Source organism: Oribacterium sp. oral taxon 078 str. F0262, assembly GCF_000160135.1.
Taxonomy (GTDB): domain Bacteria; phylum Bacillota; class Clostridia; order Lachnospirales; family Lachnospiraceae; genus Oribacterium.
The window spans coordinates 4,499-62,169 of the sequence record NZ_GG729934.1 but is presented as its reverse complement, the minus strand read 5'-3'; the positions used below and the strand labels follow the sequence as shown (position 1 = coordinate 62,169).

The 57,671-nt window shown below is 55.0% G+C and carries 43 protein-coding genes, 1 tRNA gene and 3 pseudogenes (1 of these 47 cut by a window edge); 6 read left to right on the top strand and 41 right to left on the bottom strand.

What is annotated here, in order from left to right; all coding sequences use genetic code 11:
• The 12 genes from GCWU000341_RS04105 to GCWU000341_RS04050 all read right to left on the bottom strand — a co-directional run.
• On the bottom strand, nucleotides 1–1,000 hold the 5' portion of the coding sequence (locus tag GCWU000341_RS04105) for an ABC transporter ATP-binding protein/permease (RefSeq protein WP_009214495.1). Its footprint begins 767 nt before the window's first position; the window shows 1,000 of its 1,767 coding nt (coding positions 1–1,000); the start codon lies at nucleotides 998–1,000; the stop codon falls past the left edge of the window.
• The gene (locus tag GCWU000341_RS04100; protein WP_009214494.1) at nucleotides 997–1,425 is read right to left on the bottom strand and encodes a YbaN family protein; all 429 of its coding nucleotides are present in this window, start codon (nucleotides 1,423–1,425) and stop codon (nucleotides 997–999) included. Before GCWU000341_RS04100 ends, GCWU000341_RS04105 begins: the two co-directional genes overlap by 4 nt.
• A complete protein-coding gene (locus GCWU000341_RS04095) occupies nucleotides 1,422–8,378 on the bottom strand; it encodes an FIVAR domain-containing protein (protein ID WP_009214493.1) in 6,957 nt (2,318 codons plus the stop codon). The genes GCWU000341_RS04100 and GCWU000341_RS04095 overlap by 4 nt, the downstream gene beginning before the upstream one ends.
• A 128-nt stretch (nucleotides 8,379–8,506) precedes the next feature.
• Nucleotides 8,507–8,932 (bottom strand): hypothetical protein, encoded by a 426-nt coding sequence (locus GCWU000341_RS04090; RefSeq protein WP_009214492.1) that lies wholly within the window; start codon nucleotides 8,930–8,932, stop codon nucleotides 8,507–8,509.
• 380 nt (nucleotides 8,933–9,312) lie between these two features.
• Nucleotides 9,313–10,128 carry an ABC transporter ATP-binding protein gene (locus GCWU000341_RS04085; RefSeq protein WP_009214490.1) on the bottom strand — a complete coding sequence of 272 codons (816 nt, stop codon included), beginning with the start codon at nucleotides 10,126–10,128 and terminating at the stop codon, nucleotides 9,313–9,315.
• Entirely contained in the window at nucleotides 10,118–11,137 is a 1,020-nt protein-coding gene (locus GCWU000341_RS04080; RefSeq protein WP_009214489.1) for a FecCD family ABC transporter permease, read from the bottom strand. The genes GCWU000341_RS04085 and GCWU000341_RS04080 overlap by 11 nt, the downstream gene beginning before the upstream one ends.
• Before the next feature lie 69 nt (nucleotides 11,138–11,206).
• Nucleotides 11,207–12,247, bottom strand: coding sequence for a heme ABC transporter substrate-binding protein IsdE (gene isdE, locus GCWU000341_RS04075; RefSeq protein ID WP_009214488.1), 1,041 nt, complete (start codon nucleotides 12,245–12,247; stop codon nucleotides 11,207–11,209).
• Nucleotides 12,244–13,584 carry a heme-binding Shp domain-containing protein gene (locus GCWU000341_RS04070; RefSeq protein ID WP_009214487.1) on the bottom strand — a complete coding sequence of 447 codons (1,341 nt, stop codon included), beginning with the start codon at nucleotides 13,582–13,584 and terminating at the stop codon, nucleotides 12,244–12,246. The genes isdE and GCWU000341_RS04070 overlap by 4 nt, the downstream gene beginning before the upstream one ends.
• 16 nt (nucleotides 13,585–13,600) lie before the next feature.
• Nucleotides 13,601–14,392: a class B sortase gene (locus GCWU000341_RS04065; protein ID WP_009214486.1), complete on the bottom strand. Its 792-nt coding sequence runs from the start codon at nucleotides 14,390–14,392 to the stop codon at nucleotides 13,601–13,603.
• Between the two features lie 368 nt (nucleotides 14,393–14,760).
• On the bottom strand, nucleotides 14,761–15,609 hold the full coding sequence (locus GCWU000341_RS04060) for a transcriptional regulator (RefSeq protein WP_009214484.1): 849 nt from the start codon (nucleotides 15,607–15,609) through the stop codon (nucleotides 14,761–14,763).
• Nucleotides 15,610–15,620: 11 nt separating this feature from the next.
• Complete coding sequence (locus GCWU000341_RS04055; RefSeq protein WP_155812630.1) at nucleotides 15,621–16,481, bottom strand: hypothetical protein; 861 nt, start codon at nucleotides 16,479–16,481, stop codon at nucleotides 15,621–15,623.
• 114 nt (nucleotides 16,482–16,595) lie between these two features.
• Nucleotides 16,596–17,444 (bottom strand): MurR/RpiR family transcriptional regulator, encoded by an 849-nt coding sequence (locus tag GCWU000341_RS04050; protein ID WP_009214482.1) that lies wholly within the window; start codon nucleotides 17,442–17,444, stop codon nucleotides 16,596–16,598.
• A gap of 212 nt (nucleotides 17,445–17,656) precedes the next feature.
• Here GCWU000341_RS04050 and GCWU000341_RS04045 point away from each other — a divergent pair.
• Nucleotides 17,657–17,728: transfer RNA gene (locus GCWU000341_RS04045), tRNA-Arg, on the top strand.
• A 119-nt stretch (nucleotides 17,729–17,847) separates the two neighbouring features.
• Here the strand turns inward: GCWU000341_RS04045 and GCWU000341_RS04040 are convergent.
• The 5 genes and pseudogenes from GCWU000341_RS04040 to GCWU000341_RS04020 form a co-directional block, all read right to left on the bottom strand.
• Nucleotides 17,848–19,485 (bottom strand): DUF5722 domain-containing protein, encoded by a 1,638-nt coding sequence (locus GCWU000341_RS04040; protein WP_040653425.1) that lies wholly within the window; start codon nucleotides 19,483–19,485, stop codon nucleotides 17,848–17,850.
• A 233-nt stretch (nucleotides 19,486–19,718) separates the two neighbouring features.
• Nucleotides 19,719–20,300 carry a hypothetical protein gene (locus tag GCWU000341_RS04035; RefSeq protein WP_050761909.1) on the bottom strand — a complete coding sequence of 194 codons (582 nt, stop codon included), beginning with the start codon at nucleotides 20,298–20,300 and terminating at the stop codon, nucleotides 19,719–19,721.
• 131 nt (nucleotides 20,301–20,431) lie between these two features.
• A pseudogene (gene tyrS / locus GCWU000341_RS04030) lies at nucleotides 20,432–21,663 on the bottom strand (tyrosine--tRNA ligase).
• A gap of 63 nt (nucleotides 21,664–21,726) precedes the next feature.
• A complete protein-coding gene (locus tag GCWU000341_RS04025; RefSeq protein WP_009214477.1) occupies nucleotides 21,727–22,767 on the bottom strand; it encodes a 3-deoxy-7-phosphoheptulonate synthase in 1,041 nt (346 codons plus the stop codon).
• Nucleotides 22,768–23,094: 327 nt separating this feature from the next.
• Nucleotides 23,095–23,790: an endonuclease III domain-containing protein gene (locus GCWU000341_RS04020; protein WP_009214475.1), complete on the bottom strand. Its 696-nt coding sequence runs from the start codon at nucleotides 23,788–23,790 to the stop codon at nucleotides 23,095–23,097.
• A gap of 194 nt (nucleotides 23,791–23,984) precedes the next feature.
• On the opposite strand from GCWU000341_RS04020, the gene GCWU000341_RS04015 reads away from it, so the two are divergent.
• Nucleotides 23,985–24,695: a cupin domain-containing protein gene (locus GCWU000341_RS04015; protein ID WP_009214473.1), complete on the top strand. Its 711-nt coding sequence runs from the start codon at nucleotides 23,985–23,987 to the stop codon at nucleotides 24,693–24,695.
• A 290-nt stretch (nucleotides 24,696–24,985) separates the two neighbouring features.
• Here GCWU000341_RS04015 and GCWU000341_RS04010 read toward each other — a convergent pair whose 3' ends face one another.
• From GCWU000341_RS04010 to GCWU000341_RS03980, 6 genes are all read right to left on the bottom strand, one after another.
• Entirely contained in the window at nucleotides 24,986–25,939 is a 954-nt protein-coding gene (locus GCWU000341_RS04010; protein ID WP_040653424.1) for an L-lactate dehydrogenase, read from the bottom strand.
• Nucleotides 25,940–26,104: 165 nt separating this feature from the next.
• Entirely contained in the window at nucleotides 26,105–27,850 is a 1,746-nt protein-coding gene (locus tag GCWU000341_RS04005) for a CapA family protein (protein ID WP_009214471.1), read from the bottom strand.
• On the bottom strand, nucleotides 27,847–30,462 hold the full coding sequence (locus tag GCWU000341_RS04000) for a DUF3160 domain-containing protein (protein ID WP_196794797.1): 2,616 nt from the start codon (nucleotides 30,460–30,462) through the stop codon (nucleotides 27,847–27,849). Before GCWU000341_RS04000 ends, GCWU000341_RS04005 begins: the two co-directional genes overlap by 4 nt.
• Before the next feature lie 16 nt (nucleotides 30,463–30,478).
• Nucleotides 30,479–32,086 carry a coproporphyrinogen dehydrogenase HemZ gene (gene hemZ / locus GCWU000341_RS03995; RefSeq protein ID WP_009214469.1) on the bottom strand — a complete coding sequence of 536 codons (1,608 nt, stop codon included), beginning with the start codon at nucleotides 32,084–32,086 and terminating at the stop codon, nucleotides 30,479–30,481.
• A gap of 30 nt (nucleotides 32,087–32,116) precedes the next feature.
• Nucleotides 32,117–32,857: an MBL fold metallo-hydrolase gene (locus GCWU000341_RS12580; RefSeq protein ID WP_009214468.1), complete on the bottom strand. Its 741-nt coding sequence runs from the start codon at nucleotides 32,855–32,857 to the stop codon at nucleotides 32,117–32,119.
• 235 nt (nucleotides 32,858–33,092) lie between these two features.
• Nucleotides 33,093–35,354: a RelA/SpoT family protein gene (locus GCWU000341_RS03980; RefSeq protein WP_009214466.1), complete on the bottom strand. Its 2,262-nt coding sequence runs from the start codon at nucleotides 35,352–35,354 to the stop codon at nucleotides 33,093–33,095.
• Nucleotides 35,355–35,561: 207 nt separating this feature from the next.
• On the opposite strand from GCWU000341_RS03980, the gene GCWU000341_RS03975 reads away from it, so the two are divergent.
• Entirely contained in the window at nucleotides 35,562–36,032 is a 471-nt protein-coding gene (locus GCWU000341_RS03975; RefSeq protein ID WP_009214465.1) for a CBS domain-containing protein, read from the top strand.
• Between the two features lie 156 nt (nucleotides 36,033–36,188).
• Here the strand turns inward: GCWU000341_RS03975 and GCWU000341_RS03970 are convergent, their stop codons facing one another.
• The 11 genes from GCWU000341_RS03970 to GCWU000341_RS03920 all read right to left on the bottom strand — a co-directional run bounded on the left by GCWU000341_RS03970 (nucleotide 36,189) and on the right by GCWU000341_RS03920 (nucleotide 47,951).
• On the bottom strand, nucleotides 36,189–36,692 hold the full coding sequence (locus tag GCWU000341_RS03970) for a GreA/GreB family elongation factor (RefSeq protein ID WP_009214464.1): 504 nt from the start codon (nucleotides 36,690–36,692) through the stop codon (nucleotides 36,189–36,191).
• Nucleotides 36,693–36,747: 55 nt separating this feature from the next.
• Nucleotides 36,748–37,278, bottom strand: coding sequence for an adenine phosphoribosyltransferase (locus GCWU000341_RS03965; protein WP_009214463.1), 531 nt, complete (start codon nucleotides 37,276–37,278; stop codon nucleotides 36,748–36,750).
• 160 nt (nucleotides 37,279–37,438) lie between these two features.
• Entirely contained in the window at nucleotides 37,439–38,002 is a 564-nt protein-coding gene (locus tag GCWU000341_RS03960) for an NUDIX hydrolase (protein ID WP_009214462.1), read from the bottom strand.
• Nucleotides 38,003–38,032: 30 nt separating this feature from the next.
• Entirely contained in the window at nucleotides 38,033–38,401 is a 369-nt protein-coding gene (locus GCWU000341_RS03955) for a FeoB-associated Cys-rich membrane protein (protein ID WP_009214461.1), read from the bottom strand.
• A 275-nt stretch (nucleotides 38,402–38,676) separates the two neighbouring features.
• Nucleotides 38,677–40,035 carry a hemolysin family protein gene (locus GCWU000341_RS03950; RefSeq protein ID WP_009214459.1) on the bottom strand — a complete coding sequence of 453 codons (1,359 nt, stop codon included), beginning with the start codon at nucleotides 40,033–40,035 and terminating at the stop codon, nucleotides 38,677–38,679.
• Between the two features lie 484 nt (nucleotides 40,036–40,519).
• On the bottom strand, nucleotides 40,520–42,250 hold the full coding sequence (locus tag GCWU000341_RS03945) for an ABC transporter ATP-binding protein (protein WP_009214456.1): 1,731 nt from the start codon (nucleotides 42,248–42,250) through the stop codon (nucleotides 40,520–40,522).
• Nucleotides 42,244–44,028 carry an ABC transporter ATP-binding protein gene (locus tag GCWU000341_RS03940; protein ID WP_009214455.1) on the bottom strand — a complete coding sequence of 595 codons (1,785 nt, stop codon included), beginning with the start codon at nucleotides 44,026–44,028 and terminating at the stop codon, nucleotides 42,244–42,246. The genes GCWU000341_RS03945 and GCWU000341_RS03940 overlap by 7 nt, the downstream gene beginning before the upstream one ends.
• Before the next feature lie 49 nt (nucleotides 44,029–44,077).
• Nucleotides 44,078–44,887, bottom strand: coding sequence for an ABC transporter ATP-binding protein (locus tag GCWU000341_RS03935; protein WP_040653423.1), 810 nt, complete (start codon nucleotides 44,885–44,887; stop codon nucleotides 44,078–44,080).
• A 10-nt stretch (nucleotides 44,888–44,897) separates the two neighbouring features.
• Nucleotides 44,898–45,899 carry a FecCD family ABC transporter permease gene (locus GCWU000341_RS03930; protein WP_009214452.1) on the bottom strand — a complete coding sequence of 334 codons (1,002 nt, stop codon included), beginning with the start codon at nucleotides 45,897–45,899 and terminating at the stop codon, nucleotides 44,898–44,900.
• Nucleotides 45,899–46,885 (bottom strand): FecCD family ABC transporter permease, encoded by a 987-nt coding sequence (locus tag GCWU000341_RS03925; protein ID WP_155812628.1) that lies wholly within the window; start codon nucleotides 46,883–46,885, stop codon nucleotides 45,899–45,901. Before GCWU000341_RS03925 ends, GCWU000341_RS03930 begins: the two co-directional genes overlap by 1 nt.
• Before the next feature lie 31 nt (nucleotides 46,886–46,916).
• Nucleotides 46,917–47,951 (bottom strand): ABC transporter substrate-binding protein, encoded by a 1,035-nt coding sequence (locus tag GCWU000341_RS03920; protein WP_040653422.1) that lies wholly within the window; start codon nucleotides 47,949–47,951, stop codon nucleotides 46,917–46,919.
• Between the two features lie 130 nt (nucleotides 47,952–48,081).
• Between GCWU000341_RS03920 and GCWU000341_RS13040 the strand changes: the two genes are divergently transcribed.
• Entirely contained in the window at nucleotides 48,082–48,987 is a 906-nt protein-coding gene (locus tag GCWU000341_RS13040) for a helix-turn-helix domain-containing protein (RefSeq protein ID WP_242651621.1), read from the top strand.
• Between the two features lie 40 nt (nucleotides 48,988–49,027).
• On the opposite strand, the pseudogene GCWU000341_RS13035 reads toward GCWU000341_RS13040, so the two are convergent.
• From GCWU000341_RS13035 to GCWU000341_RS03900, 4 genes and pseudogenes are all read right to left on the bottom strand, one after another.
• Nucleotides 49,028–49,376: pseudogene (locus GCWU000341_RS13035) on the bottom strand (transposase); the annotation flags it as partial.
• Between the two features lie 118 nt (nucleotides 49,377–49,494).
• On the bottom strand, nucleotides 49,495–50,052 hold the full coding sequence (locus GCWU000341_RS03910; protein ID WP_009214447.1) for a DUF3841 domain-containing protein: 558 nt from the start codon (nucleotides 50,050–50,052) through the stop codon (nucleotides 49,495–49,497).
• The gene (locus GCWU000341_RS03905; RefSeq protein ID WP_009214446.1) at nucleotides 50,021–50,641 is read right to left on the bottom strand and encodes a DUF3841 domain-containing protein; all 621 of its coding nucleotides are present in this window, start codon (nucleotides 50,639–50,641) and stop codon (nucleotides 50,021–50,023) included. The genes GCWU000341_RS03910 and GCWU000341_RS03905 overlap by 32 nt, the downstream gene beginning before the upstream one ends.
• Nucleotides 50,642–50,911: 270 nt before the next feature.
• Nucleotides 50,912–51,550, bottom strand: coding sequence for a transposase (locus tag GCWU000341_RS03900; protein ID WP_155812626.1), 639 nt, complete (start codon nucleotides 51,548–51,550; stop codon nucleotides 50,912–50,914).
• Between the two features lie 330 nt (nucleotides 51,551–51,880).
• Here GCWU000341_RS03900 and GCWU000341_RS03890 point away from each other — a divergent pair, with 330 nt between their 5' ends.
• Nucleotides 51,881–52,531, top strand: coding sequence for a TetR/AcrR family transcriptional regulator (locus GCWU000341_RS03890; protein WP_196794796.1), 651 nt, complete (start codon nucleotides 51,881–51,883; stop codon nucleotides 52,529–52,531).
• A gap of 80 nt (nucleotides 52,532–52,611) precedes the next feature.
• Here the strand turns inward: GCWU000341_RS03890 and GCWU000341_RS03885 are convergent, their stop codons facing one another.
• From GCWU000341_RS03885 to GCWU000341_RS03870, 3 genes are all read right to left on the bottom strand, one after another.
• Nucleotides 52,612–54,135 (bottom strand): BCCT family transporter, encoded by a 1,524-nt coding sequence (locus GCWU000341_RS03885; RefSeq protein ID WP_009214442.1) that lies wholly within the window; start codon nucleotides 54,133–54,135, stop codon nucleotides 52,612–52,614.
• A 106-nt stretch (nucleotides 54,136–54,241) separates the two neighbouring features.
• Nucleotides 54,242–55,543, bottom strand: a complete 1,302-nt coding sequence (locus tag GCWU000341_RS03875; protein ID WP_081443140.1) for a glycine/betaine/sarcosine/D-proline family reductase selenoprotein B — start codon at nucleotides 55,541–55,543, stop codon at nucleotides 54,242–54,244.
• 17 nt (nucleotides 55,544–55,560) lie between these two features.
• Entirely contained in the window at nucleotides 55,561–56,886 is a 1,326-nt protein-coding gene (locus GCWU000341_RS03870; protein ID WP_009214439.1) for a glycine/sarcosine/betaine reductase component B subunit, read from the bottom strand.
• Nucleotides 56,887–57,361: 475 nt separating this feature from the next.
• Between GCWU000341_RS03870 and GCWU000341_RS13730 the strand changes: the two are divergent.
• A pseudogene (locus GCWU000341_RS13730) lies at nucleotides 57,362–57,671 on the top strand (transposase); the annotation flags it as partial.

Genomic DNA, 57,671 nt, shown 5'->3' with positions numbered 1-57,671 from the left:
GGATCTCCGTCTCCCCCTCCAAAAGCTCCTTCTCCCCTCTTTTCCCCTCCGGGAGATCCAGAATCGAAAAGAGACGGTCCGACGCCGCCATCCCGTTCATCGCCACATGGAAGAGGCTTCCGAGAAGGCGCACCGGGAGGAAGAAATCCGCGGAGAGAAGGAGAAGAGTCAGAAGTCCTCTCAGACTGACCGCTCCCTTCTGAAACTCCAAAAGGCAGATCCCCATCCCGAGTACCGTGCCTCCATAGGCGATCAGGTCCATCACGATAATGGAGTTTAACTGCATGGAGAGGACCCGCATCGTCATTCTCCGGAAGCGCTCTGCCTCCCGGTCCATCTCCTCCGCCTTCTTCCCGTCCGCGCCGTAGATCTTAAGCGTGATCAGTCCCTGCAGATTCTCGAGAAAGCTCCCCCCGAGCTCCGTATAAGAGCCCCAGTATTTTTTCAAAAGGCGCTTTGCGATCTTCTGTACGAGAAGGATCGTGAGCGGGATCAGAGGAACGCAGAGGAGCAGCGCAAGGCTCGCCTTAAGGCAATAAAACGAGAGGAAGAAAAACAGTGTGAGCGGGGCGAGCAGACTGTAGAAAAGCTGCGGAAGATATTGACTGAAGTACACCTCGAGCTGTTCCACTCCCTCCGCGGAAAGCTGCACCGCCTCCGCGCTCCCGAGCTTTTCGTGATAGGCCGCGCCAAGAGCTGTGAGCTTTCGGTAAAGCTTCTCCCGAAGGGCCTGCTTCACCTCGCTCCCCGCTCTCGCGGAGGCCTCCGCCGCCCTCCTCGTGCAGAGCAGCCGAAGGAGCAGGGAGAGCAGCAGGAGAGCCGCGGAAAGGAGAAGCGTCTCCGAGCGGATCCTCCCAAGATAGAGCGACTCGAGAAGCCGCCCCACGATGCTCATGCTCAGGACGGAGGACAGAAGCGCCCCCCACTGCCAGAGCACGTTCTGAAGCACGGCGCCCCGGGATGACTCCGACATCAGGGAGAAAAGCCGCTTTCGAATCATAAATCTCCTCCCCTCTCGGAGAGGGGCTCTGCCCCCTCCGCTTCCGCCCCGCTCTCCCTTCCCTTCGTCCGAACAAAAAAGAGAAAGTAGATATAATGAAGAGCCAGCACCAATGCGAGAATCCCCCGCGCAAAGGGCGGCGAAAAGAAAAATCCGACGGCAAAGACGCCTGTCACCGAAGCGAGGATCCGAAGCTTTCTCCCGGGCGGCATGGGCCTTTTCTCCTTGAGCTCCAAGAGGTATTTCCGATACAGCTTGGTCCCCATGAAAAAGCGGCAGAAGCGCTCCGAGCCCCTCGCAAAGAAAAAGAGCGAGAGAAGTAAAAAGGGGGTTGTGGGCAGGATCGGAAGCGCGATTCCGACGCATCCGATCCCGGCAAAGAAAAAGCCAAGTGCGATACAGACCCCGTTAAACAGTTGTTTCATGAAATCCTTCCCTCTCCCTCGGGGGAGACGCCGCCCAAAAGACGGCGCCTGTTTCTCCGCCTCCTCTCGTCCGCCGCTCCTCCGATGAAGAGAAGAAGTCCGAAAAGGCCCAGCGCCAGAATCCCTCTGAGCGGCATCCGATCCCCCGTATAGGGGATGCTTCTCCCGTTGACCGCTCCGCCGCCGGAGGATGCGCTCCTGGCTGCTCCGCTCCGAAGGACGGAGGCCGCGCTCCTCTGGGCTGTGCCGCTGCCCCCTCCGTTTCCGGTCCGGCTCAGCGCATGCTCTCCCGGGGCCGCGGAGTCCGAAGGAGCCGGAAGCTTTTCCGCGAGCGCATAGAGACTTAAGTGATCGAGGCTCACCTCGTAGAAGGAGCCGCTCACAGATCCGGGGAGCTGCAGGGCAGTCCCGTCATCGTTGATCCGGTAGAGGGCAAGCCTCGAGGGATCATAGTCCGCCGGGACCGGCAGCCGGAGAGTCACAGTCCCGGAGGGCTGCAGCTCTCTCTCCCCGGACTTTAAGCGGATATCGTAGAGGACGAAGCGCGATGCCTTGTCGGAAAGAGCGGATTTTGCGCGTTCGAACTCCTCCCCGCTCTCCTTCTTTTCCGCTTCCAGCTTATTTTCCGGTCCCCCTGTCGCGCCGCGGAGACTGATCCCGGTCTCTGCATTTCGAAGCTCGGAGGAAGAAGAGCCGGAGGAAGTGCTGCCGAGCTTCGCTTTCTCCTTGCTCCCGCTCTCTGCGGAGTAGCCGCCGAGATCTTCCCACTTGCTCTCGCTGATCTTCTTTTTCCCGCTCCAGTTCACCTTAAGGCGCGCCTTCACAGGATCCGTCCCCATGACCTCCACCTGGGGATCCACCTCGCATTTATAGTAGCTGCTGCTGTCGTTTGGCAGGCTGAACTCATAGATCCAGCGGTTTTTCTCTTCGTAGATCAGCTCTGCCTCGTTATACTCACTGTCCTGGTAGATCCAGAAGTGATGGAGGTGCGCGGTGATGCCGCTCGTCTTCATCTCCTTTGTGATGAGACGCATCGTGACATCTCCGTTTTCGATCTTCACATAGGCCGTGCTTCCCACCGCCGGGTCTCCCATGGAGGCCTTGTTCATACTGGCGTGCCAGAGGCGGACACCCACTTTGTAATAGCCTTCCTTCTCCTCCGACTTTTTCCTTTTCGCCCCGCCGTCCCCGGAGTCCCCGGGATTTCCCGCGGGACTTAAGGACTCGATCGCAAGCCGAAGTGCCGCCTCCTGCGAGTCGAGCTCCGCCTGTGTCGCCTTCTCATCGCTGTATACATTTCTTGCAAGAGCAAGTGCCGCCATAAGCTTCGTCCAACTCTCCTTCGTATAGGCGGAAGAATCCATGGCGGAGGCCATCGCGATCAGGGCGGAGAGCGCCTTCCGATTGACCGTCCCCGACGGCTTCTCCTCCTTTAGGACAAGCCCGGAGAGCGCGTTTTCAAGCTTCTGCACCGCTCTCTCAAGCTGAAGCTTCGTCGCCTCCTTATCGTTCAGGACCGAAACCGCGGCCTTCATCGCTTCCTCCAGCGCGGAAAGAGAGGCCTCCGTGTAGTTCCCCTGAAGGGCCTTGATCCCTTCCATATACTTAAGCTGCAGCCTGCTCCGAAGTGCCGACGGATCGGATTTTTGATCCGGACGATTGGGCTGATCCGGACGATTGGGCTGATTGGGCTGATCCGGGCTCTCCGGCCGATCCGGTTCCGCCCTTTTCTTAAGAATCAGAGCGGCATAGCTCGCGCGAAGCGCCTCTATTCTCCGGTCCACGCTGTTCTGCGGGGCCCCCTTCAGCGCCTTCAGCCTCTCTCCGGCCGCGACGCTCAGGGAGAGAGCATTGTAGCTCCCCTCGGTATATTCCGATTCCCTCGCAGCGCTGACCTGATTGAGCACTGTCTCAAGTCCCGTATAGTCTGCTCCCGGCTGCTCCGGCTTCTTCGGCTCATCCGGCTTCTCCGGCTCCTTCCCCTCGACCAAAGTAAGGCTGCTCCAGTAGCAGCGGAGATAGGCCGGCTGCCGCGCACTCGCCCCCATGACGGGGACATTTACCATGACCGGGATGTACTGATTCCTCGCCGCCATATACTTTGTGATATCGAAGCGGACAAGACTCGGGTACTTCCGTCCCGCAGGCGGTCCGAAGCGATCCGTCTCCTCGCTCTCCTCCAGGATCTCCGGGGGGACCTCGGTATAGCTTCCCTCATCGATCACGCCGTTCGTCTTCTTAAGCCCGTCCAGCATGACGATGTCGAGGAGATGTCCGCTGAGCCCGCTGAATTCCATCCTCTGAAATCCCGCGTAGAGATAGGCCCTTCCGCCCTCGAGGAGAAGCTTCGCCTGCTTCCCGGGGCGATCCGGGAAGGCATCCACCAGGGCGCCGTCTCCCATGGACGCCTTATTCTGTGAAAACTGCCATAGACTGCAGTTCACAGAGTAGACGCCGTCGGGATAGCTCTCCCCGAAGCTGTCCGTAAGATTGCCGGAGCTGTCGAGCGCTCCCTCGAGGGCCCACTGCGGAAGCTCCCTCTCCCCAAAATCCGGGAGCTCGGACGGGGTCGCGATCTCCGCGGCAATCGCGCTGTCCCTTCCGAAGGGAGGCTCTCCCGCATCCTCCTCTTCCATCCCGTACGAAAATCCCTCCGAAGCAAAGACAGAGAGCCCGGAGCTTCCGGCCGCCATTCCATCGGGAAGGAGCAGGGCATCATACTCTGCGGCGAGCGCCCGCTTCGCCGCCTCATACTGCGCGTCCCCCGCGCCGTAGTCCGCGGCGTGATCCAGGAGATCCTGTCCCGCGTGAAGTGAGCCGGAGAAGGAGCGGAAGCTCGTCTCCTCATAGCGGGAGCCATCCCCCGCCTCCTTTTGGAGAAGCCGGATCGCTTCCTCAAGAGCCTGTCTCGCCTCACTCTCCTCCGGAAGCTTCCGAAGGGACTCCTCCGCCTGTCTCAGCTCGGAGAGCGCCTTCCGGTAGTCCGCATCGGAGCGCTTCCTGTCCGAAAAGCATTCTCTCGCTCTCGAGAGGACCTCGGAAAAGGCCTTCCAGCTCTCCGCGCTGTATTCCCCCTCGCGGTAGCGCTCCGCCGCCTCGATCTCCGAGCGGAGCTCTCTCCGGGAGCGAAGCTCCAGTCCGTCGATCGCCGCTTCCAGTGCCCGAAGCTCTGTGTCCAGGGCCTCCTGAGAGGCGTTCGGATCCGCATAGACCCTCCGCGCTGCGGAGAGTGCCTCCGCAAGGAGCGCGTAGGATTCCTCCGTATAGAGCTCCCTTCGCTCGGAGAGAGCGCCGGCCTCCCCGATCCTTCCCTCCAGAGCGCTCCGATCCGCGGCCTTCTTAAGCCCTGCTTCCGAGGCTCTGAGCTCCCGGAGAAGCTCGGAGATTCTCTCCTCGCTCAAAGCACTTCCGTAAAGTGCCTCCTCGGTCCGGGAGATCTCCTGTAAAAGCCGTCCCCTCGTCTCCTCCGTATAGCGCTCCCCGTCCGAAAGATAAGCTCTCGCGCGGAGAAGCTCCTGATAGAGTTCTGCGGGATCCGCAGTGTTCTGCGAAGAGGCGTAGTCGAGCTGCAGCTCCGCATTCTCCTCACCCTGATCCTGATGAAGCCTTAGGAGAAGCTTATGCCCCTCGGCCTCCGAGCGAAGGAAACGGATCCTCACTCTCTCCGGGCTGTCCCCGTCCCTTCCCAGGATTTCCATGTTCTCGAAATCCTTCCCGGACAGGGCAAAGTCCAGAGAGCGCAGCGTATTCTTCCGAAGGCAGAGGATCAGCACCGCGCTGTCCCCGCTCACAGAGAGCTCCGCCCTCCGAAAGACCTCCTTCCACTTTTCCGATACCGCGCCGTTCGAGAGGATCCGGAGTGGAAGGAGATAATAGCCGTCCGAAAGCTGCGAGATGCCGCCGGCACCTCCCGATGCAAAGTGCAGGGCGGAGAGCGCGGCCCGGACCTCCTCCTTCGTCGCATCCTCCTTTAAGAGAAGCTGCTCTGCCTTCGCAATCGCCGCAGAGAGAGCCTCCGTGGGAGTGAGATTTTTCGCCTCGGAAATCGCTTCCCGGAGCTCCTTCAGGGAGACCAGTCCCTCCTTCGCGCGTCTTAAGCTCTCGACCTGCTCCCGCACGGCGTCCCGCTCCGGCGCCGTTTCCCGATAGACCGCCGCCGCTTCCTCTGCCGCCTTCCGGGCATCCCTCAGGGAGGCCTTCGTATAGTCCTCTTCCAGAAGTGCCTCGATCTCCAGGATCAGCTCCTTCAGCGTGCGGATCTCCTCCTCCGGCGCCGCGGACTCCTCCGCCTTTGAGAAGTCCGGCCGAAGATAAAGGGTCTGCTGATAATCCTTCCGCTTTGTCTTTATGTCGATCTCGAAGCTCGCCTCCGTATAGGCGCGGTCGATCAAAAAGGCACTGAGCCTTCCCTCTTTGTCCTTAAGCTTCTCCGCATCCTTTAACATCACCCCGTTATCATACTGAAGCTCCGTGACGCTGTCTCCGTCCAGCTCCGAAAGGGGAAGCTTAAGCTTCATCGTACTGCCTGCTGCTGTCAGGATCAGCGTGCGGCCGAAGTATCCGCTGAGCGAAGAGGGAGCCTCTCCTCCATTCTCATAGACCGTAAAGGGAAGACGATAGACCCCGTCCGAGAGCCGCTTCCCCTCTCCCGCTCCGGAATCCTTCATCGCCTGCAAAAGCTTATCCCTCCCCTTCAGGAGCTCCTCCTCCGACGGATTCCCGGCGTAGCACTGCTTCGCCTCCGAGACCGCGCTCTGCAGCGAGAGATAGGTCTCCCCCGCCTTGTCCATGCTCTCGAGAGCGCGCTCTGCCCTCTCGATCACAGCCCGGAGCACAGACTTATCGTGCCCCGAAAGGGGATTTACCGCTCCGTCCTCAAGCTTTTCCGGCTCGCTGATCCGAAGAGATGCGACCTGGACGCCGGTCCCGTCCCCGGGGTGCACATCCATCGCCGGAACCGTGAAGCGGATCAGGTAGGAGCCGTCATCCCGCGGCTTTCCGAGGGGGAAGCTCAGGCTCTTCAGATACTGGAAATGATATTCCCTCGCCCAGGCGTCGAAGCCGAGACCGCCGTCCTCCGCCGTATAATACGAATGGACCTCCACCGGCGTATAGACACTCTGATCCTCTCCGTCACAGCAGAACTCCCCCGTCATATATCCGGTGAGCCCGGATACATAGACGGGCTCCAGGGCGTAATAGACCCGGAAGCTCTTTTTCCCCTCCGCCTCAGAGACCTCGAGATAGCCCGTATTGTCCACGATGGACTGGTTCGACATGGAGGGGAAGTGGGGCTGAAAGGCGTGCGCCATCGTGAGCCGCACCCGGTAGAGCCCCGCCGGAAGCTCCGCAAGCTCCTCCGGCCGGAGATGCTGCCCGTAATCGTAGAAGCTGTAGGTCGCGTTCAGATCCGCCGCCTGGCTCGTCGTGAAAACGAAGGTCCGGCTGTCCCTGTCGATGTACTTACTGTAGGTATTTTCGAATTCTCCGCTGCTCTTACTGATCTGCACCGTCGTCGTCGAAAGGTCAAAGTCCTCCGGAAGCTTGAGGCGGAGCGTCACCTGCCCGTTCAGAGAAAACTGCTCCCCATTCGCCTTTAAGGAGCTGTTGTAGCTCACGCAGGCGCTCCCGCTTCTGCTGAAGCGCGCTGCCCCCTTAAGATCGTATTCCGAGCAGTAGAGCGGCTTCACCGCACCCTCTACCCGCTCAAAGCGGAATTCGCTGTTCTCCGGTATGGCTCCCTTCGCCATGCGAAGCTCCGCCTCTCCGGAGAGGAGGCGCTCCTCCTCGCTCTCCTCCTTCACCTTCGGCGTGAGCCGAAGATAGGCATACCAGCTCCTCTCCGGCGGAGCATCCGGATCCTCCTCCTTATTGTAGGCATCATCCTCCTCTGTCAGGATCTGAAGATAGCGGCCGTCCCGGATATCCTTAAAGTCCAGCGTGATCGTATCCTTTCCGGATCCCTTCTCCCAAAGCTCCGTAAAGTCCGTCCCCTCAAACTCCTGCTCCAGCCTTTTCCGCGTCCACTTATCGAAAGAGGCAAAGTCCAGCTTTTTCTTTCCGGCGAGGGAGATGCTCTTGATCCCCTCCGTATCCCGAAGCCGAAAGCTCGCCCGAAGCCTTCCCGCTCCGTCCGCCTCCGTCTCCACAGCTCTCTCAAAAAGCTTTGAGACCCGCTCATACATCTTTACGCTTCGATCCGTGTACTTCCGGGAAAAATCGTATCTGTCATCTGCGGCCACATAATTACACCAGTCATAGCCAAGCGTATACTGTCCCGCCCCATAACTTACAATCCGCTCTGCCTTGGAGAGCTCAAAGCTGATGTACTGCGACACGGGAAGCCCGGAGCTTGGAGTATACAGGCTTTGGAAATACAGCCCGCCGGAGAGCTCCTCCAGCGTGAGCGTGATCTTCCCCGTATCCCTCTCCTCGTCGAAGAGGACGGTCTTTGCGTCTGTCCTGTGGTAGCGGTCCCCCGCCGCGCTCACGGATTTTTCCAGTCCCTCTGCCCCCGGATTCTTGTACTGCGCGGGCTTATTGAAGTCCCCCATCGGAACCTCATTGCAGTAGGCGTAGCCGTCCTTCTCCGCCCTCCTTGCCCCTTCGATATCCATGAGCTGCACCATGTCTGAGACATGAAAGCCGTGATAGTAGAGACTGACCTCATACTTCCCGCCGAGCCTTCGGATTTCCGCAAGATCATAGATCTGCGTCCTCGTATCGCTGAAAAGACCCGCCTTCCGCTGCTTCGGATGGTTCCAGTCCGCATCGATGTTCGCCGTATAGAACTCCATCGGGACGAGGTAGCTCTCCCCCTCTGCAAGATCCTGCTCCTCCGGGGCCGCGAGGGGATGCAGGGAGCCGGGGACTGCCGCCGGAGCCAGAAGGAGTGAAAGGCAGAGAAGCCCCGCGAGTCCCTTCCGTATCATCCTCTTCCAAAGCTTTTTCATGATTCAGGTCCTTTCCTTGACTTAGGCTCTGCCCGCCCTTTTGCGGCGGACAGAGCCTGTGAGGAGCGGAGGGCAGTCTGCTTCGCCCTCCGCCCCGATTCCTTACAGGCGCCCTTCGCCCGAGAGCCTTAGTTGATCACATCCAGGTAGACGTTTCTCACATCGTGCTTGTGTCCGAGATAGCTCAGCTCAAGGCTGACCTTCACGGCACCGTCCTTTGAGATCAGCTTGTTACTGACCGCGGGGAAGGTGATCACCTGGTTTTTATCAGGCACTCTCGTCTTTCCATCAATCGTCATCGAGGTGATCCTCCCCGTGATGAAGAAGTAGCTCACATCCTTCACGTAGACCTTCAGCTCCGTCTTGTTCCCCCCTGCATCCTCCGTCAGAACCTGCCGGAAGCAGGCCTGCGCGTGCTGCGGATACTGCTTCGTGAGCGCCGCATCGCGGAACAGGAAGGGCCCATTCAGGTTGCTGGCGAATGCGGAAAGGGAAGTCCCGATCAGCAGAGCCATGGTAAGAATTACCGACGCCAGTTTGTTTCTCGTTTTCATCTTGATACCTCCTTCTGTAAATTAAACAATGTTTTCCTCTCGCCCCTTCCAGAGCATCGGGTGTTCTTTCGATACGGAGGCCTTCCCTCCGCCCGGCATCCACCTCTCCGAAAATACCGCTTCTTTGCCGGCCGGGCAAAGCCAGCGGCGAATGAGCGATTTACGTGTATAAGACCGCCTCTCCTGCTGCTTCGCCGCTCCGATGCAGGACGCTCTCGCTCCGACTGCCGCGGCCAGCGGCGCATAAGCGATCTTGAAAAACCAGATCGCTAAACGCCGGGGCGGCAGACGGCCTGCTTACAGAGCGACAAAGCGGCAGGGAGGCAGACGGCCTGCTTATGGAGCGGCCGGGCGGCGCAAAGAAGTCAGAAACAGGGAACTCACACCGCCAGCACGAATTTCTGCCCCGATAGCTCCGTGAGCGGGAGCGCGATGCCGTAGAGCTCCCGGAGGAAGTCCGGCGTCACGAGCTCCTCTGCCAGACCCTGCGCCGTGATTCTGCCGTCCTTCATCCCCACGATCTCATCCGCGTAGCGGATCGCCTGGTTGATGTCGTGGAGCACCATGACGATGGTCATGCCGTAGTCCCGGTTCAGCCTCCGTATGAGCTGAAGAAGCTCGATCTGATAGCGGATATCGAGGAAACTCGTCGGCTCATCCAGCATCAGAAGCTCCGTCTCCTGGGCCAGCGCCGCCGCGATCCAGACCCGCTGCCGCTGTCCCCCGGAAAGCTCCGAGACCATCTTTTTCCGATGCTTTAAGACACCCGTAAGCTCCATCGCCCAGCGAATGGCGTCGCAGTCGCTCTTCGATCCCGCGCTCTGGAAGGCGTGGAGGTAGGGCGTCCTCCCGTAGCCGACCAGCGTCTCCACACAAAGGTCCGGCGGCGCGGTATTACTCTGATGAACGATCGCCGCCCTCCGGGCGAACTCCTTCCGGCTGAGCTCCTCTATCCTCACTCCGCCGAGCAGAATCTCCCCCTCATCCGGAGAGAAATTTCTCGCCATCAGGCGAAAGAGCGTCGTCTTCCCGCAGCCGTTTGCGCCAAGGAGAACGGTGATCTTTCCCCTCGGGATGCAAAGATCGATATGTGAAAGCACCTTCTCCCGCCCGTCGTAGGAGAAGCTGAGATCCCGGATCTCCATCGCATCCGATGCTTCCACCATGTCCCTCTCCTTTTCCAGTCTATATGCCATAGCTTTTATCGCTCCTTCTGATCAGCAGGATGAGAAGCGGTCCTCCGACGATCGAGAGGAGAATCGCAGCCGGGATCTCGTGGGGGAAGGCGATCCTCCGCCCGATCGTGTCCGCGAGAAGGAGAAGCAGCGCTCCTCCCAGTGCGGAGAAGGGAATCAGGATCTTATGCCGGGAGCCGACGAGAAGCCTTGCGATGTGGGGAACGATCAGCCCCAGGAAGGACACTACGCCAAGCTCCGCGGCAGCGGAGGATGCGAGCACCACGGCGACCAGAGAGACCGCGATCCGCGCGGCCGTCACATTGAGCCCGAGCCCCTCCGCCGTCTGATCACTAAGGAGCAGGAGATCACACTGGTAGAAGAGCATCCAGGAGAGCGTGAGCCCCAGCACCGCATAGCCGGCGAGGAGGAAGACATCCTCCCAGGTCTTTTGAGTGATACCCGCGTTCGCGATCCCGGCGACACCGGAGAGATTTCCCCCGCTCATCGCGGTAAAGGCCTGCATCAGTCCCGTGAACACCGCGTTCACCGCGACTCCCACGAGGATGATGCGAAGCGGATTCAGTCCGTTTCGAAAGGCCAGGAGATAGACGAGCACGCAGGCGGCGATCCCTCCGGCGAAGGAAAAGATCGGAAGGAAGAAGTAGAGAGAGGGGAAGAGGGCCGTGGTCAGAGCGGATGCGAAGCCCGCCCCCGCGCTGATCCCGATGATGCCGGGATCGGCGATCGGATTTCTCATGCAGGCCTGGAACAGCACGCCGGAGACAGAGAGCGCCGCCCCGCCGAGCATCGCGATGAGGATCCTGGGAAAGCGGAGATCCCAGACCGCGGCGACATTCTGATCGTAGCGCACGAAGAGTCCCAGATAGAGCTCCCTCGGTGTGATGGGAAGGCTCCCCGTGTTCACGGAAAACCAGAAAAGAAGGAGAAGGAGCAGCGCCGCGACGAGGAAAAACACTGCTGTCCGCCCCGTCCTCCCCGTATTTCCCTCCGCTGTCATTTCCTTCATCTTTCCCCCCTCGTTTCCTTTTTTCCCTTCGTTTCCTTCATTTCCTTCATTTTCTTCCTTCCCTTTTTCTCATTCTCCGTAGAGCATGGGCTCCAGGATCCGGAGCGCCGCCGGGAAATTGAATTTCGCACTCATCCCAAACTCCTGGTAGGGGAGGTCGTAGACACATCCGTCCTCAACCGCCCGGAAATGTCTCCAGATCTCATTCGTCTCGAATTCCTGGTGGAACATGGCCTCTACATCCTCCGGCAGAGCGTGAGCCGCCCGCAGTATGATATCCGGGTCCTTCCTCTGCATATCCTCCGTATTTGCGACGATGAAGTCCTGCGCCTCGTCCTCATAGACATTTCTCCCGCCCGCAAGCCGGACGAGACTTCCCACATAGCTCTTCCCCGTCGCGACGACATAGGAGCCCGGAAGCCCCATCAGGATCAGAACGCTCGGACTCTCGCGGCCCGCATGTTCCTTTTGATAGGCATAGTAGAAGGCGGAAAACTCATCGACCATCCGCTCTGCCTCCTCCTCTCTTCCAAGGAGTGCCCCCAGCTCCTCCACGCTCTTATACAGTCCCTCCACGCTCTCCAGATTCAGAAAGATCCCCCGAAGCCCCGCTGCTCGGAGCTTCGGCTCCATATCCTTCTCCAGGGAGGCCGGGCCGATGACATAGTCGGGCTTCAGCGTCTTGATGATCTCCATATCCGGCCCCATGGCGGTCCCGACCCTCGTCACCGCGCTGTAGCGGGACGGAAGGGAAGAGAGGCTGGATTCCGGGACGCCGACCAGCGAAAGATCGAGCCTCGCCATAATTTCCACTGTCGCGGGACTGGTCGCGACGATCCTCGGGGAGGAAGAGGCCTCGCCTCTGTCCTCTTCGTTCTCCTCCTTCCGGACCCCGCTTTCTCTCTCCGCACTCTCCTTTTTCGGAAGCTCGCTCCCACCTTCTGTATTCTCCTTTTCGGGGAGCTCACTCCCGCTCTCCGCGCTCTCCGAAAGCCCCTGTGCCCCTCTGCCCCCGCTCTGATCGATGCAGGAGCCAAGGAGGACTGCCGCTGCGAGAAGAAGCGCCGCTATCCTGCAAAAAGCTCCCCCTCTTCCTCTCAAAAGCCTCATCTTTCCTCTCTTCCTCCCCGCTCTTTGGGCCTTCCTCCCCCATTCTTCTCCGCATTCTCTCTCTCATCCCCGGCCGATCCCTTATCTCTCCTCCTTCCGAAAAAGAAGAAGCAGCCTAAGAGGACAGCGGAGAGAGCGAGCAGTAAGAGCATGACAAGCTTGGAAGCGGAGAATCCGCTCTTATGGTTTTTCTCCCCCTTTTCTTCTGGAGAGGAAGCTTCGTCCCTTTTCCAGCTCTCACCGGAGATCCCGACCGCATTTTTCAGGAGGGGCTCCGTCAGCTTCCTCGCCTCCTCCATGGGCTGCGCCGAGAGATCATAGTCGGTATCCAGGCGATAGCCGCTGTCCCCGGAATCTCCGTCTCCGGATAAGCTTTCGCTTCCGGATATGAAGGAGCCTTCGCCTCTCGAGAAGCTTCCGTCTCCGGAGAGATTCCCGCTTCCGGAAAGGCTCTCTCCGCTTCCCGAAGAGTCTCCGCTTCCCGAAAGCCCTCTGCCGTCCGAAGAAGCTCTCCTCGCTTTAAGATCCGCGGGCTTCTCCGGGATGCCTGTCACAGGAGCATCCGCGTCTCCGCTTCCATTTCCTTCATTGCCTCCATTTCCTCCGTCTCCCGCATCCCTCTCCCGATACTCCCGATAGGAGGAAGCTGCCGGGCGCTCCGCCGGATCAGGGGAGACTCCGCTCTGCTCTCTGCCCCTTTCCTCGGGATATCCTCCCTCAGAAACAGAATAAGAAGCTTCCCTCTCCGATCCTCTGCTCTCTCCCCCCTGAGCCCCCGAGCTCTCCGCCCGGGCATTCTCCTGAGAAAGCACGAAATCCCCGCTCCCCGGAACCGGATTTCCGAAGCGGAAGAAATAGACGACATTTCTCCCCATCGGCTCTACATAGGCCTTCCCCCGGAAGACAGAATCCATGCTTTTGACCTTCATCCGGTAATCCGTGTAGCCGTACTTCTCGTCGATATTGTCAGCTCCCTCCCGGGGCGCTCTCGTCTGCATCTCCTGAAAGGAGAGAGGGGAGAAGGAGCCTCCGGAACGCTCCTCGAAGCTCACGTCCCGCACGAACTGGCTCAGATAGTAGCGGACCGTGAGATACATCTCTCCGCCCTCTCCCACCTCCAGAAGGCCGCTCCTTCCGCAGAGCTTCTCCGTCATGCCCTGCCCTATGGCCTCATTGTTTCCCGGGTCCTCGATCTCTCCGCTCTCCGGATCGCGGTAGCTCGGACTCACCGTTACAAGATAATTCCCCTTCGGAAGCGCCCATGCGAGAGGCGCTCTTCCCAGCAATGCCAGGAGGAAAAAGATGGAAAAAACCGCTCTTTGAAAAGCTCTCCTCATGAAAAGATCCTCGCCTCTACTTTACCCGCCGCGCCATCACGACGAATCTCCCGTCCTTTGTGCTGTAGTCGCAGGTGGAGAGCGTCAGGAAGTCGTCCCCCCAGTTTCCCTTCTCCCCGGTATCATAGAGACTCAGCGCCTGCATCCCCTCCAGCGCCGCCCTGCACTCCTTCTCGGACGCCGTCGTAAAGCCGTAGGGGAGCGCCTTCGGATCCCCGCTCTTCCCCGCCGCAAAGATCTCATAGCGGCGCGACTCCTGCAAAGTATCGAGCTGTATGCTCTTATGCCCCTCCCAGTAGCTCTTTTTCCCATAGCGGAGAAGATCCGCAAACATGGAGCCGTTCTTCATGTTGTGGCCGTAGACGATCAGATTTCCCCCGTATTCATTGATGCGGGAGCCCTTGTCCAGAAAGAGAAGGCCGTTTTGCGATTCCTTCTTGTCAAAGCCCCTGTGGCTGTAAAATTCCGGGTCCTCCGGCGTCCACATGACCGGGTAATCGATCTTCGTGCCGTCGATCGTGAGCCAGGCGACGAGATCCGGATTCTTCAGGAAAAGCTCCTGGTACTCCCCGGAGACCTCCCGTCCGTCCAGCTTCGGGAGCGCGGCGGAGGACTCCGCCGCCGCCTGATTTTTCAAAGCCCGGAGCGCCTCGATCTCCTTCTCCGCTTCCCTGCCCCGGACAAAATAGACGAGGAGAAGCACGATACACGCTGTCGCCGCGCAGAGTCCCGCATTTTGCAAAAGCCTCCGATACTTTCCAAGCTTCCAGTTTTTCCGAAGCATCCTGAATGTCTTCTCCAGATTCATAGCTCTAAGACCGTCCTTTTCCCCTTCCGAAATCCTTTTTCCCCGCCGCGAAATTCTCTCCGCGCCCCCGGCGGAATCCTCTCGATTTTCTCTCCCGCGGCAAAGTTAGTTCGTCTTAACTAACATCATTTTGTATAATATAGTTGCTTTTTCAGCCTGTCAATACGAGAATTTTGTCGTTGCAGATTGCGCAACATTCTTTCGGAGAAATTTTCGGGGCGCTCCGGCCCAAAAAGCCTTGATAAAGGGGAAGCTTTCGTTGCATAGTCTGCAACGAAAGCTTCCCCTTTATTGAAAAATTTCCCAATGGGAAATTTGGATTCCACACGCAAAATCAAAAACCGGACGGCAGCGGTGTCTGCCCTTGCTCAGTCGTACATCCTTGCCTCCAGATACGCGCTCCCCATCGGCATCGCCAGCGGCCCGACGGAACAGGAGATCCGCACATGGAGACGGGCCCGAAGGCGGGAGAGATCGCCCCGGTAGGCGATCCAGAAGGAGGACAGGGGGAGCAGGAGCTCCTTCTCACGGATCTCCGCCCTCTCCCAGTCTCCCGCGTTTTGCTCCCCTCGCTCAAACTCGAAGACCCTCGCGATTCCGGAGAACCATTGTCCCATGGCGGACTGATGCGTCAGCGTCCGAAGCCGGAGTCGGAGCATCCATGCGCCGTCCCTCTCCGTGAGCTCCCCCGTCCGCTCAAAGCCCTCATTTGCCATGGAGAGCTCCCGGATGCTGCTCTCCTTCCGCTCCTTCCAAAAGCTGAGGAAAAGAAGCTGCCCCTCCCGAAAGCGAAGCTTTCTTTTTTGCAGAAATTCCTCCCCCGAGCTCCCGAACCACTTTCCCGAGGCGACATTCCGGTAGCCGCAGGAAGAGCAGAGCACGCCGATATTGCTGAGGACCATCGCCCCCTCCTCCGAGCAGTTCTGGATCACAGCGGCGGCATCCGCCTCCGCCTTCTCCGCCTCCACCTGATGTGCCAAAAGCCAGTTCCGAAGTCTCGTCACCCGCTGATTGGTCGAGCGGAGCCAGGCGTCTCCCTTTTCCGTGAAGCGATACTTTTCATCTAAAATCCCCTCTGCGCGGTAGGGCATCAGCCCCCGCATGACCGTAGAGCGGTTCACCTTGAGCTTCCTCGCGATCCGGCTCAAGGAGGGAAGGCCGGACTCATCCTCCTTCCCGTCCTCAAGGAGCGCCCTGAGATAATCGATTTTCTCCACCTTGCCTCCCCTCAGTCAAAAAGGAGCGGGAGCTCCAGGAGAAGCGCACGGCTTTTCCGCTCTGTCTCCTCCTCTCCCGCACCCTCCGTGATCAGCTGAACCGCGAGCTCTCCCTGCAGGATCCTGTAGTTTGGCACATATTCGAAGCTGAAGGCCGTGAGGGGGATGCGAACCTTCCCTCCCTCGTTTTTGAAATCCGTCCGCTCGTTCTTCGAGCGGCAGCGGATACTGCAAAGCCTTTCCCCCTCCCGAATCCAGCTAAGCTCCAGGCAGCTCTTCTGCGGGGCGATAATGAGCCTTGCGGAAGGAAGAAAGGCGGAGGAGAGCTCTGCCTCCCGGTATCTCTGCCGCGCATTCTCTTCCACATTCCCCCGATCCGATCCTCTCCCCCCTTCCAAAAGCTCAAACGCCACCTGATAGCTTCCAAAAGGGATCTTTCCGGAGAAATCCGTATCCGTGATCAGCTCCCCGTGGACCTCCCCCGCCGCCCTCTCCTGCTCCTCCCGGCAGCGCTCCGAGAGCCTTTCCAGCGCCGAAGAGGGATAGAGCACGAGCAGATGATCCGCGATCCTCTCCCTCTCCCCGGGCTCTATCCCGAGCTTCTCCTGCTCATGGCAGATCGCCTCCCAGGGGAGAAGGTAATAACGGTAGAGCCTCTCTGCCTTCTTCGTCGGGAGGTACTCCCTCTCCGAAAGATAGCCCGCATCCGAAAGCTCCGCTACAGCGCGCCGCACTCTCTTTGCGGAGAGCTGTCCCTCCAGCGCCTTTATGAGGCAGGGGACGACCCTCTTCATCCCCTCCCCCGTCTCCTGCATCCGGACGCGAAGACAGCTCCACTGCTCCTCCGTGAGAGGCAGTTTCCTCTCCTCCATCCCTTCCTCCTCTCCCGGTCTCAAGCAAAAAGCGGGCCGCGGGCTCTCGATCGCCCCGTTTCCCCGATCCGCCGGACCGCGCATCTATTCCGCTTCCGCCCGGCCGATCCCCTCTTATTTATCGGCGAGCGCCCTCTCCGTCTTCTCATGATTTTCCATGCAGCTTCTATAATGTCTTCTATAGTATTCGGAGTACATGATGTCCACGAGGAAGAGCTGACTGATCTCCGCGGAGGTGGAGCCGCTCTGTAAGCCGCCCTCATTGGCGCCGGAGAGGAGGATGAGATCGGCATATTCCGTGAGCTCGGATTTTGTAAAGCGCGTGATCGCGATCACCTTCGCGCCGGAGCCCTTCGCAAGCCTCGCGATCTCCACGATATCCTTCGTCGCCCCCGAATAGGAAAAGATTACCGCCGCGTCCTCCGGCCCCATCATGGAGGCCATCATGAGCTGCACATTGGCGACCTCGCTGCAATAGACCTTCGGCTCGACCCTGAGAAATTTGTTCATCGCCTTCATTGCCGTGAGCATGGACGCTCCGACGCCGAAAAAAATCACCCGCTTCGCCCGGGAAATCGCGTCCATCGCGAGCGTCACCTGCTTTAAGTCCAGGAGAGAGTAGGTCTCCTGGATGGCGGAGATATTCTCCGTGAGCACCTTCTTCGCAAGATCCGAGATATCATCCTCCAGCCGGATCCTCTCCTCCGTCTCCGGGATCTCCTCCCGTCCGGAGCGCATGGAGAGGGAGAGCGTCATCTTGAACTCCTGATAGCCCTTCATATTCATGGTCTTACAGAAGCGAAAAACGGAGGTATCCCCCACATCGCAGGCCTCCGCGAGGTCAGAGATCGACATAAACAGGACCTTCTTCGGATTTTCGAGGATAAAGTCCGCCACCCTCTTCTCCGCCCTCGTAAACTGATTATAGGCAGAACGTATTTTTGTGAGATAATCCTCCTGCATGGAATCACCTATCTTTCCGAAAGCTTCCTCTTTCCGACGCGCTTATCACTTATCGCTTATCACTCATCACTGAGCAGCTGTCATTTATCACGATTCTCTATCAAATATAGCATGTTAAAAAATTATTTTCAATAAAAATGCTCTCTCCGGAAATAAAGTTTTTCTGATTTCAGCTTGTATTTTCCGGGTACTTGTTTTAAACTAGGGAAGTCGCCCCCGTAGCTTAATGGATAGAGCGCTGGCCTCCGACGCCAGTAGTGGCGGTTCGAGTCCGTTCGGGAGCAGAAAGAGAAGAGGAGCGGGAAGTGAATTCACTTCCCGCTCCTCTTCTCTTTCTGCTTTCTTCTCTTGTTCCGTTTTTCTCGCTGTCCTGCTTTCCTCTCCTGTCCTGCTGCCCCGGCGTCTACTGCTGTCCCGGCGCCTTAAAGCCCGGAATGACCTGATTCCAGTCCTGGATTCCGATGATCGGCTTCGCGAACTCCGAGACCGAGAGGCTGCTCCCCGGGTCGTCGATCTTCGCAAAGACATCGTGGGCCTGCTTGTGAATCAGCTGATTATCCCGTATCGTGGAGAGACCAAAGGCAAGTCCCACCTTGACCTCCGGCTCCGAGTCCTCCTGCCGGCTCATGAGATAGGCCTTGATATAGGGATTATTGTGGACGATGTAATAGGAGTACGCCACCGCCGCGGCCTGCAGCGCGCTCTTGTCCTCTCCGCCCTGAATGCTCGTGAAGCCCTCCTCCGTGAGGAAGATGTTTCGGACCTGTCCCTTCGGATTCCGAAGCTTCTCCGTCTGCATGAAGTCCGTGACGACATTCAGATTGCCGAAGCTCACGACCGGAGAATCCGGGCTGTTCGAAAGCTTCGCCTTGTCCCCGTTCCAAAAGTCCGGTCTGCTCAGAGGATAGGGATAGGGATGCAGCGCAAGACCCCAGTCCGTCTGCCCCTGCTCCTTGTCCCAGTAGTTGAACCACTCCACGACATCCTTTCCCTTGTACTTCCCGACCGGCGCGGCCTCCGGCTCCATGCCCCAGTAATGATCGATCGAGAACATGACATTGTCATTTGCCGATTCGGCCTTGATGCCCGTATAGAAGACCCGGAAGGAGGTATCGAAAATCTTCATATAGTTCTGGACATCGTAGTCTCCCGTATAGTTCCAGTACTGGTTGTCGATCTCATTTCCCACGACCCAGTTCGTGATCTTCCCCACGCCGTTTTTCCCGTTGTAGCGCTTTGCGAGGTAGGAGGCCATCGCCTTCGCCGCGCGGAAGCCGGTCTCTGTCTCCACATTAAAGGCGTAGTAGAGCGCCTGCTCCTTCGGGAGCTCGGTGATGCCGCTTCGGTTCAGCTCAGGCACGGTGCTGTTCCAGCCGTTCAAAAGGATGGCCGTCACCGCGACGCCGGAATCCGAGAGCCGCTTCACCTCCTGATCCAGCTGATCGATGAGGCTCTTATTGATCTGGAAGGTCTTTCCCTCATAAAAATAACTGATGCCCTGTCCGAAAAAGCGCTGCGTCGGGATGTCCACACCGGCGTGCTTGATATTTAAGCTGAGCGCATCGTCGATCAGGTTCGGGTCCACACGCAGTCCCTTCTTGCCGTCGTTCTTCGCAGGCTCCTGATTCGGCGCGATGACCTCCGGATTCGTGATGTAATGCCGATCCGATACCATCTCATAGCCGGATCCGCTCTTCACCGCCGCGACAAAGGCGCTGTAGAGCCGCTTCTCGCCGGGACCCGCATCGAGGGCGAACTCCGCGCTCATATCCGCCGCCGCATCGACCGACGTAATCGGGTCCTTCCTTCCGGAGAGGTCGCTCTGATAGGGTTTGATCTCGAAGATATAGATCTTTCCGTCTGTCCCGGAGCTGTCTTGATTGCAGTGCATTTTGATATTCAGTTTTTTCGGATTCTCCGCATTGATAGTGAGGGAATCGATCCCGGCCTTCATATTGGCGGCGAATGCCGTCATGCCGGAAAGCGCCGCGAAAGCCCCCGTCAGAACAAGGGCCCGCATCCATTTCATTCTTCCTGCCATGAATATCCTCCTGATAAAAAATACGCCTGTACATTTCGAACAGGCGTACTTACTATACAATGAATTTTTCCGAAATGATATAGAAAAAATCTTACAACTTGTTACAGTTCCGACAGGCCATCCTCCGCCCTCGGAAGGTGCATCACTAAAGCCGCATCACTTCCCGATTTCAGGGCCGAAATGCCGTAAAAGCGAAGGATCTCTCTCTTCTCTGAACTGCCCTCCGGCTCTCTCTATCGCTTCACGAGGGGCCCCAGCTCCTGCCGCCTCTTCGCGTCCTCCGCGGCCTTCTCTGCCGCCCTTTCCGCTGCGTTCTTCTGCATCTCCTGGTACATGTTCCCATCGACGATGCCGAAGTAATAGTCCTCGTAGCTGCTGTCCCCGGAGTCCCGGTAGACCCTGAGCACAAAGCAGCGGTTTGCGAAGTCGTAGAGGCTTCCGTTCCCCTGCGCCGTCTGGAAATACTCCTCCGGGAGAAGCTTGGTATCCGTATTGAGCGGCACAGACTTCTTCACGATGCGGTTTCGGACTCCGCAGTCCGCTCCCTCTACATACTCATTCGAATAGGTAATGAGCTCCGCGGAGGAAATCGCGCCGTCCCCCGAGCGGAGCGTGAGCTCCGGATTGCCGTTGTAAATGTAGGCTGTGCGCGTAGATTTCGTCACGGGATCGTTGACCTTCCCCTCCACATAATTCCCCTCCAGGACGACCTGTATCTCTGAAGCCGCGTAGGAAGAGAGACTCAGATTCGGAAGGAAGAGGGCGGAAAGGAAGAGAATCCCCGCCGCCATCCGGGATTTATGAAAAAGATGCATAAAGCTCATCTCCTTTTTGCAGACCCATTTTGCGCTGTCATTATAGCAAAGAGTCGCTTTATCAGCAAGCCGGGAGCGCTGTCCGCCCCGGATCGTAAGCTTTTTGTAAGTATTTCAGCAAAGGCAGCAGCTCAGCCTTGCTCAAGAAGCAGCTTTGCAAAGCTTTTTTTCCCTCTTCGGAAGATCAGTCCCTCTTTGAAGTCCTCTCTCCGGTAGCTCCTTCCGATATCCTCGATCCGCTCCCCGTCCTGGGAGACTCCTCCCTGCACGACGTTCCGCCTCGCCTCCGCCCTCGAGGAGCAGAGCTTCGACAGGACGAGGACCGCGAGGATATCGATCGTTCCGTCCTCCCGAAAGTCCGTATCCTTTAACGAAACCGTCGGCATATTCTCGGAGCTTCCCCCGCCGGAGAAGAGCTCCCTCGCGGCGGATTCCGCCTTTTTCGCCTCTTCCTCTCCGTGCACCAGCTCCGTGAGCTGGAAGGCCAGAATCTCCTTTGCGCGGTTTAGCTCCGCCCCCTCAAAGCTCTCCATTTTCCGGATCTCCTCGAGCGGGAGGAAGGTCAGAAGCTTGAGGCACTTTATGACATCCGCGTCATCCACATTTCTCCAGTACTGGTAGAATTCGTAGGGGCTCGTCTTCTCCGGGTCCAGCCAGACGGCCCCGTTCACGGTCTTCCCCATCTTCTTCCCCTCTTTGTTTGTGAGGAGCGTGATGGTCATCGCGTGGGCGTCCTCCCCGAGCTTTTTCCGGATGAGCTCGGTGCCTGCGAGCATATTGGACCACTGGTCATCTCCGCCAAACTGCATATTGCAGCCGTATTTTTGGAAGAGCATGTAGAAATCATAGCCCTGCATCGGCATATAGCAAAATTCCAGGAAGGAAAGTCCCTGCTCCAGCCGGTTCACATAGCAGCGGGCCCGGAGCATCTCGTTGACGGAGAAATTCGGCCCGACCTCCCGCATGAAATCCATGAAATTCAGATTTCTGAGCCAGTCCGCATTGTTGGCCATGACGGCCTTCCCCTCACCGAAGTCGATGAAGCGGCTCATCTGCTCCCGGATCCTCTCACAGTTATGATCGATCTCCGAGACGCTCATCATCCTTCTCATATCTGTACGCCCGGAGGGATCGCCGATCATGCCGGTCCCCCCCCGACCAGGGCGATCGGTCTGTTTCCGGCCTCCTGCAGCCTCTTCATCAGGCAAAGCGCCATGAAATGACCGACATGCAGGGAATCCGCCGTGGGATCAAAGCCGATATAGAAGACCGCCTTCCCGGCATTGATGAGCTCACGGATCTTCTCCTCGTCGGTGAGCTGCGCGATCAGCCCCCTCTCCCTCAGTTCCTCAAATACTCCCATTGCTCTTCCCCTTCCTCTGTCCGCGGCCTTTCCCAGCCGCATTTTCCGGCATCGAGATCCAAGTCACCCGGTCTGCTGCGCATACTCATAGACACTATCGATCAGACGGAGCGTATCCTCCCAGCCGAGGCAGGCATCCGTGATCGACTTTCCGTAAACATGATCCTCCGCCCTGCAGTTCCCCTCCAGGAGATAGGATTCCACCATGATCCCCTTCACAAAGCCCGCGAGCTCCTCGGAATACTTCCTGGAGTGCATCACCTCCTGCGCGATCCGGAGCTGCTCCTTATAATGCTTCGCGGAATTGCAGTGATTCGTATCCACGATGCAGGACGGGTACTGCAGCTCCCTCTCCCCGTAGAGACTGAGGAGAAGCTTCAGATCCTCATAGTGATAGTTCGGAAGCATCTGCCCGTGCTTGTTCTGAGAGCCCCGCATGATGGCGTGCGTGTAGGGATTCCCATCGGACTTCACCTCCCACTCCCGGAAAATGAAGTCGTGTCCGTGCTGCCCCGCGTAGACGGAGTTCAGCATCACGCCGAGGTCCCCCGAGGTCGGATTCTTCATCCCGCAGGGGACATCCGTGCCGGACGCGACGAGCCGGTGCTGCTGATTCTCAACCGAGCGGGCGCCGACCGCGATATAGCTCATGATATCCGAAAGATAGCGGAGATTATCCGGATAGAGCATCTCATCCGCCGTACTGAAGCCGGTCTCCCGGAGCACATCCATATGGAGCTTTCGGATCGCGGCGATGCCTCCCGCAACATTCTCCCCCTTCTCTGGATCGGGCTGGTGAAGCATTCCCTTATAGCCCTCGCCCGTGGTTCTCGGCTTATTCGTATAGATCCTCGGCACGATGAAAAGCTGATCCTCTACCCCCTTCGAAATCTCCCGGAGCTTCCCGCAGTACTCCAGGACGGGGTCCGGATGATCCGCGGAGCAGGGCCCGATGACGAGGATAAACTTCCTCGATTCTCCGCGAAAGATCGCTTTGATCTCCTCATCTCTCTTCGCCTTGATCGCCGCAAGGGAGGTCGGAAGCGGGTACTGCTCCCGGATCTCCGAGGAGGACAGAAGTCTCTTTCTGAATTCCAATCCCATAGTGCACTTCTCTTTCTGTCTTTCTTTTATCCTTCTCCGCTCTCTCCCGCTCCCCTGCCCTCCTCGCTGAGAAGAAGGCAGAGCGCCCGATCGCTGTCATGCCGGAGCGAGACAAAAGGGAGAGAAGAAACCCTCCCTTCGGAGACTGTGAACTGAAGTATAACGGATCCCTTAAAAATTCGCAAGCCGCCCCGGCCGTCCCGAAAGGCTAAGGCCCCGTCCCAGATCCCTTAGTTAATTGCTATTCGAAGTTCCACCTGGAAATCTGAAAGGTGAAGGTTAATTCTTCCAAAGGAAAAATCCTTTCCCTCTCCTCCGGGATTTCCCTCAGACGATGCCAAAGCTTGCTCTTCCGAAGCGGCAGAGCGTAAGGAGAGTGCATTTTTCACACTGCGGACTCCTGGCTGTGCAGACCGCTCTCCCGTGATCCACCATCCTGTGGCAAAACTGATTGCTTTCCTCCGGCGGGATGATCCTTCGGAGAAGCCGCTCCACCTTGGCGGGCTCCTTCACATCGTTCACAAGCCCGATCCGATTCGAGAGGCGGATGCAGTGCGTATCCGTCACGATGGCGGGCTTTCCGAAGATATCTCCCATAATGAGATTCGCGCTCTTTCTGCCCACACCGGGGAGCGCGAGAAGCTCCCCGAAGTCCTCCGGGACCTTGTCCTCATAACGCTCGTGGAGGATCCTCATGCAGGCGGAGATATCCCTCGCCTTGCTGCGCCCAAGACCGCAGGGACGGACGATCTCCTCGATCTCCTCCGGGGAAGCCGCCGCGATGGCCTCCACCGTGGGGAATTTCTCATAGAGCTTCGGCGTGACCTGATCGACGCGGAGATCGGTGCACTGCGCCGCGAGGCGCACGCTGATGAGAAGCTGCCAGGCATCCCGGTAGGAAAGCGTACATCGGGTATCCGGATAGAGCTCCTTCAGGCGTTCGATCACAGAAAGCGCGAGCTGCCTGCGCTCCCCCTCCTCTCTCTCCTCCTCCATCTCCTTCTCCTTTGATTTTACAGCCATATTAAGACAGACTCCTTTCCGTCATCGCGGATCCCCTCCCCCGCCTCCACCGGGAAATCACAGAGGGGAGCGCCGCATTTTGTGATATTTGCAACAGTTCTTCTTCTCTTTTTCTCTATACTAAGGCTAGGCAGAGTTACAGTATACTTCATCTTATCCTATCGCTGATCTTTAAACAAGGCAGGTGCTTCTATATGGAGAAAGAAAGAAAAGAAGAAGGAAGAGAAGAGAAGAAGGAAGGACGGGGAGTCCGTGTAAAGGCGGGAGAGGTCTTTGATTTCCTGTCGGAAAACCCGGTGATCCCAGGCTGCACCGTATCGGGTGAGCTCTTCGGAGAAAACGGATATTCTCTCATCAGCTTCTCCCTCGCATCCGGTACCAGCATCAGTGCGGAGAGCTATGACTATCCGAAGCTCCTCTATCTCCTCAAAGGAGAGATCGAAGTTTTCAAGACGGACAAAAGCCGCTGGTCCCTCTCCCCGGGAGAAGCATTTTTGATCCGGGAATACGCCCCCTACGGGGTGCGCGCCGGATCGGACAGCGTCTATTTGGAATTTAATTTCAGAAAGGAAAGCGCCATGAATGCAGTCGTAAAAGCAGGTGAAGTTTTCAAGCTCAAGGACCTCCTCCCCTACCAGGACGGAAAGATCGTGAATCTCGATCTCCTGGATGAGGAAAGGATGAAATTTGTCCTCATGAGCTTCGATGAGGGCACAGGCCTCTCCGAGCACTCCGCGCCGGGAGAGGCTCTCGTCTTCGCCCTGGAGGGAAGGGCCGTCATCGGCTATGAGGGAAGGGAGCAGGAGATTTCCGAGGGAGAGAGCTTCCACTTCGCAAAAAACGGGAGGCACTTCGTAAAGGCGAAGGGGCGTTTTAAGATGGCCCTTCTCTTAAGCCTCGGATAAGCGATCCTCCCGGCTTAAAGTACGAAAATGTCGATCAAGGGATCGCTCCTCTATCAGAAATGCCGATCCGGCAATAGCCCCATAGGAAATGCCGACCTGGCAATAGCTTCATAGGAAATGCCAATCCATAGGAAAGGAGGGTGCGCACTGCCGCACCCTCCTTTCCCTGTCCCGATTCCGCCGACTGTCCCGGCTGTCCCGGCTCTCCCGCCTCCCCGCCGTACGTCTTCGCGAGGGAAGCGGCACGCTTTTAAAGGCTCTCCGAAAAATTCCGTTTTTGAGAGTTTTTATTACAGCCCCGCGGAATTTTCCAGGACATCCTTCAAGGTCTCCGCGGACTTCCGGAGTGCCTCCTTCTCCGCCTCATTGAGCTCAATCGGGACATCCCTCTCGACGCCGTCTCTCCCGACGATAGCGGGCATGCTGAGAGAAACCCCCTCGATCCCGTATTCTCCATGCTGGATGCTGGAGACCGGGAGGATCGACTTTTCATCCCGGATGATGGCCTCGCAGATTCTTCTGACCGACATCGCAATTCCGTAGTAGGTGGCATGCTTTTTCGCGATGATCTCGTAGGCGCTGTTCTTCACATCCTCCGCGATCTTCCGCATGCTCTCCTCATGCTGGTAGAAGCCCCGCATCTCACAGAAATCCCGGAGCGGAATCCCGGATACATTCGCGCTGCTCCAGGCCGCGATCTCGCTGTCCCCGTGCTCTCCGATGATGAAGGCGTGCACGCTTCGGTTGTCAATGGAGAGATGCTCCCCGAGGAGATACTTGAGTCTTGCGGAATCCAGCACCGTGCCGGAGCCAAAGACCCGGTTCTCCGGGAAACCGCTCAGCTTCGCCGCCGCATAGGTCAGGATGTCTACCGGATTTGCGACAATGAGCAGGATCCCGCCGCAGTCTCTCTTCTTGATCTCCGGAATGATGGACTTAAAGATCCCGACATTCTTCTTCACGAGGTCCAGCCTCGTCTCCCCCGGCTTCTGACCGGCACCCGCCGTAATCACGATGATGGCCGCATCCACGATATCGTTGTAGGAACCGGCATAAATCTTCATCGGCTTTGCAAAAGGAAGCCCATGGCTGATGTCCAGTGCCTCTCCCTCTGCTCGGTCCTGATCCGCGTCGATCAGCACCATCTCAGAGAAAAGACCGCTTTGCATCAGGGCAAAGGCCGAGCTCGATCCCACGAATCCGCAGCCGATAATCGCAACCTTCCTGTCATTTACTTCCGCCATTTCTGCCTTCCTTTCCCATACAGTCAGACTTCGCGCCCCTGCCTCTTCCCCCTTTCCGGGGAAGGGCAATCTCCCGCGGAGCAGATGCCGATACCATAATAGTATTCCTTCCGAAAATTTGCAATGGCGATAGAACAGGTAAAGTCATGGCTTCCATAAAAAAAATCATGGCTTCGCGCCGGGATCCGCTCCCGGACTGTGCGGCAGGATTTCCCGTAAGAGAAATTCCCGGAGCTCTCCTCCAAAGAAGGACAGGGACGAAAGAGCTCCGCCCCTTCCGGGAGGAGTCAGAGGAAGGGCGGGAAGCGGCCGGGTCCTCTCCTCGGAAAGCCCGCTCTCCCGCAGAAAGAGTGCTCTGAGAGAGGCCCTGTCAAGCTCTCTTGATCCCTCATAGAGAAAGTGGCTTTCGAAGAGCTCCTCCGGATAATCCGAGAGAAACCAGCTCTCCGTCTTTCCCTTCCCCCAGTGGCAAAAGACCGGGAGAAAGCGGTAATCGGATATTCCGGTCTCTGTCCTCCCGTCCCTCCCCTCTTGCTTTTCGATCAGAAGCTCCGCCGCGCCGCCCAGTACCGTCTCTATCCTGGTCTGATTCGAGAGAAAATTACCAAGGCCATAGTAGACCAGCGCAGCTTTTCCGTCCGGAAGCTCCAGCTTCTCCACCGGTCCGACGACATGGCTGTGCGTACAGAGGATGAGGTCGGCCCCGGCAGAGCAGAGCTCCTCTATGAGCCTTCGCTCCTCTTCGTCCGGCTTCGATACATATTCCTCTCCGATATGGAGAAGGCAGATGCTGAAATCCGCCTTCTCCTCCGCCTCCCGAAGCTGCGAAAGGAGAAGCTCCTTCTCCGAGAGAAGGTTCACCATCCACTCCTTTCCCTTCGGGAGCCGGAGATCATTCAGACCATAGCTTGCGTTAAAGAGCGCAAAGCAGATCCCGTTCTTTCTGAGATAGGGGATCTCCTCCCTTTCCCGCTCCGATCCGTTTAAGCCGAGCAGCCTGACCTCCGGATGCTTCTCCCAATACGAAAGCGTATCCCATATCCCCTGCTCCCCCTGATCGAAAGCGTGATTCGTCGCGGCAGTTACGACATTGAATCCTGCATTCCGGAGGGAATCCCCGGCCGCGATCGGCGTGCCGAAGCGGGGGTAATCGCCGTACCTTGCCGGGTCCTCCGTGAGGATCGTCTCCTGATTGACGATGGAAAGGTCAAAGCGCCGGATCTTTTCCCTGACATGGCGGTAAAGCGGGCGAAAGTCATAGCCTTTGGTGCGCGGCTCAAAGCAGGCCCTCAGGATTCCGCGGTGCAGGATCACATCCCCTGCGGCAAAGAGGCGGACGACGCTTTTCTTTCGCTCTTCCCCCTCCGCCGTGTACTCCTTTAAGCCAAAGCCTCGGTAGACCCAGAAGCTCTTCCTCCCCCCCTTTGTCACAAGGCAAAGCACAGCGTCCCGGGAAAGGGACCAGTCTTTGATATTCATCCCGAGCGCGGAGGACATCCAGATCGGCTTAAGGCGCTCCTCCTCAAAGCGGTAGATAAAGATATGCTGGGAAAGGCGCCTGTCATTTTTCCTGACCCAATAGGGGCGGTCCGGCCCGTAGCTCCCCCTCTTCCAAAGAAGGAGGAGAAGCTCCTTTTTCCCGTCCCGGTCGATATCCCGGATCAAAAAGTCAGAGACCCTCCAGCCCCTCCCCGTCCGAAAAAGGATCTTCTCCTTCCCCCGCAGGGAAAAAGCCCCGCGGAGAAGAAGGGCCTTTCCCTCCGAATGATCCGGAAGCTCTACGCTCTCCTCCCTCTCCCTATGACAAGGTCCCGCAGGAGGGAGAGCCCTGAAGAGATGGAGAAGGATCAGCACCGTCAGTGCAGAGAGAAGCAGGAGAAAAAGCCGGATTCTCTTCCCCTTCTCCCTCATCCGACACTGCCCGGATGATCCTTCTCTTCATCCTCCTTCGCTCTCTCTGTGAAGCTGTAGGTCCAGTCCGGCTGCTTCAGATCCGCGGCCTCACTCTCGCCGAGTCCCTGCGTCTGAATCCCCAGCATCTCCCGCCAGCGGCTGTCCGTCAGGCGCTCTTCGGACGGAAACTCATAATAGCTGTAGACGGAGCCCCGTGTGATCCTGAGCTTCCCATCGAGCGGCACCAATACATAGATCTCGGCGCATCTTCCGGTTCCGGCCTCCAGGCAGGAGCCGTCCGGGGAGGATGCGATGTCCGCGATGACAGCTGCGGGGAACTCCCTCGCCAAAAGGCTCTCTCCCCCCGCAGCGCCCCGATTGACCTCCTGCCAGAAGTGCTCGATATTGCCTCCGTATCCCCGGATCAGCTTATAATCCTCCTCGCTCAGAGCCTGATTCTTAAGCTCCTTTACCGAGATATCCCGAAGCTGTCCGATCAGTCCCTTCAGAAGCTCCAGGTTCTTTCTGTCCTCCTCCGAGAGGAGAGAGAGGGCGGAAAGTCCCTCTCCGCTGGACTCCGCGAGGCGGTAGAGCCGGGACCAAAGCTCCGGCTCCGGCTCCACATAGCCCCTGTCATCCAAGGGCATCGGATCGTCTCCCCCCATCTCCGCGATGGCCTGCTTCGAGTAGAGTATGGTATCGTGCTTTAGTTCCGCATAACTTCCGAGAAAGCTCTGGAGCTTTTTCTTGTCCCACTCCGAGCTTTGCATAAAGAGGGGATAGCCCTTCCCCCTCTCCTCTGTCAGAGGCCTTATACTGTAGAGCCAGCGATTGTAGAGGCTCCGCTCCCAGAACTCCTTCGGAAGCTCCGAAAGCTTTGAGCGGATCCCCTCCATATTCTCCGAGTAGCCCGAGAAATCGCTCTGCCCGGAATCCTCCAGGATCTTAAGCGCGCTGTCCGAGCCAAAGGCGGAGGGAATGTCAAGACCGGAGGGGAGGAAGCGCTTCTCCCCTTTGGAGTTTTCGAGGACGCTGTCATAGATGAGATCCTGAAAGACCGCGCTGTCAATGCTGAAGCGCTGCCCCATAAAGCGAAACGAGACATCCCCCTCGTAGGATGCGTCGGAGCCCTCCGAAAAGAATTGGATCTTCGGCGCTCCCAGCTCTCCCGTGAGAGAATGAAAGCGCTCCCAGGCCTTCTTGTCTTCGATCAGAGAGGAGAGCTCCGGCACTCCCCCGTAGGCCTCCTCCAGCAGCGGCCTGTACTCGTAATAGCCGTTGTCATCGCTCTCCCCCGCAAAGAAGGCGGTCACACGGTAGATCTTCTCCCAGTCCTCCTTCTCCTCTCCCTCAAGAGACAGCGTCAGAAGGAGCGCAGCGCGGTCCAGCTCCTCCTCATGCTGGGAGAAGTTCATCCTTCCATACCACATCATCGCGCGAAAATAGCGGGAGAGCTCCGGATCCCCCTCATAATATCCCCGGACCTTATACTGTCCATAATCCTCAAGCTGCCCCGTGAGATAGGATGCTTCGGAGGAGGAGTCTCCCGCTTCAATGCGTGCTCTCTCCGCCTTTAATGCCTTCTCCGCCTCTCCACTTAAGTCTCCTCCGGGACTCTCCCCCAGAAGCTCCGCTCCCATCTCAAAGAGATAGACATTCCGAAGCGCGGCATCCTCCCAGTCCGTCCCGATCAGAGCCCGGTAATTCTCCGCGCTCTTTTTCTCCATGCGAAGGCTGAGCTCCTTTAAGAGCGGAGCGAGATACTGCTTTTCCGTATTTTTCAAAAGATGCTGAAAGTAGAGATGGTAGCTGTGGAGCATGGAGTCCACTGTCACGAAGCTCGGAATATAGTTGTAGCGGTTTTCCTCGTAGAGCACAAAAAACTCATCCTCTGCCCTGTCCCCTTCCACAACAAAGTGATTTTTTCGGAGAAGCTCCTTTTCCCGCTCGCCGAAGAAATCCGGGGAGAAGCTTTCCACATTGGAAAAGTCCGAGGCCGGAAGGATCTCCGGCACGGCAGGCTGCACGCCCTCCTCCTCTTCCTCTTTTTCCCCGATTCCCGTGAGAAGGCTCGGGCGGAGGAGAAGCTTCTCCATTCCGCCGCTTCCCCCATCCTTGTCCTTCTTCTCTTCCGTAAGGAGCTCCTTCGCCTCCTTTACAAGCTCCTTCGCCTCCGAAAGATCCTTTAGCTCCGAGGCCTTCTGTCCGGCTGAAAGCATCTCCCGGTAGAGCTTCCTCTGCTCCTCTTTGGGGCTCTCCCGGGCCAGCTCCCGACAGGCTCTCGCAAGGCGGACCCAGGCCGCGGCGTTCTTCGGGGCGAGCTCCGCCGCCTTTTTCAGATGAAGAACCGCATTCTCATAGTCCCCCTTCTCAAATTCATGCTGTCCCAGACGAAGGTAGCGGCGGGAGCGGTTCTCCGGCCTTGTCGAAAGAAAGAAGAAGACGGAGAAAAATACCAGGAGCATGAGGATCAGCAAAGAGAGAAGCTTTACGATCCTTCCTCCCCCTCCCTCCTCCGGGGAGGAGGGGGGAACAGCGCCCCCGCCCTCCTTCTCTGAAATCTCCCTCCCGCAATATCCGCAGAAGCGAACTCCCTTTGGATTCTCCTTCCCGCAATTCGGACAGATCATAGCCCCCTCCCGCCGCTCAGCGGCCCTCCGCTTTCTCATCCCGGAGCAGTCTTCTTTTCTTCTCGATCAGCTCCGGAAGCTTCTCGAAATAATATTTGATGTCCTTTCCATTGTCACAGCGCTCCCTCCGGCCATCCGGAAGGATCCGCTTTGTCGCGCTCCCCGCCCCGCAGCCGATCACCGTGTGCTTCTCCTCCATCATGAGAATATTGTAGAGACACTCCTTCCCCGGCTCAGCATAGCCGACATTCTCCAGATTCCCGGCCATGTTTTTCTGGCGGTAGAGATAATAGGGGCGAAGCCCCAGGAGGGAAGCCGTATACTCCGCAGCCTTCATCATCCGCTCCATCTCACTCATAAGGCAGAGCTTCCGGGAAAGCCCCTCCCCCTCCGGGAAGCGGCAAAGGGGATTTCTCTCCCTCTCGTTCAGGCTCTCCCGATAGAGCGTACTGTCTGCCCCCGCGCGGTAGACCTGGTCCCAGAGCGGCTTTTCCTCGCGGAGCCTCGCCGCTCTCTTCACAGCGAGAGAGTGCACCGTCAGGCTGTCCGGGGCAAGGCGCGCCGTCTCGGAGAGCGTCTCTGTGACTTCAGAAAGCCCCTCTCCGGGGAGCCCCATGATGAGATCCATATTGATATCCGAAAAGCCTGCATCCCGCGCCATAGAGAAGGCGGAGCGGACATCCTCCGCCGTGTGTCTCCGCCCGATGAGATCCAGCGTCTCCTGGCGAAAGCTCTGCGGATTCACAGAGATTCTGTCCGCCCCGGCATCCTTTAGGATCTGAAGCTTCTCCCGGTTCAAAGAATCCGGCCTTCCCGCCTCCACGGTGAACTCGCAGAGCTCCGTCATCGGATGACAAAAACATTCCTCCCGGAGGGTCTCCATCAAGGCGGAAAGCCATCTCTCCGGAAGCGCCGTCGGCGTCCCTCCCCCGACATAGACCGTCTGCAGATGTTTCCCCTGCGCCGACATCTCCTCCATGGCCGCGCGGATCTCCCGCCTTAAGCAGTCAAGGTAGTCCCCGATCCTCTTCTCCCAAAGGGAGATGGGATTCGAGAGAAAGGAGCAGTAGAGACAGCGCGTCGGGCAGAAGGGAATCCCGACGTAGAGGCTGAAGCCCTCCCGGAAGCTTCTTCCCGTCTTCTCCCAGATCCGATCCAGAGTCCTGCTCTCCCTCCCCGCGATCTCCATCATGAGCCGAAGCTTCTCCTCCGAGAGGAGATACTCGGAGCGAAGCTCCTCCGAAAGCTCCTTGAGCTCCCGCTCCGTGAGCCTTCTCGCAAGGATTCTCTCCGCCCGGGAGAGCCTTTGGCTCGCGAGGGAGACCGGCCGGATTCCGGTGAGGTCCCCCCAGGGGAGCTCCCTCTGGCAGAGCTTGGAAAGCTTTTGGTAGAGCCAGGCCTTCAGGATCGACTTATCCCTTTTCCGGCTGCCGCAAAGCGAAAGACTCGCCCCCGGCACATTGAGAGAGAGCCTGAGCGGGCTCTCCTCCCCCGTCCTCTCTGAAAAATGCACCCCTTCCGGGGTATGGATCTCGAAATCCTCGCCCGGAAAAAAGGCCTTGCAGAGCTCCCTGAGCTCCGCCTCAAAGGGCGCGGCCGCCTCATCCAGTTCCAGTCTGATCAAAGTAAACTCCTCTTCCCTTCCGCTCCTCCCTCAATGGAGAGCCATGGGATTATATCGTCTCTCTCTCCCGATCGTGGTCTCCCCCTGGTGCCCGGGATATACCTTGGTCTCCTCCGGAAGGATCAAAAGCTTTTCCCGAATGCTCCTTCGGATCTCCTCCAGGGATCCGCCCGGAAAATCCGTCCTCCCGTAGGAGCTCCGAAAGAGCGTATCCCCGCAAAAGAGGATGGGCGTCTGATCGCTGAGCAAAAGCCCCTCTCGGCAGTCCTCCGGAAATTCACTCCCGAATTCTCTCTTGCCCGCGGGGTTTTCCGGCCTCTCCTTCGCTTCCAAAGCGCCGGAAACAGGGGGGAGATAAAAGGAGACGGAGCCCTTCGTATGCCCCGCTGTCTCTATGACCTGCCACTCTCTCTTAAGGAAGGAAAAGTGATCTCCGCCGGAAAAGGGCGTAAAATCCGTGAGGATCACCGGGCGGCGGAACATCAGGGAGAGATTTTTCTCCCTGTCCCCGAGAAGCTCCCTCTCCTTCTCCGAAGCATAGATCGGGATGCTGTAGTGCTTCGAGAGCGGCTCCGCCGCATAGATGTGATCAAAGTGCCCGTGAGTCAGCAGGATCGAGACCGGGCGAAGTCCCAGCCCGTCCATAAACTCGATGAGCTCCGCCTCCTCCGCAGCGGGGTCCACGATCACGCATTCCCTCTCTCCCTCTCTCCTTAGGATATAGACATTGGTTCCGGCAAGCCCCAGCGTCTTCTTATAGATCCGATACATTTCCTCTCCCTTTCCTTTAAGTCATTCTTTTTTGAGACATTCTTCCCTGAGACATTTTTTGAGGCATTCTTCCTTGAGACAGCCTTTCGGCTTCTTCCTTCTCCCCGCTGCCTCTGCCGTCTCCGCTCTCCTTCTCCGCCTTCCCCTTGCCTCCCCGCCTTTTTTCCGCCGCTATTCTCGCGGCAACGGGAAGCAAAGAGAGATTGATTCTCCCCCCGTCACCGCACGGACCTCCTCAGCCCTGCGCTCTCTCGATATCCAAAACGCCGTTTATCTTCCGGAGCTTCCCGATCAGAGCCGCAAGCTCCTCCTTATTGTGGATGTCGAAGCTGACCGTAATCGTCGCCTTCTCATTTTTTCCCACCCGGGAGCTCAGCGCCTTGATGTCGATATTGGCATCCGCGAGGAGCTTTGTGATATCCACGATCTGCCCCACGCGGTTATTGGTGAAGATCTGAAGCTCCGTCGCATAGGTCTCCTTATCACCGCTCCCCTGCCACTCCGCCTCAATGAGCCTCGCTCTCTCGTCCTCCGGCAGATTCATCATATTGATACAGTCCGTCCGGTGAACCGTGATGCCGCGCCCCCTCGTGACGAAGCCGACGATCTCATCCCCGGGCACCGGGGAGCAGCATTTCGCATAGCGCACCGCGAGATCATGGATCCCCTTTACGATGATGCCGGACTTCGACTTCCGGATGAGCTCCGGCTTTTTCGAGAGCTCCTCGATATTCTGGAGCACCGCCTCGTCGTCGAGATTTCTCGAATCCTCCTTCTGCCGCATCTCGATGAGCTTTGAGACGACCTGGGACTCCTTCAGGCCGCCCCGCCCCACGGAGGCCAGGATCGCGTTCCAGTCCTGATAGCTGTAGCGGCGGATCACGGCGTCGCAGAACTCCGGCTTCGTCAGCTCCCCGAGGCCAAAGCCCTTGGACTTCGCGTAGCGGTCCAGAAGCTCCTTGCCCCTGTCGATATTCTCATCCTTTTGCTCGTGCCGGAACCACTGATTGATCTTGTTCCTGGCCTGCGTGGATTTCACGATCTTCAGCCAGTCCCGGGAGGGACCCCGGGAATTCTGAGAGGTGATGATCTCCACCCGATCCCCGTTTTTCAGGATATACTCGATGGGAACCAGCCTGTCGTTGACCTTCGCCCCCACCATCCTGTTTCCGACCGCGGAGTGGATCGCATAGGCGAAGTCGATCGGACAGGAGCCAAAGGGAAGATTCTTCACATCGCCGCTCGGCGTAAAGCAGTAGACATTGTCATTAAAGAGGTTGAAGTCGGACTTCACCAGCTTCATGAACTCCTTCGAGTCCGTCTCATCATTCTGCCATTCCAGAATCTGGTGGAGCCAGTTCATCTTCGCAAGCTCCGCCTCCGAGGCCTTCTCCCCGGAGCCCCCCTGCTCTTTATACTTCCAGTGCGCGGCGATCCCCACCTCCGCTGTCCGGTGCATCTCCTCCGTCCGGATTTGCACCTCGAAGGGGACTCCCTCCTCATCGATGACCGTCGTATGCAGGGACTGATACATGTTCGCCTTCGGCATCGCGATATAGTCCTTGAATCTCCCGGGGATCGGGTGATACATCTTATGGATATAGCCCAGGGAGGCATAGCAGTCCCCGAGCGTCTTCACGATAATGCGGATCGCGAAAAGATCGTAGATCTGGTCGATCGTCTTGTTCTGATTCACCATCTTTCGATAGATCGAAAAGAAGTGCTTGACTCTCCCCTTGATCTCCGCCTCCACGCCGCGGTCATGCAGGTACTTCGAGACATCCTTTACGATGTGACCGATCCGGGCCTCTCTGGCCTCCCTCTTAAAATGTACCTTCTCGACGAGATCATAGTAGACATCCGGCTCCAGATACTTAAGGGAAAGATCATCCATCTCGATCTTGATCTTGCTGATGCCGAGACGGTCCGCGAGCGGGGAGTAGATGTCCAGAGACTCTCTCGCCTTTTCCTTCCGCTTCTCCGGACTCTGATACTCGAGCGTCCGGAGATTATGGAGGCGGTCCGCGAGCTTTATGATGACCACGCGGATATCCTTCGCCATGGAGACGAACATCTTCCTCAGGTTCTCGGCCTGCTGCTCCACCTTATCGACATCCAGATTGATCTGGGTCAGCTTCGTGACGCCGTCCACGAGGAGGGCGACATCCGGATTGAACTCCTTCTCCAGCTCCTGAAGCGTCATGCCGGTATCCTCCACCACATCGTGGAGGAGACCCGCGGCGATCGTCTCGCGGTCCATCTGCAGATCCGCAAGAATGATGGCAACACAAATAGGGTGGATGATATAGGGCTCACCCGACTTTCTCTTCTGATCCTTGTGCTGCTTTTTCGCGACCTCATAGGCCTTCTCGATCATGGAGAGGTCTTCGGAGGGACGATACTTTCTCACAATCTCTATCAGGCGCTGATAGAGCTTTTCCGGAGGCGTATTGTCCGCCGGTCTCTCCAGGACGATCTCTTCCTGCTTCTCTGTCATGGCTTCCTCGCTTTCCTGAAAACATTGTACTATCCCGCAGAAAGCATGTCAAAATCATCTTTAACTTTTCCTAATAATGAGGTCACAAAGCGTACATAAGTAAGCGCTATTCTGGATTACAGAAAGGGAGGCAGAGCTGCCTTCGGCGCTCCCTTCCCAAAAGGGCAAAGCATAACCAATAAGCGCGGATGGAGACCGCTTTATTCTATGAATATCTTATTTTTTCTGACACCCAAGTGCGATGTGGCCTTCGTGGAGGAGGATTCCAGCCTCCGGGCCGCGATGGAAAAGATGGAGTTTCACCGCTATACCACGATCCCGGTCCTCTCGAGGAACGGAGGCTTCCGGGGGACGCTGACGGAGGGCGATCTGCTCTGGGAAATCAAAAATCAACTGAATCTGAGCTTAAAGCAGGCGGAGAAGGTAAAGGTAAAGGACATCCCCATGAAAAACCACTATGAGCCGGTGGGGATCAACAGCTCCATGGAGGATCTCGTAAAACGGGCGCTGAGCCAGAACTTTGTGCCGGTCGTGGACGACCTGGGACACTTCATCGGCATCGTAAAGAGGCGGGAGCTCATGAACTACCTCTACCAGCATGTGAGCTTCCGGGAGATCGACCGCGAGGAGAGCGCAAATCTCCCCCTGCCAAGGCTCATGGCCCTGTCGCAGACCTGATCCTTCTGAAAAAGGACTTCCGGCCCATCTCGGGCCGGAGGTCCTTTTTCGTCTTTATTCGTCTATATTCGTCTATGCCGTCATTTCTTTTTCACCCGGCAAAAAACAGGCAAAAGGCAGCCGCAGCGGCCTTCAATGAAAGTGCCGGACCGGCAGTCAATAGCTCCGGATCCGGTCCGTTTCGAGCTCTCCGGTCTTTTCCAGGCCCTGGATCTTCACCGTATAGCTCTTCCCTCCCCCTGGCCTTACCGTAACCCGGTCTCCGACTCTGTGCTTAAGCAGCGCTTTCCCAAGAGGAGACTTATTGGAGATCAGGTTGCTCAAAGAATGCCCGCGGATCGAGGTGACGATGCGGTAGCTCTCCTCCTCCCCCTCCTCTTCAAAGAGAAGCCTCACGGTGTCGTTCAGTCCGACCTCGTCTCTTTCCGAACGGTCGCTCACGATCGTCGCAAAGCGAAGCATCCTTTCCAGATAGGCGATCCTCGACTCGTTCTGATTCATCTCCCTCTTTGCCGCGTAATACTCGAAGTTCTCCGAGAGATCCCCGTGCGAACGGGCCTCCTTCACCGCCTCGATGAGCTTTGGCCTGAGGGAAAGCTTCCGCTTCTCGATTTCCTCCCAGATTCGCTTCACATCCGCTTTTGTCAGCTGCTCTCCCACGGCTGTCTCCTCCTCTTTGCTTCCGGCTCTCCGGAATCCCGATTCCTGCTTTTTCCTACTTTCCCTCGTAGCGGATCAGGGATTCCAGCTCATACTTTTTCAGCCTCTCTCTTCCCTTTAAGCCCGCAAGCTCCATCACGACCGAAATCTTCTCGACGGTTCCGCCGAGCTTCTCCACGAGCTTGCACGCGGCCTCCAGCGTCCCGCCCGTTGCGATGAGGTCATCCACAATGACCACCTTCTCCCCGGGCCGGATCGCGTCCTTATGGATCTCCAGCTCCGCCTCGCCGTATTCCAAGTCGTACTTCACGCTGACCGTCTCTCTCGGGAGCTTTCCCTTCTTTCGGACCGGGATAAAGCCCTTCCGAAGCTCATAGGCGATGGCCGTCCCGAAGATAAAGCCGCGGGACTCCAGGCCGAGCACGACATCGCAGTCGACACCGGAAATAGAGCGGATCAATCCGTCCACGGAATCCCTGAGTCCGTCGGGATCCTGGATCAGGGAGGTGATGTCCCGAAACATGATGCCCGGCTCCGGAAAATCCGGAATCGTCATTACATAATCTTCCAAATGTTCTCTCTTCATTCTGCTTTCCTCAAAGCATCCGGGACCTTCCGATAAGGCCCCGGATGCCTGCCTGCCGAAAGGATCGGCTGTCTTCCGTATCGTCCCTGTCCGTCCTTCGCTAAAGGGCGCTCAGGGCAGCAAAGTAAAACTTGCAAAATCCGTCACCGAATAGCGTACCTCAGAGCCTGAATTTTGCCGCGTAGCTCTGAATCGCCGCCACGGTTTTCCCGTCCGTCAGTTTTCCTTCGTAGATCAGCTTCTGGAGTGCCGAGAGCTCCCATGCCTCCGCGCCAAGCTCCTCATCCACATCCCAGTGCTTCTTCCCCGGCTTAAGATCTCTCGCGAGATAAATCCCGATCTTTTCATCCAAAAAGGCCACCGTCGTATTGACAAAGAGCAAAAACTCCAGCTTTTCCGCCCGGTATCCGGTCTCCTCCTCCAGCTCCCGCTTTGCGCAAAGCTCGAAGTCCTCCTCCTCGCTGTCCCGCTTTCCCGCCGGGATCTCCAGCGTATAGCGCCCGAGCGCATGGCGATACTGCCGGACCATGAGGATTTTTCCGTCATCCAGAACCGGGAGCACCGCCGCCGCCCCGATGTGATGGATGAAATCCCAGTGTGTCTTATGCCCAGCGACATCCACATAATCATCATAGACGGAAAGCACATGCCCCTGATAGCGAAGCGTCCTCTCGATCAGCTTCACCGGCTTCTTCGCATTCTTCTCATTCAGTTTATCCGGCATTTTCTTCCTCTCTTCTCTTAGCCTCCGGATTCAGCGAAACTCCACTCTTCCCACTCCGTAGCCCGCCTTCTTTACGGTCTCCCTCAGTCTGTCCTCCGTGAGGACCTCCTTCATCCGAACCAGCGCCTCCTTCTTCCCAAGATCCACACTGGCCCAGACTCCGGGGAGACTGTTCAGCGCGCTCTCCACCCTTGTCCTGCAATTTCCGCAGTGCATATCGGGGACCTCCATCACGGCGCTGTACGGATAATGGGATGGGTCGGTATCCTCCGCTTTCACCACTCTGCAGCAGTCTCCTCCGCCTCCGCAGCAGCCGCTCTCCGCCCGCTTTTTCATGCTGCGAAGCGCAAAGACAACCGCAGCGAGAACCAGAATTCCTACCACAATATTTCCCGGCATATATTTCCCTCCTCAAAAAAGCCCCGCCCCGGAAGGCGCAGTGTTCCCGGCATTTTTCGAGGAACAAATGCATGACATAATCCATCCGGGTACAGAGCAGAAAAAGTCCTACCGTCTTTCGTAAGCGGAAATCCCGCTTCCTCTGACAGAGAAAAGTCTAGCAGTTTCCCAGCGGATGTCAAGCCTTCTGAAAGCTGAGCAGGAGGCGCCTTTGCTCTCCTCTACCCGGGATTTTCTTTCCGTAAAGACCTCCGAAAAGCGGCCGGGGAGTGCGGCTAGGGAGCAGCTCCGTTCTCCTTCTGTTCCTCTGCCTTTCCTGCCTTTCCCTCCTTCTCCTCAGGGCGGAGCTTTCGGACGATGGTCTTTCCGATTCTGTGGTTTTTAATATGGGCGACATCGATGGAGAGCTCCCCGGTATCGAGATGGAAGGAGCTTCCGTCGTCCGGGACCCTTCCCATGATACCCATAATGTATCCGCCGAAGGTATCCGCGTTCTCCACCGGGAGATCCAGGCCCAGCGCTTCGTTGACATCCTCCAGGTCCGCTCCCCCGAGAATAATCCATTCATTCTCCCCGACCGCCTCGATCGGCTCCGGCTCCGGACTCTCATCCTCCTCCTGGAGATCTCCGACGAGGGCCTCGATCAGATCGTGCAGCGTGACGATGCCGGTCATCCCCCCGTATTCATCGAGGACGACGGCGTAATACTTCCTCTCCTTCTTCATGATCTGGAAGAGGGCGGAGACCTTCATATTCTGGGAGACGAAGAAGGGGCGCTCCACCGCGTGCTGCATGACATTTCGCCGCGAGAGATCGCTCAGGCGGAAGTAGTCCTTACTGTTCAGGATGCCGATGATATCATCGTCATCCTCTCCGCAGATCGGATAGCAGGCGAAGCGATTGTCGTGGATCGTGCGTCGCCACTGCCGATCCGTGTCTCCGATATAGAGCATCGCGACATCAGTCCGGTGCGTGCAGACCTCTGAGACCGTGAGATCGTTGAATTCAAAGACATTTTGGATGAATTCATTTTCCGAGGATTCGATCGCGCCCTTTTCCCGCCCCTCCTCGAGCATCATGAGGATATCCTCCTCTGAGATCTGATCGTCCACATCCTCCGGCTCGATCCCGATCAGGCGAAGAACCGCATTGGTGGATGCGGTGAGGATAAAGACCAGGGGGGCAAAAAAGCGGGAGATAAAGCTCAGGATCCCCGACATGAAGAGCGCAATGCTCTCCGTATGGACCTGTGCAAGGCGCTTTGGCACGAGCTCCCCGAACACGATCGAGAGATAAGAGAGAAGGATCGTGATAAAGACGATGACGATCGGCTTCAGGATCTGAATATCCAGCGTCATCCCCAGGCGCTTAAGAAGAGCCACCAGAGGGAGCGCAAAGCTCTCCGAGGCGAAGGCGCTGGAGAGGAAGCCGGACAAGGTGATGGCGACCTGAATCGTGGAGAGGAAGCGGGCCGGCTCCTCCGTCAGCTTGATAAGGCGCTTCGCCCCCTTCCTGCCCTCCTCCGAAAGCTTCCGAAGTCTCGGCTCCCCCACCTGCAAAACCGCGATCTCCGCACAGGAAAAAAAGCCGTTGATCAGGATCAGGATTATCAGAAGCAGCGCTCGCCCGATCATGAACTCCCTCTCCTAAAAACGCAGAAGGGAAGGCCCGAGATGAACCTCAGCCCGGCATCGTTTCCCTCTTCTCTCCCCCTGCCTCCGCGAAAAGAAGGTATAGCCCAAAGACTATACCTCCGAAATTTCTCTTTCATCCGTTTACTGTGAGGCTCCCCGCGATTCGCGCCGCCGTCCTCATCCATCGAAAATACCCCTTTCCAGATCCGGCCCCGGCATCAGGCCCGATGAACTCCCATGCCGAAGTCAGCGGCACCGCAATCCCCGGCCCTCCAAAGCTAAGAAGCAGTATAACGGAGACGGCGGACTTTGTCAAACAAAGAGGGCATATCATAGAGTTATTTAGCTGTCACTATATAAGTGCCAGCGTTATATCGCTCGGTTTCACCACATGCGGCGAAGATAAATAACATACAGATAACGCAGAATCCCACACATAGTATTCTTCTCCTGAAAATTATCCGCCCTATAATGCCTCTGTTTTTTAAGCAATACTCCATCCTTCCGCACATTCACGAATTTCAATAAACCGTCGATATAATCCATTTTGACAAATTAGCTTCTGATGAGTTCCTTTCTGAACAATACGCCCTTGGTCCACCACCAGAATTTGATCAGCATGTTCAATAGTTGCCAGTCGGTGAGCAATCACAATCACGGTTTTTCCCATTGTGAGTTCGCTGATTGCCTGCTGAATCAGATGCTCATTCTCTGGATCAATACTCGCTGTAGCCTCATCCAAAATTACAATCGGCGCATTTTTTAGAATGGCTCGCGCGATTGAAATGCGTTGCCTTTCGCCACCAGACAGAGTGGAGCCGCCTTCTCCCACAACAGTTTGGTAGCCCTCTGGCAGATTCAAAATAAAATCATGGCATCGGGCTTTTCGTGCGGCTTCTATTATTTCTTCGTACGCAGCATGTGGATTTCCAAACCGGATGTTGTTCTCAATTGTGTCGTTAAAAAGATACACCTTTTGAAATACGGTAGAAATGTGACTCAACAATGCATCCGTAGTAAGATCGCGCACATCAATTCCACCAATACATACTGCACCTTTCTGGACATCCCAAAGGCGCATAATAAGGTTGGCAATGGTAGATTTCCCAGCACCAGATGGTCCAACCAATGCAGTGACGCTTCGCTCTGGAACGCAGAAACTGACATGATCCAGGACAACATCCGTTCCATAGGAAAACTCAACATCTTCAAACTCAATCTCAAATTGAGTTAACGCAGTTTGAGAACCCTCTATAATCCGAGAAATCCGCTTTATTGCCTCATAACGATCCAAACAAGCTTCCATGATACGAATTTGACTGGACATCGATCCCAATGCCTGTATGGGTGAAAAAATAAAAAACACATAGATCAGGAGCATCATAGTGGTCGGAAGTGAACTCTGCCCATTGATGCATCGGAGAAGTGTAACAAATATCATCAAGGCTATCCCAACTGAAAAGCATAATTGGTAGCAGATGTTCGGTTTCATGAATTTCACCTCAAATGTAAGCGCCTTATTGCAGCTATCTTTAATCGTTGTACAAATCCGTTTTGCTCTATCGGCACTCAAATTCAGTGATTTTACTACTGATATGCCATGTATGTATTCCAAGACCGCATCGGTCAGTTCAGCGGATTGCTTCTGGCGGATAGCAGACTGCTCACTTCCGACTCTTTGGACCCATTCTAAAACAACCATCGCAACACAGGTAACTGCCAGCGCCGTAAATGCCACAACCCGATCCACAAAAAACAGCATAATGCAACTGCTTAATATGCCACAATAGCCGTTTATAACCTTGTCTAACGCAGCCATTCCATGTTCTTCCACGAACAGCAAATCAAAAGTTATGGCAGATATAATATTCCCAATTGTACCTTCTCCAAAGTAGCCCATGGGAAGTTGTTTCAACCGTTCTCCTACCGACAGTCTTTCCTCCGCGCATATCTGATACCCTGTGCCGCTTTCTAATTGAACAAATAGCCGTTTGAGAATACAGCATATCAGCAGGGCCGCCAATATCCCCCACGCATAATAGGCAATATGTCGGGACTCAAGAGAATGCTCCATAGCCTGGGTAAACATGAGGACTGTCAATAAAACCGGAGTATTATACAGCATACTTTCCAGAAAGCTAAGAATAAAAGACAGTTTCAGTTGTTTTGCGTATATTCCGGAAAAACGAAGAGCTCTTAAAATAAATCTTAGCACTCAACCTCACTCCTTTCTGGCACCGTGGTGTTGCCTTTTCTGACATTCCATTGAGATGACCGGGTGTAGGTTTTCCACATGCGCCGGTATAGTGGGGAGGTGTCCATAAGATCACTATGAGTACCTTGCGCCACAATCCTTCCTTGATCCATAACAATGATATTGTTTGCATTTTGGATGGTTGATAATCTATGTGCAATAACGATCAGCGTTTTCCCTTGAATAAGATTATTAAGAGATCGCTGTATCTTATCTTCATTTTCGGGATCAGCAAAGGAAGTCGCTTCATCCAAAATGATGATAGGCGCATTTTTCAGCATGGCACGAGCAATAGAAACTCGCTGTCGTTGCCCACCGGATAGCTTTTCTCCTCCATCTCCAACAATTGTGTGGTATCCATCAGGGCAATTAACAATAAATTCGTGGCATTGTGTCTCTTTTGCAATTTTTATAACTTCTTCATCACTGGCCTCCGGCCGTCCCATTCGGATATTTTCCAAAATGCTGGTGTTGAACAAAAAAATGTCTTGAGACACATAGCTCATTAAACTGGCCAAAGCGTGATAAGAATAAGATCGTATATCAATCCCTCCAATCTGGATGCCCCCGGCCCCAACATCCCAAAATCGGGAAATCAATTTAGCGAGGGTAGACTTACCCGCGCCAGACTCTCCCACCAGTGCAGTAACCATATTTTCTTTTGCACAAAAGGAAATATGGTGCAACACTTCATTTCCGCCATAAAAAAAAGAAATATCCCTGCACTCTACATCAAAGTGGTCTGGCATATCATCAATATTACCTTCCTCCAATTCCTGCATATCAAATATGCGTTCCAGTTTTTCCGCTTTTATACTCAATTGCGGAAGCATCGGAATAAATTCCACGAGTCTAAACATGGGAAACCCCACTCCAACCCCCATAAGACAGCAGAGCACGAATTGATCAAGCGCAATACATCCTCCTAACAGAAAAATCGCTCCCAACGGAAGCATAAAGCAAAGCGTAGCCGGCAGGAATACGCTGTAAACAGCCATAAAACTCCAAGATACTCCAAACCATTCCAGCGTCCGTTGCCGATAGCGTTTAACACTTTCCCCATATTTTCGGAATGAAGCGGAAGTCTGGCCGAATACTTTTATGACTTCCATACCTGAAATGTATTCCACAATAGCCTCGTTCATTTGTTTTGACACTTGATAATAGAGCTGAATGCGAGTTTTTCCGGTCCGCAGCATCCCCCAAAACGCAATGCATCCGATAGGCAAGACTGCCAGAGAGAGAAGTGCCATACGCCAGTCCACTACAAATAATGCTCCGGTTACCACTAAAAATGAAAGCAAATTTGCAAGACCTTCCGGAAGTGCATGAGCCAGAATCAGCTCCATATCTTCCACATTCTCTAAAAAAGATTTTTTCAATTCACCGGGACCAATTTCAATAATTGTTCCCATGGGCATACGAAGCAATTTTTCGGCCAGCCGTTCCCTCATATTCTGTAGGGTCTTATAAGCTAAAAAATGCGAGGCTATCAGCCCAGCGTTCGTACAGCAGGTTTTCAAAATAAGACAGATAGCAATGCCAACAGATACCACGACCGCTAAGTTTGTATCTACAGCAGCGCCGGATAAGAAGCGGCTCAGTACAGTGGAGATCAGGAAAAATGGGATCAGCCCAGCAAGCACACCAACAAACAAGAAAAAAACGGCATAGATCAGATATTTGAAAAAATCCTTTGCGTATTTCGAGATTTTGCGAAATGCATAAAATATTCGCATACCGACTCCTCCGATTAAAGAAAACCTTGGCCTCCAGGCTTAATTTTCGTTAAAGAGTATCCTTGGAAGGATGCCTACAAAGGTCGTAGGGCAGGCAGAGCTGAGTGTGAAATACCGGATGGGAAAAGGGTACAGATTCCACATCAAACACAATACGAAGGACTTCTGGTGTTATCACCTGCCGGGGAGTCCCCTCAAACTCTTTTATTCCATTGCGAACTGCAACTACATAGTCTGAAAACATTGCAGCATGATTTAGGTCGTGAATGACCATAACAATGGTCACACCCTGGTCACGATTGAGCTGCACCAACAATTGCATAATGTCAAGCTGGTGTGCAATATCTAAAAAAGTAGTTGGCTCGTCCAATAAGAGCATATCTGTTTTCTGAGCTAAAGCCATAGCAATCCATACTCGCTGCCGCTGTCCACCGGAAAGCGAATCCACCTCACGATGGGCAAAGTCCAGGACACCACATGCTTTCATTGCCCAATGAACGACTTCAAGATCTTCCGCTGTAAGTCCACTGAACCTGCGTCGATGTGGATAGCGTCCATTTTCAACCAGTTCCTCAACGGTAAGCGCATCTGGGCATTGTGCATTTTGAGGCAAAATCGCAAGTCTTCTGGCGATTTCCTTAGTGGGTATCTGATAGATAGATTTTCCGTCCAAGCAAACATTTCCTTGATCCTTTGGAATCAGACGGGTCAGTGCCTTTAGAATAGTTGATTTTCCAGAGCCATTTGCTCCGATTAAAGATGTAATCTTTCCGCTGGGAATTGATAAGTCAAGTTCTCGAATATGGAAACCATCCGTATAACCGGCGGAAAGACCATTGGCATAGAGTTCTACGGACATAGAAAACCTCCTATCTGTATTGTCTGCGCAGTAAATAAAGAAAATATGGCGTAGCAAGGATCGACACTATTACTCCGGCGGGAAGTTCTGTGGGTTGGAATATCCCGCGCCCAATAGAGTCTGCTGTCATGCAGATAGTCATTCCGATTAAGGCCGACCCCAGCAGCAAAAATTGGTGTTGAGCACCAAGCACTCGCCGCGCTATATGAGGGGCAACCAAACCGATAAAACTTAGTCCACCGCATACTGCGATACATGCGGCTGCAAGTCCAACTGACAAAAATAAGAGCAGCCTCCGTTTCCTCTCTACGCCCAGTCCCAGCCCAGTGGCCACCGAATCTCCCAACACAAGCACATCTAAGTGCCGCGTTTGGGCAAGCGTAAATGGTACCATAATTCCCAGATAAATCAGTAATGAAAGCACATGCTTCCAACTGGTTCCCCAAAAAGTTCCGACCATCCAACGAGAAACCATCTGAAAGTTACTGTTCTCCAATCCAGTTGCCATAATGAGCATAATGGCATAAAGGCCTGCCGCTGCTGCGATACCGCCCAAAAGAAAATAGCCGGAGTTTAGACGGCCACTTCGGAAGGCAAATAGATATAAAAGCAGAGCCACCACAAGTGCCCCTACAAACGCAAATATTGGCATAAAAAGGGTTGAATTTGTGTGGAAGTCCGGAAAATAAACCAAAAATACCATGACGGCCACGGCCGCACCATTATTGATCCCTAAAATTCCGGGATCAGCTAAGGGATTTCCTGTTACTGACTGTAGTATGCAGCCAGAGAGCCCTAATCCTGCCCCGCATAACAAAGAAACTAAGATACGGGGCAGGCGTATCTGTTGTATGATGAGTCTGGTGCTGGACTCTCCGTTTCCCAATAGCCCTTTGAAAATATCAGCAAGAGACAGATGGCTGTAGCCTGCATTGATGGAAACAATAAATACGATAAATGCCGCCGCAGCCATGGTGCAAAGAAAGAACATTTTTAAGGCATTTCGATTCATTATTTCCACCGTCTTTTCCGCTTTTGATAAGTTAATGCTAAAAAGAATGGGACCCCCAGGACAGATACCAATGCCCCTACAGGGATATCGTATGGGGCGTTGAGCATACGGGCACTGACATCCGCCAAGACCATGAGAAGGGATCCGCTTAACAAGGATACTGGCAAAATTTTTCGGTAGTCTGTGCCCACAAGGAAACGGGCAATATGCGGAACCATAAGACCCACAAAAGAAATTCCGCCCGCAATCGCCACGCAGCTCCCCGCCAAAACAAGGGAAACAAGCATCCCTGATATCTGGACATACTTTACAGAAACTCCTAATCCAGTGGCGCTTTCCTGACCTAACGCCAAAATTGAGAGCGCTGGCCCAAGTAGTAGTCCCGCAGCCATTGCCAGAAGCATCCACGGTATTGCAATATAAATCTGATTCCATGTAAGTCCGCTGAGGCTCCCCGACTGCCAAAAAGAAAGATCCTTTGCCAAACCAAAACAAAGAGAAATCCCTTGGCTAATCGCATTAAAGAGTGCTGAAACTGCGGAACCTGCCAATAGTAACCGCAAAGGAGTGATATTCCGCCCCTTCGCAGTCCCAAAACCATAGGTAAGCACAGCGCCAAGACAGGCTCCTAAAAACGCGCAGGCCATGACCCGGTGAAAGGATGTTGCTGAAAAAACGACCATACTTATCGAAACTAAAAATCCGGCACCGGCATTTATTCCCAAGAGTCCTGTATCTGCAAGGGGATTATTCCCAATCCCCTGCATAATAGCCCCTGATAATGCCAAAGCAGCTCCAATCAAAACGGCACCAACCGCACGCGGAAGACGAAGTTCCAGTATGACCTGATGGACGGTAGAATTAGGGTCGAAGTTTGTCAAAGACTCCCACACTGCCAACAAGCTGCTCCCAGCCACACCAATACAAGCAGATAGAACTACGGAAGCCAAAATAGCAATAGACAACTCCAGAAGCAATGGAAGCAAGGGTATCTTCCTGTTAGGATGTTTTAACTGTTCAGTTTGCATCTTGGATATTGATGTGGTTCAAAATAGCATCAGTGAGCAATTGCATATACATAAGTTTTCCTTCAGGTGTATAGGAGAGATTATACTGAGTCTCATTATTGCCCAAATAGACATTTCCATTTTTCACTGCCTTTAGGTTTTGCCATACAGGGTTATCCTCCAGTTCTCCCAAAGTGCCGTCATCACTGGTAAAGATAATATGATCAGCATCAACAGTGGCGAGAGATTCGAGATCAACGACATTCGCCCATGTATCCTCCGGCGTGATCTCTGTATGGTTGAGTTTTAGGTCAGAAAAAATGATTTCACCGGGGCCTGCAGTTACACCATAGATATAATAGGAACCAAAGGCCACGGTATTTCTCTCCAAGACTGCAAAGGTTTCATCCCCGACTACTTCCTGAATTTGCGCGGATAGCTCCGCCGCCGTTGCGTCATACTCCGCCAGCCATTCGTCTACAGTATCTCGTTTATTAAACCAGTCGCCAAGATCTCGGAATCGGCTGCGCCACCGAACATAGTTGTAATCGTCATTCATCATAATCGTAGGCGCAATCTGACTGAGCTGGTCATATATTTTTTCGCTATACATGTTCATGAGAATAAGGTCCGGTTTCAGTTCCGCAATGCGTTCCACATTGATGTCCGTCATGCCGGAATAATTACCCACTACTTCAACGCCATTTTTATCGAAATATTCTCGCAAATGGCCAGGAACGGTTGTCCCATCATACATGCTGGTATTCGCACTGGCGATAAAGGGAATCCCCAAAATCATCAATTCCTCAGCGGAGCCAGAAATGTCTATCAGACGCTGAGGATTAACCGGGATTTCGGTCTCGCCTTTCTGATGTCGAACTACCTTAGTTTCCACTTGATTGGAAGACGAGCTATAGGGGGCCGGATTATCAGAAGTAGAGGGCTTTGTTTCTGTAGTGCAGGCGGCCAGCAGACAGAATGACAGAGATAAGACGGATATAATTGAAATCATCCGCATAAATTTACTGTGTTTTTTTGTGCTCATAATACCGCTCCTTCGTTAGTTTCAATACAAGGTTAGATATAGCTAACCTTGTAAAAATATGATACACTGAAAACTATCATAAGTCTAACGGTAGGCGGAATGACATTGATGGTAAACGGAATACGCGGGGATGGACAGAATGAACCAGCTATATCAGCATAATAAAACTACAGGGTGGCATGCTCAAGACATTACGCTTCAAAATGGAATGCGAATTTCATTGTGGTCCTGCCATTTTACAGACCACTTCCAGCATCGGGCATCCGTACTCTCTCCTTTCTTTGGAATTAGCTATGTACTTAGTGGAAGAGCTTTGTGCCAGATGGATCGTGAAGCAATCGAATTTTTAGCGGGAACCCCGTATTTACAATTTCTCACTGATGTAAACTGCTCCACTGAGTATAAGCCTGGGGAATACTTTTCTCATTTGCAGATTTGCCTGCCCCCAAAAACCTTTGACCGCTACTGGCTCATGGCTGGTGGGAGTAGTCGTTTGACATTCCAATCTTTTTCACACAGTCAGGGCTTTGATATTCGCTGCATGGAATTATCGCTGCCTGAAAAACTGCTACTTTCTGCTCTGCTCAGAGAATTGGAAGCATTTACTCAGACGCAAAATCGCTTATTGCTGGAATGCCATTGTCTGGAACTTTTGTCCGTTAATCTATGTCGATTAAACGGAAGAGAACATTGCCAAAATGCACATTCTTACAAAAGGGAAACGATGGAACGAGCCCGCGAAGTCTTACTGACTCGATTGGAAAATCCACCAACCTTAACTGAACTGTCCAGAATCGTGGGGACTAATGAGTGTACTCTGAAACGCGACTTTAAGGAAACCTTTGGATGTACAGTTTATAATTTTGTTCAAGAAAATCGATTAGAAAAAGCCTATCAGTTGATAACTGGCTGCGGATATAATGTCTCTGATAGTGCTTTTGCTGTGGGATATAGCAATTTGAGCCACTTCTCCAAGGTGTTCAAAATAAGATTTGGTATTTCCCCTGGGAAGATAGCTCGTAAAACACAATCTTAATTAGTGTCTGCTCAGCAACCCCGGGGGCAAATGCCAGCCGTTCTGAGCTGATATTGAAGCTCGGACACCGCCAGATGTTCAGTATTGCACCTTGAAAAACCGTTGACAGAAATTCGGCAAAAGAAAAGGCTGGCAGCCTGTCCACATTCATCGCGATGACAGACAGAACGATGGAACTTCTGGTCGTGGTATCCAGTTTTGTACGGATAAAGCCCAGCCCAAAACAACGCTTAGCAAGACTGAAGTTCCTTTCGGCTTCGGTCTACATGTTCCCGTTTCCTGTCGATGGAAGGATCTTTCTTCGGCCTCCCAAGCGCAGGGCCGGACAGTCTGATTCTATGGAGTCTGCAGTAGGTAAGGTTCTTCCGATTCCGATAGGTTGAGGTGATATACTAACGTTGTAACACCAATGGCTTAATGAGTATAATAAGCTTAGTAAAGGGCATAAGCAGGCGATTTCGGAAGAGCGAATCGCTTATGCCGGGCTCTCAAGGTATAAGCGCGGCATCAGAGCACAGAGTAATCCATGAGCCACTCCTTCTTAAGCTGCCAGACCGCCGCCTGCCGATAGCTTTTCCCGATCGCTTCCTCCTCCGCTTCAAACAGTTTCCTCCAGCTCTTTTGGATCTTCGCCCTTTGCAGAGGATAAAAGGCGCTTTGAAAGACGCTCTCCTCGCTCCGGATCCCCTGCCGGAGAAGCTCCCTTCGAAAGCACTCCCTCTCCTCCTCTCCCCCAAGATAGGAGAGATTCAGGATCCGGTTCCAGTCCCGGGCATCAAAAAAGAGCAGCTCCTCCCGCGGGATTTCCAGGCGCATCAGAATCTCTCCCTCCGCCCGGAAGAGGCTCTGACTGTCGGAGAAAAGCCAGACCGGGGATTCCGCCCCCTCCGGAGCCGCTATCCGGGAGCGAAGCTCCCGGATGAAAAAGTCATAGGCCGTTTGAAAGATCCAGGCGCTCTCCCCGTACTTCTCCATCACATAGCTTCTCTTCACCCGATAGCAGCCGGAGGAGAGAAGCTCCTCCAGCACTCTCTTATTCTGGACCGTCCAAAGCTCCCTTTTCATAGCTTCTGACCTCCCTGATCCACTCGCTCCGAAGCTCCCAGCTCGTCGCAGCAACGCCGCGCTCTGTGTCATCGGGGCGGAGCGTGAAAATCCTCTCCCAGCTTTTCTCCACCTCTCTCTTTAAGATAGGATAGAAGTTCCCCTTCTCTGTCAAAAAAAGCTCGTCATCGCTCTTCAGACCGTTTTTCCGAAGCTCCGCCCTGTGCCTCTCCTCATCCTCCCGGCTGAGAGCGACATAGAAATAATTTACGACATAGCCCCAGGCCTCATAATTACAGAGCAGATAGGCTTCCGCAGGAAGCTCCACAGCGAGGATCTCGCTGCCCTTCACCGGCTGGAGCATCCTGTCCTCCGTCAGATTAAACCAGATCGGATAGGGCGCCCCTCCCGTATCCAGGATGCGGGATGCGGCCCTTGTATACCAGCGGTAGAGCCTGTCGTAGTAGCCGCTCATGTTCCCGTTCTTCTTCTCAAGGTACTCCTGCTTTACGCGGTATCTTCCGCTCCTCTCCAGCTCTCTCCGAAGCTCCGGACTCTGCCTGGTCCATAGGATCCGGCTTTTCCCCTCCTCGATCTGCATCCGGTTCATCTTCCGCTCTCCCTTCCCCTCCTTGGGACCAGCCTCGATAGCGAGCCGATCATCTCTAAGCTGAGCTTTTTATATTCAGCCCCGAAGCCCCCTGTTCCAGCCAGAGCAGCTGCTCCAAAGCGGCCTTACGTAACATGATTTGTTGGAGCTTAGCCCATGTATTTGGAAATATCTATATCTTACTTGGCAATTTTCACATAATAAGGGGGCAGATATTTCATGTCCTGAGCAAGTCTCATCATTCTTATAGCGACTCCCGCAACCTACGATCTATATAGAATTTCTTACAACATACACCTTTCTTATTTGTGGGAAGTATAGGATATATACGGTATCAAAACCTCCATTTTTTACATGCATTTTCCAGTAATACTTTTCTTTAAAATTGGGATACCATTCATATTTTACTTTAAGATCTGAGAGAGTTTTTTTTACGGCATACTCTATCTTCTTTTCTTTGGCGGTATTATAAGTGCTGCCAGCTTTTTCATCTGTCAAGTAGATAATCACTTGCGAGCCATCTCCAGTAAACGACTCTTCCTGTTCATTCAATAATAGTCTTTGTATTTTGGGAAGTGTTATATTTAAGTCTGATTTATATATTCTTTCTATAGAGAAATAATATTTCCCAAAGCAGAATATTATGATGATTATCCCTGTGATCGCTGGGTATATCAATAATAAAGCTATGGAAAGCCCTTTATGAAATGCGTAGTTTATAGTTGTAAGATATTTCCTTTTTTTCATCAGTGAAACCGTACCTCCTCTGAAATACCTGTCTCTCCACAAATAAAGGCTCGTGCTGCTGCATCCCGGTTCTTTTGATACTGATTTTACCGATTCTCCTCTCTCAAAGCAAGATTTTACTGCATTTTTCTTCTCTTCAATGGATAAATAGATAGCTGGCACATTCGCTGAGGAAGACGGTCCGGATGATCTCTGAGCTTCTTTCCATCACCGCTTTTCTCCAATGGATAAAGCGTTTCTCTACCGGGAAATCCCAGTGTTTGGATTGTTTTCGTCACCGAAGCACATTTATGATACAGCCTTAACGCTTTCATTCCCTGCTTCTTGGAATCCATTCTTTCAGTCCCTTCCGGGTCCTGTCAGAGTCCGGGTTTCAGAGCCCCGGAAGCCAAGCGGCAAGGCATGAAGCTTGTCACTCCCCGAAAAGCCTGTTATACTCTCCGGGGAGAAATTCCGGACTCATTCACATTCATTTCACGGGACAGCGCGCATATGTCTGCAAAAAACAAGGATCTGGCATGCCAAAGGATGCGGGAATTCGTCATAGCCACCAGAACTCTGATCGATGAGGAGGGAGAGGGGGCACTTTCCATCCGGAGAATCGCAGAGATCGCCGGATATCACAACTCCACCATCTTTCTCTATTTTAAGGATCTGGACGCGCTCCTCGCTCTGGTCTCCATCGGATACCTCTCGGAGTACAACAGCTCCCTGGCAAGCCTCAGCCAGAAAAGGCTCTCCGCCCTCCGCTACTTTTATGAGATCTGGGAATCCTTCTGCCTCAATGTCTTTCAGCATATCGAGCTCTCCCGCCGTTTTTTCTACGGGAAGTACCGGGACAAGCTCACGCAGTTCTTTATCCTGTATTACCATATCTTTCCGGAGGAGAGGAAGGCTTATACCGAGCTCATCGGAAAGATGTACTTCGGCCAGGATATCGCGTCCCGAAGTCTCTCCATCCTGCGCCCCCTGATCGGACGAAAGGACTGCAAGGTCACGGAGGAAAATGCGGAGATCCTCAACTCTCTGATCGTCGCCCTCCTCGATTCCATGCTCTCAAAAAGTCTTCTCCCGGAGGAAACGGACGCTTCCCGGCTCAGTGCATACTTTATGATCCGCCTTCACTTCCTGATTGACGCCTGAGATAGCACACATTTCCCTCAGGAAAAGCAAAACGCCGATGGAAGGAGGCGGATCTTTGGAAAGCGGAGAGGAGAATCTCTTTACGAATCCTTCCCCGCATGCTCGGGATCTCCCGCCCTCTCCTTCTTTAAGGCGATCACAAGAGAGGCCATCTCCGCAAACATGACAAAGATAAAGGGGAAGGCCGCACAGAGGGAGATGGTCTGCAGCGGCTTCAGGCCGCCGGCAAGCATCATTCCGATCGCCATTAAAGACTGTATCACGCCCCAGATCAGCATCTTTTTCTTCGGCGGGTTCATATTTCCGTCGGAGGAAAGCATGGAGAGGACAAAGGTCCCGGAATTCGCCGAGGTGATGAAGAAGGTATTCAGAAGCACGATCGAGACGATAGAGATCAGCTTCGTGAGAGGATAGTGCTGGAGGACGAGGAAAAGTCCCGTCTCCGGCGCCGCCGCGATCGCCTTCAGCGAGGCATCGTCCAAGACCCCGCTCTCCGCAAGGTGAAGACCGAGGGAGCCGAAGATCGAAAACCAGACGATGGAGGTCAGCGCCGGGACGATCGCGACGCCGAGGATAAACTCCCGTATCGTTCTCCCCCTCGAGATTCTCGCGATGAAGACTCCCACAAAGGGTGCCCAGGCGATGAACCAGGCCCAGTAGAAGATTCTCCAGTCAAAGGTCCACTGATTGTCCCCGTAGCCGTTGATGAGCACGGAGTCCTTGATGAAGTCCTGGAGATAGGAGCCGACTCCTCCGACCAGATTGTTCAGAATCTCAAGCTTCGGTCCGAGGAGAAAGGCCGCTGTCATAAGTCCCACAAAGAGATAGAGATTGACATCGGAGATCGCCTTGATCCCCTTCTCAATCCCGGATGCCGCCGTCCAGATATAGATGACGGAGATCAGCACGATGATGATAATCTGTACCGTGATATTCGAGGGAAGGCCGAGGACCATGTGCAGGCCCGAGTTGATCTGCATGACGCCGAGGCCGAGGGAGGTGACGATACCGGCCACCGTCGCAAATACCGCGAGGATGTCGACCAGCGTGCCGAGCCAGCCCTCCGCCCTCTCCTCTCCGATCAGCGGAATCAATGTCGTGCTGATCATCCCCTTTTTCTTCTTCCGGAATCCGAAATACGCAAGGGCCAGTCCGATGACGGAATAATTGGCCCAGGGAGAGACTCCCCAGTGCATATAGGCCGCCTTGACGGCGAAATTCGCGGCGTCCGGAGAGGAGGGCGTAATCCCCGCCGCGGGGCGAAGATAAAAGGACAGGGGCTCCGCCACCCCCCAAAATACCAGTCCCACGCCCATACCGCAGCCAAAGAGCATGGCAAACCAGGACAAGGTGCTGTACTCCGGTTTCTCCTGATCCTCCCCAAGACGGATATTCCCCCACTTACTGAAGGCGATAAAAACGGCGAAGAAGACAAAGGCCAGCATCGCCGCGCAGTAGAGCCAGCCGAAGTCTGTCGTAAAGAAGGTAAACATGGCGGAGGATGCGGCGGTGAAGCTCTGATTGAAGCCCACTGCCCAGATACAGATCAGCGCGCATATGATGAGCGCGATATAAAATACCAGATTATTTTTTTTCGTATTCATAAGCTGCTCCACCCAAAATCCGGGCTTTTGCAGACCCGGGAAGCTTCTCCGCCGGGCCGCAGAAGCCCTGTAAATCGTTCTTTCCCGCCTGATATGAGATCGATCTCTATACGGAGAAGACCGTCTGCTCCGAAATATCCGTTTCGAGGGCTTCGAGAGCCGCTCTTACTCTGTGAAGACGGAGCTTCCACTGATCCTCTTTGGAGGTCGCGGGATCTCCCAGAGGATAGGGGATCGAGATCGTCGGGACGATTCGATTCGCCCCCACCGTCTTCGAGACCGGGATCAGGTTGCACATATGAACGATCGGGATGCCGGCGCGCTCAATCACCTTGACCATCGTTGCACCGCAACGAGTACAGGTTCCTCACGTACTCACCATGATGCAGGCGTCGACCTTGTCCTTTTTTAAGAGAGGAAGAATTTCCTCCGTCATCCTGGCGGCCTCCTTCTCCGTCGTGCCGGTGCCGACCGTGGAGTAGAAATAGGGGTGCAGGCTTCCGTAGACTCCCTCCTTAAGAAGCTCCTTCATGGCGTCCACCGGCATGATGACATTCGGATCCGCATTCGCCGCCGCCGGGTCAAAGCCCGCGTGAACGGTCTTGAAGACGCCTCCCTCCAGCCTGTCCAGACCGGAGATGTCGTACTTCCCCCAGCGGGTCGCGGAGGCGGACTGAATCCGATCCGGATTGTCGACCGGAACCACTCCTCCCGTCGTAAGAAGCGCGATCCTCGCGTGCTTTAAGTCCTTGAGAGCCGGGGCGATCGGAACCTTGTCCTGCTTCGGGACGATGAGCTCCGAGACATAGGGCTCATTATGGATTCTCGCCCGGAGCATCTTCATGAAGCGATCCGCCGCGTTTTCCGATATGAAGACCTGATGGCGGTGTCCCGTCGGAAAGTACCCCTCCGAAGATGCCGGTCCGATCTCCTCCCCCGCGAGAATCTTGTTGGCGAGACCCGCGACCGCCTTAAGATCCTGCTTCATCTTGGAGGCGATGTTTCCGCCTCTCAGGATCAGGACATCCTTTCGAAACATCTCAACCCCGGGGTTCTCCTCATTCATGGAGGTAATGACCGGGACTCCGAAGCGCTCCTTCACCGCCCTGCATATCGTTCCGCAGGCGACGCCGTAGCGTCCCGCATTGAAGGCCGGGCCCGCGATGAAAATGTCGAAGGAGAGGGGAGAAAGGAAATCCAGGATCCGGGAAACGGCCTCCTCCGTATGGGATCCCATGTAGTTGTCCCCGCAGATGATGGTATCCGTGACCTCACAATCCTTCAGCTCCTGCTGATAGGCCAAAGCGGGGCCGATCTGTCCCTTGTGAAGGGACGGCGCCACATCCGCCGTATCCTCACCGCCCAGCTGTCCGAAGAATTGGTTAATATAGACAATGGCTTTCTTCATTGTGAGCACCCCTTTCCTTAAAAATCCATCATGGTCTTTTTCGACCAGCCGACCGTCTGATCCCCGCAGAAGAAGCCGTTGTTCTCCATGATGATGGAGCCGTCCTTCCGCACGGAGGGTCCGAGCTTCTCATCCCCCTCCCAGCCGCCGGAATTTCCGTCCCTTCCGAGTGCCTCCAGCTCTCCGAGCACGGTCTTCATCGGCGGAAGCTCCACAAGCTCCGAGACATTCCCCGTGGAAACCATGGCGACGAGCTTTTCATCCAGTGTCACAAGAGGCTGAGAGGCGCCATCCCTTCCGGTGCATTCGTTGGCGACGCCGACGACCTTGATCCCCGCACTTTCCAGCGCCGCAATCGCTCCCACATAGTCGGCGTCCGGGTTCCCATAGCCCTCCTCCGTCACAAGCGCAAAGTCCGCCCCGAGCTCCGTCGCCTGCTGGACGATCATCTGGATCACCCTCTCCTTCTGATCCATGGCGACATTCAGATTCGCCATGATCACGCCGAGGAAGTTGTAGTCCTTCCCGTCCTCTTCCATCAGCCTCCGTAGGATCGGGAAATTCTGAAAGTCGTAGGTCGACCACTTGGAGGAGCAGGGCATAAAGGAGCCGGATACAATGGCGCCGTCCAGCACCTCCTGCGGGCTCATCAAAGAGGGGAGATAGTGATTCATATCCCAGCCGTAGAGGAGATCATTGTATCCCATGGCCTCCATCTGGGACTGCGGCTGCAAAACCGCAACCACAGAGGGAAGGGCATTCCTCTCCCTGCTCCGCTTCGTGATCGGAACGGTCTCGTAGACCTCCCTGTCCTCCGGGCTGAGCTCTCTGACGCAGCTTCCGATGTATTCCGCGAGCCTGTGCCCGGCGCGGCGGAGCGCATCGTTCTTCTTCTGCTGCTCATACCTCTCAAATTCCTCATTCGTATCCGCCACCAGTACGAGGTTATGGAGCTCCCCGAAATAAGTAAACTTCTGCCCCGGTCCGCTCATATCGATGAGTCCGTCCTGAAAGCCTCCCCAGTGCCTCCCGACCACCAGGACACTGCAGTTTTTCAGGGCGTGGAGCGTCCCATTTCCCGACTGGCGGAGCGGGCTTGTGTAACCCGGGAAAAGCCCCTTACCGTCCGTGCGGGTCCTCGGCTCAATCGCCTCCTTGACGGGGCAGAGGCGGATCTCGTCTCCGGGCTTTGCGATGTAGAGCTCTGCCTCCGTGATCCTCCCGTCCTCCAGGATCCGCTTCAGCGCCTCCTCCTTGTTCACGCTGAGGATTCCGTCGCGGAAACTCAGCTCGTCCCCAAAGACGATGTCCTTCACATAGAAATTTCCGATTTCCAGTTTCATACCGCTCTTCTTCTCCTTTCCTGTTCATGGGACGAATTCCGTCCGTTTGGGGTTGAATTTGTGATTTTTTCACAAACAGTTTTTTAATAAGCGCGCTTATGTATCTGTATAAGTACTATAATCGCGCTTATTCGAAAAAGTCAATATAAATGCATAATATATTTTAAAATGCTATAAATAGAAAGGCCCCGGACCCTGCCAAACGGCAGGATCCGGGGTCCTCGTCCCCTTCTCTCCTTTTATTTAATGAAAGTTAAATACAACTTTCCCAACGGTTGGACTATAGGAAAGCCTATACTTTCGCTTCTGTAGTTGCCGTCGTTATTACTTGGTTTACCTGTCCGCTCGTAAAGCCCTGAAAACCAGCCTTTCTGAGCATCCGTATCTTGAAAATCTGTCGACATTTTCCGCCCCGTTTCCTTGATATATAGACTAATTAGATGTATAATAAGACTATACGAAAGGAGACCTGAAAGTGCCAATTCCGAAAGAAATCCTCGCCGTAGAACGCCCTAAGAACACAGTCGTTATCGCATATGGCAAGAACAAGGACCGGTTTGCAGTCCGTCAGCGGGTCGGCTGCAGGAACATCGATGGAAGACATCTTCCTGTCAATGGCCCGACCATCGGCCACATCATTGACGGCCGGTATGTTCCGATCATAAAGGAGACCACCGCTCCCGTCAGCCAGGCCAGAATCGACATGAAAGACTGGGCGGACATCATTCTCTTTGACAATGTTTTCCGCAGAATGTTGCCTGAACTCCAGAAAGTTTACTGCCAGG

Bases quoted from the DNA above. Each gene is read 5' to 3' on its own strand.
- GCWU000341_RS03870 (WP_009214439.1), bottom strand. From the start codon at position 56,886: ATGAAACTGGAAATCGGAAATTTCTATGTGAAGGACATCGTCTTTGGG.
- GCWU000341_RS04000 (WP_196794797.1), bottom strand. From the start codon at position 30,462: ATGATCTGTCCGAATTGCGGGAAGGAGAATCCAAAGGGAGTTCGCTTC.
- GCWU000341_RS03890 (WP_196794796.1), top strand. From the start codon at position 51,881: ATGTCTGCAAAAAACAAGGATCTGGCATGCCAAAGGATGCGGGAATTC.
- GCWU000341_RS04035 (WP_050761909.1), bottom strand. From the start codon at position 20,300: ATGCATCTTTTTCATAAATCCCGGATGGCGGCGGGGATTCTCTTCCTT.
- GCWU000341_RS04070 (WP_009214487.1), bottom strand. From the start codon at position 13,584: ATGAGGAGAGCTTTTCAAAGAGCGGTTTTTTCCATCTTTTTCCTCCTG.
- GCWU000341_RS04090 (WP_009214492.1), bottom strand. From the start codon at position 8,932: ATGAAAACGAGAAACAAACTGGCGTCGGTAATTCTTACCATGGCTCTG.
- GCWU000341_RS03905 (WP_009214446.1), bottom strand. From the start codon at position 50,641: ATGAACCGGATGCAGATCGAGGAGGGGAAAAGCCGGATCCTATGGACC.
- GCWU000341_RS04020 (WP_009214475.1), bottom strand. From the start codon at position 23,790: ATGGCTGTAAAATCAAAGGAGAAGGAGATGGAGGAGGAGAGAGAGGAG.
- GCWU000341_RS04055 (WP_155812630.1), bottom strand. From the start codon at position 16,481: ATGGAGGAGAGGAAACTGCCTCTCACGGAGGAGCAGTGGAGCTGTCTT.
- GCWU000341_RS04065 (WP_009214486.1), bottom strand. From the start codon at position 14,392: ATGAATCTGGAGAAGACATTCAGGATGCTTCGGAAAAACTGGAAGCTT.
- GCWU000341_RS03940 (WP_009214455.1), bottom strand. From the start codon at position 44,028: ATGCGAATATTTTATGCATTTCGCAAAATCTCGAAATACGCAAAGGAT.
- GCWU000341_RS04015 (WP_009214473.1), top strand. From the start codon at position 23,985: ATGGAGAAAGAAAGAAAAGAAGAAGGAAGAGAAGAGAAGAAGGAAGGA.
- GCWU000341_RS04010 (WP_040653424.1), bottom strand. From the start codon at position 25,939: ATGGCGGAAGTAAATGACAGGAAGGTTGCGATTATCGGCTGCGGATTC.
- GCWU000341_RS03980 (WP_009214466.1), bottom strand. From the start codon at position 35,354: ATGACAGAGAAGCAGGAAGAGATCGTCCTGGAGAGACCGGCGGACAAT.
- GCWU000341_RS03935 (WP_040653423.1), bottom strand. From the start codon at position 44,887: ATGTCCGTAGAACTCTATGCCAATGGTCTTTCCGCCGGTTATACGGAT.
- GCWU000341_RS04100 (WP_009214494.1), bottom strand. From the start codon at position 1,425: ATGAAACAACTGTTTAACGGGGTCTGTATCGCACTTGGCTTTTTCTTT.
- GCWU000341_RS03910 (WP_009214447.1), bottom strand. From the start codon at position 50,052: ATGAAAAGGGAGCTTTGGACGGTCCAGAATAAGAGAGTGCTGGAGGAG.
- GCWU000341_RS04025 (WP_009214477.1), bottom strand. From the start codon at position 22,767: ATGGGATTGGAATTCAGAAAGAGACTTCTGTCCTCCTCGGAGATCCGG.
- GCWU000341_RS03920 (WP_040653422.1), bottom strand. From the start codon at position 47,951: ATGAGCACAAAAAAACACAGTAAATTTATGCGGATGATTTCAATTATA.
- GCWU000341_RS04005 (WP_009214471.1), bottom strand. From the start codon at position 27,850: ATGAGGGAGAAGGGGAAGAGAATCCGGCTTTTTCTCCTGCTTCTCTCT.
- GCWU000341_RS03930 (WP_009214452.1), bottom strand. From the start codon at position 45,899: ATGAATCGAAATGCCTTAAAAATGTTCTTTCTTTGCACCATGGCTGCG.
- GCWU000341_RS03965 (WP_009214463.1), bottom strand. From the start codon at position 37,278: ATGAAGAGAGAACATTTGGAAGATTATGTAATGACGATTCCGGATTTT.
- GCWU000341_RS13040 (WP_242651621.1), top strand. From the start codon at position 48,082: ATGGACAGAATGAACCAGCTATATCAGCATAATAAAACTACAGGGTGG.
- GCWU000341_RS12580 (WP_009214468.1), bottom strand. From the start codon at position 32,857: ATGTATCGGATCTATAAGAAGACGCTGGGGCTTGCCGGAACCAATGTC.
- GCWU000341_RS04085 (WP_009214490.1), bottom strand. From the start codon at position 10,128: ATGGCATATAGACTGGAAAAGGAGAGGGACATGGTGGAAGCATCGGAT.
- GCWU000341_RS03955 (WP_009214461.1), bottom strand. From the start codon at position 38,401: ATGCCGGGAAATATTGTGGTAGGAATTCTGGTTCTCGCTGCGGTTGTC.
- GCWU000341_RS04080 (WP_009214489.1), bottom strand. From the start codon at position 11,137: ATGAAGGAAATGACAGCGGAGGGAAATACGGGGAGGACGGGGCGGACA.
- isdE (WP_009214488.1), bottom strand. From the start codon at position 12,247: ATGAGGCTTTTGAGAGGAAGAGGGGGAGCTTTTTGCAGGATAGCGGCG.
- GCWU000341_RS04040 (WP_040653425.1), bottom strand. From the start codon at position 19,485: ATGGCAGGAAGAATGAAATGGATGCGGGCCCTTGTTCTGACGGGGGCT.
- GCWU000341_RS03885 (WP_009214442.1), bottom strand. From the start codon at position 54,135: ATGAATACGAAAAAAAATAATCTGGTATTTTATATCGCGCTCATCATA.
- GCWU000341_RS04050 (WP_009214482.1), bottom strand. From the start codon at position 17,444: ATGCAGGAGGATTATCTCACAAAAATACGTTCTGCCTATAATCAGTTT.
- GCWU000341_RS03960 (WP_009214462.1), bottom strand. From the start codon at position 38,002: ATGCCGGATAAACTGAATGAGAAGAATGCGAAGAAGCCGGTGAAGCTG.
- GCWU000341_RS03975 (WP_009214465.1), top strand. From the start codon at position 35,562: ATGAATATCTTATTTTTTCTGACACCCAAGTGCGATGTGGCCTTCGTG.
- GCWU000341_RS03950 (WP_009214459.1), bottom strand. From the start codon at position 40,035: ATGATCGGGCGAGCGCTGCTTCTGATAATCCTGATCCTGATCAACGGC.
- GCWU000341_RS04095 (WP_009214493.1), bottom strand. From the start codon at position 8,378: ATGAAAAAGCTTTGGAAGAGGATGATACGGAAGGGACTCGCGGGGCTT.